This window comes from Methanofastidiosum sp. (assembly GCA_020854815.1).
Taxonomy (GTDB): domain Archaea; phylum Methanobacteriota_B; class Thermococci; order Methanofastidiosales; family Methanofastidiosaceae; genus Methanofastidiosum.
In genome coordinates this window covers 1-49,532 of record JAHKLW010000060.1, presented here as the reverse complement: position 1 = coordinate 49,532, position 49,532 = coordinate 1, and the positions used below count along the sequence as shown (strand labels likewise).

Below are 49,532 nucleotides of genomic sequence, written 5' to 3'. Positions count from 1 at the left end.
TCTTTTTAGCCTTAGGGCGGGAGCAATACTTGCCGTATTTGGAAATCGTAAGACACAGGAGTTTGAGGTCAAAGGAGAAGCAGACGCAGCAAAAGCAACGCTTGAGTCGATAAACATCCTCTCAGATTGGGATAAGATTAAAGAAAAAAAGAATAAAAAATACATCTATCCCTCTTTAATCTAAAAAATTAGAGCAAATGTTTTAAAACGACCTAATTTTATACAATTAATCATGCCGTTGTAGCAAAGCTCGGCCATGCGCTAGACTCGTAATCTAGTTCGACGGGGGTTCAAATCCCCCCAACGGCTTCATATTTTAATTCGAAATCACTCGGCTTAGTATATAAATAAAAATGAAATTTCTACAAAATACTCTTATTTTCCTGAGCGCAAATCAATTTTTGGCCTTATCTGTATCGTCCTTAAATTCTTCCATAAGATCTATTGTTTCAATTTAAGATATTTTACAAGTGTAAGCTTGAGGTATATAATTTATAAAGTATTTTAATTACAAATATATACTTGTAAGACCTCGATAACTATATAATTGTATAGAATTTAATATCCTGGAGGCAAAATAAAGATGGTAAGCCCAGTAAATTTCAATACTTTTTCAGAAGAGGATTTCATAAAATTTGCCCTTGATTCCCTGATGGTCAATATTAGGGATGGCACTGAAAGGAAATACCTGACAAAGACAAGGCTTGTGAAATTCATAGTATTTATTGCTGAGAAATTGAACTATTCAAATCTAACATATGGCTGGTACAGGCACGGATTTTATTCTCCCGTGGCAGTAGAGATTTTGAATACCAAGCATGTTAACTCTTTATCCGATTATGTTAGCGCAGATATTAATTCCAAACCTGAGGAGCGTTTAGCTATAGACAAAATCATCAACGACTACAAAAACATATTCATGAAACCAAGGGAACAATTTTACGACTGGGTATACAAAAATAAATGTCCGAAGGAGTATAAGCCTCTTTATAAAAACAATATGCAAACAGTGGAATTCATTAGTCAAATAATAGATTCCATAAAAAAAGACAGTTATGAGCCTTCAATCAATAACAAGATTGAGAATGTTATAACAGACTACTACACCTCACTGCATCATGTGAAAGATGAAGAAGTACTCCAGGCTTTTTGTGATTTTACAGACATATTTGAAAGCATGATGCTAGGCCTAAGAAATAATAAAAATAGATCCAAAGCAATCGGCTACCTGGGAAAGCTAAAAGAAATCCAGAATAGGCTTTACACATATTTGACCCCGTACACCAATACGCTGACAGGCCCTAAAAAAGAAGAGGAAATTAAAAGATTCAAAGAGAAATCAAAATCAGAAGTGGCAATAATAAGAAAAGAGCTGCAAGAACTTCAGTCAGACCTCAGAAAAGAAAATATCTGGCCTTCATATGAGGAAATGCTTTCTTATACGGAAGAATTATCAAAAGATCTAAAACCTGAGGAATTAAAAAAATTGGAGAGAATGATGCTATCGTAGGGGTGCTATGAACTTCTTTTGTGACTCTGGCGTTCCCATAGCATATTCCTATCCAAGTGATAAATTCCACATTAATGCAAAAAAACATTTCCAGAAATTCCCATTTTCTAGTTACAAATATTTTTTCTCAAGAGAAGTGAGAATGGAATTTGAGAAAAAGAGGTTAGAGAGATTTAGCGCCACTGGCAGGGATGTCAGAACAATCAGATCAATTCAGAAGACCACCTTTGATTTTTTTTCACGTGCAACTGAAAAGAATTTCCACAATGACAAGCTGTTTAATAATCTAGAAAAAGCCATACTTGATGAACTTGTAACGAAAACTGGAAAGAGCCCCTACAATCTTGAAAAGGATTCAAAAATCATCAGCAATTCAATTTTATGGTCCTTTAGAGAATCTCCTTCCAATCCAACTTTTTTAACTGTGGACTATAATGATATTATAAAAAATGGGGAGTTCATAATCCAGGCAGCATCCAAGGTAATCGGTCAAAAAATAATACTATTTTTTAGAGGGCTTTTTGAATCTAAGTGATAAGTTTGCAATTGGCCTTAAAATTAGGGCCAATTTGATTTATGTAGGTTATGTAGGATATTGGCCATTTTTATAAAAACCCCTATACGAGGCGTAAAATTTTATATTTTCTAGAAAATGGGGTAAAACCTACATATCCTACATAGATTCTAGGTGTCTTCAATTATGGCTTCTTCCGGTGGATTAAATTCAATATACTCTTCATTTGACATCCACTCGCGCTTGATGCCTATGTTCATGTACAAAACGCCTTCCATGGTCCTTTCCTTGTCATAACCCTTGTCCTTCATTATGCGCCCGAACTTCTGGATCTTGAACGTTGTAATTCCCTCAAGCTGTGAGAAGTTTTCATAGACAGTGTAGAGCTCAAAGCTCTTGACTTTGGAACCTTTCTCTACGTAGCAGCACTTCTCAAGGAAAAATCCGACCGGATCGTTTTCTAGGTTTGCCTCGGTCGTTATGGCCCTAACTTTAGGGGGTATTGTGAGCTTCTTATTTAGTTCAATGTCCTTTTTGTATTCAATCCAGCCTTCATACATCCAGTTTAGAATTGCGCTTTTTACATTGGGGTCTGAAAGCTTGTATGGAAGCTCCTTGTCCTGTCTATCTTCAGGGATTGTCACGTCAAAATGCACAAATACCGTTCTTTTGATGAAGTTAGGCTCATGGCCAGAGTACTTGAGCTTGTGATTTCCCTCAAAGATAAGCTTACAGGTGGGAGTGTACTCCTCTTCCTTCTGGTATAGATCACGTGATGCGATCACATCCCCTCCAGTTATGCTTTTTATCAGGTTGTCATCGACCCTGTTAGCATCCTCCGGGACCTCATGGATAACAACCAAACGCTTGTTCTTCATCCTAATAATGTCGCTTCTTGCCTGGCCACTCTGCAGCTTCTTCTTTTCAAATGTGGTAAACGGTGCAACCTGAGCGTAGTCGCCCAATACCCTTGTTATGGCTTCAGTGAATCTAGACTTCCCGTTATCCCTCTTGCCGTAGCAGCAGTAGTACCTCTGCTCGATTATTGCAGCATTTAGGGATAGCCCGCAGATCTTCTGTACAAATAGCCTTACATCCGCATCCGGCAGTATGGTTGATATAAAATTGTCCCATAGGTCAGATTTTGCAGCAGGATCATAGGTGACATCTGCTGCCATAGTGATGTAGTCTTCTCTCCTATGCTCCCTGAACTCCATGTTCAAGAGATCAAGCGTGCCATTCTCACAGCATAGGAGGTATAGGTTTCTATCAAATCTATCAGGACTCACCTTGATTTCTGGCTGTGATTTAAGGCAGTTTATCATACCTTTGAGCTTGTTGTTGCTGAAAGAGTTTTTGGCAAGCTCCAGGAGTTTCTTTAGCTCTTCCTCGCTCTTTGCCTTTTCTGTCTCTACTTTGGCGATATTTTTGATAGTCTCAACAGCAAGCTCCCAGATCATGTTCATCTCATCCATTGCCCAGCGCCTCCCATCCCACACATAGAATAGATCTTCAGGAGGGGAATACCTGAACATGTTACCGAAGTAGTAGACCATCCTCTCAGAATTTCCGGCATCGTTTTCTAGGAAATGCCTCGTGGGCCAGTCAGTCTTTATCCTGTCAACTTCTGCCTCCGGCAGGGGCTCTTCTGTGAGGGTCTTATTGACAGCGTGGAGGCACTCATTGATCTTTTTTGGATTGTAGCCCCTATTGTAAAGCTCTCCGGAAAGGCTTGTGAGCTCCATGTTCCGCCTTCCGCTTTTTATTATGCCTTCCTTTTCCCTGTCTTTATGCTCAGTATCGTTGGCCCTATAATTGGATTTGTTGTTCTTTGCCTCAATTGCACTGAGAAGCCATTCTGGAATCTCGGCCAGCGGGAAGTCAGTTGGTGACTTTATCCAGCGGTAGTGCCTTCCAGTTTTATGTATAGAAGGTGGGGCCTTTGCATAGGAACCTTCGCCCTGGATATCTATGCCGGGCCTTAGATCTGTGATCTTTTGGACATGCCTGCCATTGGTCTTGAAGTAGTAGTGGTAGCCTCCGCCCTCCCTTCCAGTCTTTACAAGAGGCGTAATCAGGCTATAGTCCTTAGGCTTGATGCTGTTCAAAGAGTCAAGGCCACCCTTATCTATATCGATGTCCATAACTGCGATATCGCTTATATCTCCGCATACTATCCCTATATCTGCACTAGGCCACTTTCTAAACCAATCTTCAACTTCTTCTTCAGTTGCCATTTTCTTTTCGTATGCCTTCCACTCTATCAGAGGTATTTTATCCATGGATTTAATCGGGATAACATTCCATCCCAGAGAGCGATAGTATTTAGCCCAGGAAGTAATAGAGCTATCAATCGATGGCATTGGCCCTATTTTTAGGGCCAAATCGTCATCTCTGATTTCACTCATCTGAGGCCCTCCTGAACGGCCTAGCGTACTCATTTGCAATTAGTATCTCAAGGGGCCGTGCAAGCCTTTCATCGACCCTCACAATCTGGCCTTTTTTGAAAGGTCCGTTTGGCAGGGCCATGCCGTCAAGAAAGAGGGGGATATCCTCCAGCAGCTCAACATACTGGCCTATAAGATTCTCTCCCCTAGAACTGGCCTTAATTTTAGGGCCAGGCAGCCCTTCAATGCAGTTATTTATGGTAGCAGTAATCCAATTCACCTACTGTACCTACCGCTCGAACCAGTAAATCCACTGATTCTGGTGACTAAGCGCATTTTTTCGCTTATCACATTTGAAGCCTTGAGCATAGGGCCTATTGGCCTTAATATCAGACCTCAAAATTTTCAACCAATGCACCACCATAGTGTGGCCGAGGTGTACCTTCTCCTCAACCTCTTTAGCGGTGAAAGGCATTATACCAGACTTGATCACATCTAAAATAGACGTGTCCATTCTTGTATTTGACATATTTACCGGTGCAGTTCAAGAAGGAGCTTATTTATAATTATCGTGCATGAAAATAAAGCATGCGGTATTCCTGATTACAAATTTATTAATTATGAGAAATCAAATACATTAACTTATAATCGTGGTTTGAATCACTGGATGGGCGCCAAGGTAGTTTATAGAATGGAATATACTATTACCCAAAAAAGAATCTTACTGAAAGATAAGGCCAACTAGTAAATGGAAAAGAAATATTTTTCCCTATTTCCCTAATTTTTTCCATATTCTTATATATGTTGCAACATATCAGTTTTCATAGTATTTTTTATTGATGGTGAAATAATGAATCCTACTCTCCAAGGACTTAACGAAAAGCAGAGAGAAGCTGTTATAAGTGAGGACAAACGGTTACTTGTTTTGGCCGGTGCAGGAAGTGGTAAGACAAAAACAATAATTCAAAAAATCATGTATCTTATTTTTGAACAAAATGTGGACCCTTCAGAGATTTTGGCCATTACATTTGCCAGAAACGCCGCAAATGAAATGTTTGATAAGTTAATTATAGAAGCTGATGATAAATGTGAGTACAAGAATATAGTATACAATAAAAAAATAACAAACAAGCAAAAATACGAGGAAAGAAAAAAATATGTATCAAAATATCCATGGCTCAATAACTTAACAGTCAGAACTTTTCATAGTCTTTGTTTTTATATTTTGAGAAATAACGGCGCCAAAGAATTTGATAATAGATTTAAGATTTTGCCGGATAAGGAATATGGAGATACACTAGGAACTTATTTTCAAGCACCCGAAGATTCTAAAGAAATCTTACATAAACTAATATTAGCATGTGCTAGCGATAAAGAATATTTATTGTTCTTGAAAAGGTATATCCTAGATCATTACGTTGAAGATTTAAGGTTAAATGTAAATACTAATCACCCCAATCAATATCCACGACCGTATATTACTCTAAGAGGTGAATCTGTAAGATCCAAATCTGAAAGATATATCGCAGATTGGCTCTATCGGCACAATATAGATTATGAGTATGAATCACCTCTCCAAATATCGGATTATAAAGCAAATCCAGATTTTTTCATACCAGAAGCTAATCTCTACATCGAACACGTAAGTAATCTCAGCTCCCCAATGGCTTTGAAAGAAATAGATTTCAAAGAAGCAGGCAAAGCTTATTTCAAAGTTTTTGAATCTATGACTGTCGATATAAATGAATTTCACAGAGAATTAGAGAAAGTTATTTCGCCAAGAATTCACAAGGATATTACAAAATTACCTGCCCTTAAGTTTGAAGAAGAGTTTTCAGGTTATCATAAGGAACTGGATAGATTTGTAGCGGAGTTAATTAGTGTAATAGATAAAATAAAAGTTGAGGGAAGAGATTTTCTAGAAATATATCAAAAAGCTCAGAATGACCCACATAAACGAGTGAAAGATTTTTACATTCTTATAGAACCAATAATCAAAAGCTTCTCAGATTATTGTACTTATCATTCATACCTAGATTTTAACGATTTAATAATTAAAACGATTGATCTACTTAATAACTATCCTGACGTTAAAAATATCTTCCAAACAAAATACAAATATATTCTAGTAGATGAGTTTCAGGATGTAAATACACTCCAAGTAAAATTGCTTAAACTATTATTGACAGAAGAAACACAATTATTTTGTGTTGGAGACGACTGGCAGAGCATATATGGATGGAGGGGTTCAGAAGTAGAATACATAGTTAACTTTGAAAAATATTTTGAAAACTCTAAAATTATAAAACTTGATATAAATTATAGGAGCCATGATAATATCGTTTCTGCTTCTAGTGAAGTTATAAAGCACAATAAATTTCAAATAGCTAAAGAAATACGCTCCATATCAAAAAAAGGTAAAAAACTTTATCTTTACGCATCAAAGAAAGAATCAGAAGACGGTGTCGAAAAGGTAGTAGAAAATATAAAGCAATTTTTGGATAACGGCTACAATCGTGAAGATATTTTAATTCTTTACAGAAAGAAACGAATGTTTGATCCATACCGATATGAACTGGCTAAAGCAAATATCAGGGTGCCCTCTGGAACTATTCATTCTGCCAAAGGATTAGAAGCAAGAATAGTATTTCTAATAGGATTAACTTCAGGCTTGTATGGATTTCCCAGTGTATGGGGAGAAGATCGAATATTCCAGATCATAAAAGAGACAAATTATGAGTTAAGGATGGAAGAAGAGCGAAGACTTTTTTATGTGGCAATGACTAGGGCCAAGGAAGAGCTATTTTTGATAACTGAAATAGGCAACGAGTCTTCTTTCATAAAAGAAATACCAGGGGAATTTATCGATAGAAGTAACTTCTTGATATTAAATATTATTAATAATGATATCCCTTTAGTTTGCAGTGATTGTAGTAACAGAATAGAAGATAGTTTTTTGTTTTGTCCTTATTGCGGCAAGAAGTTTCTTAATGGCAAAGAAGATTTAGAAATCCCTGATGAAGTTAAATCTATAAGACTTGAAGATCTTATCGAAAAAAAATCTTATCAGGATAGAATAGATAAATTAAGAATGAAACACCCCAGGGCCTATGAGAAATGGGAGTCTGATGAAGAAGCTAAATTGATTAATTTATTTAATCAAGGAACTCCAATAAGTGATATAGCTAAAGTTTTGGAAAGGCAGAATAGTGCTATTAGAGCCAGACTAAAAAAACTAGGATTAATTGATGAATATTGAAATCAATTTTATTAATAATTATTGTAAATAATAAAAAAACTACTATAAAAGGGAGATTAAATGAATTCAAGCATAATAACAAGTTTTAATGTAGCAATTGCTAGGCCCGGACCAAAAAGATATCTGTACGCGCCTAACTATTATCTTCTTGAAACTTTGATAGGATGTTCTGCACATAAAGTTTATATCCCCTATGATATTGAAACATTTGGAACTTTTATAGATAAAAGTATTGAAGAATTTCCTGAAAGTCTTAAACATAGAGTAGAACTTATCGATAAAAAAAGAAAAACATATAATAAAGTTTTTGATTATCTGGAACCTATTCACTATGATATCTCCAAAACTCCATTAGAAATTTCATATGGACTATTATGATTTTTTATACAAGATCGTATTGGCAAGTGAACGTAAGACTGAAGCAGATGTAAGTGGATTAGAATATTTATCAAGTAACGTCTCTATCCTAATGACGCATGTTCAAGATAAAGAATCAAGGATTCGGCTTGCTCAATTGAAAGGGTTGCTGTCATTATACGAGCCAACTCAGGACTTAGAGGGATTTAAATTGACTGTATCAAATATTTCACCTTCCGTGCACCATACGGTGATGGATTTTCTTGATGAATCAGAAATTATCAAGTTATCCGAAGATAGGAGCCAATTAGGTATTCCAAGTAAATCAAAAACGATACTCCCAAAATTAAGAAAAAATATCAGAAATATAAATATGGACAAGTATAACGACATAATCTCGATAGCCTTGTATACTCTTAAGTTGGCATATAAAGAGCATGATATTGAAAACGTTTTAGATACTTTGCTTGATTTGTTTAGTGAATTACTAACTTTTAAGGAGTATAGTCCTCCTTTACTAAATCTAGACAAATATCGTCTATATGGATGTAAAAAAACTTTCCCGAAGAATCCCCCAAACTTTGTTACTTCTACTGGAGCTACATGTGGTATGGGAGAAGTATTCACTTGGAAAGAAGAGAAAGATAATTATTGGATAATTTAAAATCTTTTGATTACTACATTAAAATCAAATAATAGAAACTTTAATATTCCTCAGTCCATATTTTTGTTCATGAAATATCTCGCCTTATTGTTTATTTTCTTAGTATTGTTTTCATTATGTGGTACTCAGATTATTAGAGGGGAAGAAAATGATATTGGAAATAAACTAATCTCTAAAGGCGGAAAATTATCTCTCGTGACATTATTTGATTTCTATTTTGATTATGGCACGTATGAGCCCATTCCAACTTATACAAATATAAAAGGGGACTTAAATTTAGATTTAGAAAATGTTGAAAAACTTTTTGGATATAACGTTGAAGACTTTACTTTTGGGAAAGTTTCTTTTTCTGGATGCATACATCCTGATGATCTTAAAAGAGTTGCCAATGAAGTTGAAAAATATAGCAATGAAAAAGGAATAATTGAATTTATACATGACCCCTATCGTATTATTACAAAAGACGGAGTGATTAAATTCGTGAGTGATTGGACCTTCATTGTCAGGAATTTAGAAGGAAATATTACTCATTACAAAGGCATCGTTGAAGATATAACTGAAAGAAAAAAAGCTGAAGATCGTTTAAAGTCTACAAATAAACAACTTGAAGACATAATAGAATTCTTACCTGATGCAACATTTATCATTGACAACGACAAAAAAATCATAGCTTGGAATCGCGCAATGGAACAAATGACGGGAATTCCAAAAATAGAAATTTTAGGAAAGGATCGTTCTTATGGGGCAGTTCCTTTTTATGGAAGGCAGAGGCCCTATTTAATAGATCTCATCTTCAAACCTGACTCAGATATTTCTTCTAAATATGATTTTGTAAAGCGGAAAGGAAAGGCATTGTATGTTGAAGTTTTTACGCCTGCCATTTACAATGGCAAAGGGGCTTACATGTGGGCAATAGCTTCGCCACTTTTTGATGCTGAAGGTAATGTAATTGGAGCAATAGAATCAATTCGTGATATCAATGAATTCAAAACGACAGAAAAGGCGTTAAGAGAAAGTGAAGAGAAATATCGTACACTGTTTGAAGACTCAAAAAACCCAATATGGACAACAAGTCAAGAAGGGATTATACTTGATGCCAATCAAGCAGCGGCAGAACTTCTTGGTTATACGAAAGATGAGTTGATTGGGATTGATGTAAATTATCTTTACGTTGATCCCAATCACAGGAGAATATTTCAAGCTGAGATTGAGGAAAAAGGATTTGTCAAAAATTTCCAGTCACAATGGAAAACAAAAGATGGGCGCCAGTTAGATCTTTTATTCGACTTCACCCTTTGGAAGGGCAGCGATGGAAACATTATAGGGTACAGAGGGATAGCAGAAGATGTCACTCTAATTAATAGATCTCAAAAGCAATTAGGAGAAAATCTAGAGTACTTTGCACACCTCGTAGACCATATAAGAAATCCATTAACAATTATTTGTGGATTTGCACAAGTCGAAATTGAAAATGAAAAAACAAAAAACCGTTTTTTGAAGCAAATAGCCAGAATTGAAGAAATAATAAAGCAATTAGATCAAGGCTGGATGGATACAGAGGACACAAGGAGATTTATGAAGAGGTATATGTGATAATTGTTTATGGGCATTAAAGCGGGCATACCTTTACACACATGCCACAGCGCAAACCGCCAAGCTCGCCGAACATATATTCCCTGCATTTCCTTCGGTCGATTTTCCCATCTATAGAAAAAGCAGAAACTGGGCATATCTCAACGCACTTGTAACAATCTTTGCATTTGTCTGAGATTAAACTTTTAGATTGGCCGTCTGCATCAATTTCTGCATCAGTTAAAATTGCAGCCATCCTTATTCTTGAACCGAATTTATCTGTTATTATAAGATGATTTTTCCCATACGATCCTATTCCGGATAGATAACATGCATACTTCATTGAAAAATTTGCCTTGAGCGTTTCTTTATTTGCATACCAATACCCAAATTCACTTCCTTCAGAAGGGGCAAGAGTTGCACTATACCCCCTTTCCTCTGCTAGCTTTGCCAGTCTAAAACCGGCAATTCTCAAAGTGGCAGTCGCAGCGAGAAGCGTATTTGTGTACTCTGCTCGGCCTTTTGGCAATGATTCATATGCGCCTTTTGGGATTGACACACCAAATACAATTATGCTGTTGCAGTTTTCCATTACATCCTGCGGCTTATTCCCAACATAGTCTCGATTCAAATATCCCTTGGCATCTGCTACGCCGATGAAGTCTAACTCCAATTTGTTGGCAGCAGTGAGTATCTCTGCCTTGAGATTATAATTTTTCATGCGCTTTCTCCATTAAATAAAATAAAAAAAAATAAATTTATAATCCTGCCCTTTGGACTATGGTGTTAGCCACCATATCTGCATTAAGAAATGGAAAGTCACTGGCCTTTAATAGTTTTCCCGCTTCCCCGGCAGTCACCTCAATGTTTCCAGATTTGCATTTAGTGTCTGCACCATGTGGAAAAGCCGCAATGAGTTTTTCTGGAGTATCTATTGGGAACTTAGCGTTTTTCAGGGCAGATGAAATTTGCAGTCTGATCTCATTTTTTGCATCCATTTAGCCACCTCCAACAATTAGAATTACTTTAGTCATATTTATATATTTTTTTGTCATAAAAATATACTAAATATACTTTAGTGACGGGCAAATATAAAAATAAATCAAACCCCAATAATATTGGTGATATTATGGACATGCCACAAGAAGTTATGGATTTGATCCAGGAAGAGCATTTGGTATTTGCAGGAACATCAGGGCGGGATGGGGTTCCAAACGTTTCACCTAAAGGGAGCATTGCCGTATTAGAAAAAGGCAAACTTGTCTTTGCAGAAATTGCTTCACCCCATACTGCAAAAAACTTGAAGGAGAATCCAAACATATCCCTTTACGTTTTAAATAAGGACAGAAGCAAAGGATTCCAGATAAAGGGCAAAGCCACACTTATGGATTCAGGCCCAATTTATGAAAACGTTTCTAAAGCATTGAAAGAAAAAATGCCCCAACTGCCTAAAGCAAATTATGCCGTTTTGATAGATGTAAAGGAAATATTTCCATACAAGAGATAATTTATTTTTATTTTTCTTCTTCATTTGAAAGATTCATAGAGATGCATAGTTCGAGAACGGCCAATAAAATTCCATGTCCTTTTTCAGTAATTAAGTAGTCTCCCCTTTCATGGGACTGAAGTATTATTTCGTTTTCGGTAAGCTTTTGAAGATGGAAGAGCAGATTTCCCCCTGTAAGGCCCGTTATTTTTGAAAGCTCAGAAAAACTTTTTGTACCGTTGGCTAGAGACTTTACTATCTGCAATCTGTGTATATTGGCTACAGGCTCAAGGAAGTCTGATACAATGGCATCGACAGAGACCTGATTGAGTTTTGACATGCTCTCGTTTTTTGATTTATAGATTTTCATAGATCGTGCTATTCTAACCTGTTTGCCGAAAAGTTCTGAAACTTCGCCAAAACACACCTCGCATTTATCGTAGGGTGCAGTTTTTTTCATGCCCCCTAACTTATCTTTGTTCTTAGAGGCATTTTCCTCGTTAAACTTACCAGAGTCTATCAGTTCTTGATTATCAAGCAATATTTTTCGAAATGCTTTTTTACAGGCCGGATTTTTGTTGCAGTCACTTACAAGATTGTTATCTAGAGATTGGTCAAGATCGTCTAGAATCAAGCTCGAAATGACCCCTCTAAAGTTATCGCCGGCATTAGTAGAATTATTTTGCCCTAATGGAGTTGCAGACATACTCCGAAGTTCTTTTCTAATCAAAGAAAGCTCAGATTTGATTTCCCTAAGCTCCTCTTCAATCTTGATGTCTTTATCCATAAGCATAATATTTGCAGGGAAATAAAAAAGTTTCCATTATAACTATTAAAGTTATTATTCTATATTCAGTATATTTTAATGCCCATAAGGTATATAAATATATATTTAAACTCATTATTGGTGATTCAATGGAAGATGGTATTGAAAAAATAAAAAACATGGCCATTGAAAAGGGTGCAAACTCTGTTAAAATAATACCCATATCGGACATATCTGTAAATGATTGGGTCAGGCAGAAGTGCGAATTTGGGTGCCGACAGTACGGGAAAAGGTTTGCATGCCCCCCTTACGTGCAGCCGCCTGATGAGACAAGAAAAAGGTTAAATGAGTACAGCAAAGCAATGTTAATTGAATTTACGGACCTTAGAGAAAGAGGAGAGTGGAGACAAATCCAAAGAAATATGGCAAGCCTTGAAAGGTAGGCTTTCTTGAGCGGACTCTACAGGGCATTTGCATACTACGCAGGAACATGCAGGCTTTGCGATGTTTGCCCTGCGGAAAGCCTGGAAAATCCAAGTTTATTTGACAAAAAGAAGTGCGTTAATCGAAGAATTGCAAGGCCCTCAATGGAAGGTGCAGGGATTGATGTTTTCAAGACTGCAAGAAACGCAGGCTACCAACTAGATGTAGTAAAAGAAGAAAATACTTGTTTTAAGAGTTTTTGCTTACTGCTGCTGGAATAATGTAAAATTAATATAATTTTTCTATTCTTTTATCCATTTCCAATTCCCTTCCAGAAAAGTAGCCCCACTCCTCAGTTAGCCCTAGAACTAGGCCGTAGTAGATTATGTCGTTCTCTGATTGTCCATTTATCATAGAGCCGCCTGTCTTGTCTTCGACTAACCTAATCTCAGAAATCTCAGTTGCAAACCAGTGCCAGTCAGTCGTGCTTTTCCATGCGGCCATTATCTCATTTCCTTCAACAAACTTCTTCCCGTTCATTTCAATTATTGTCGTCGTTTTGCATCACCTGAATTTATCCTGCAAAGGCTGGACTAATACATTGTCATGACCTAGAGCTAAAATTAGGGCCAGAAATTGGATCTTATTTTTAAGGCCAGATTATTGTATCTACGTTTAATTCAGGGGTTAAAATAGAAATTATGTATATAAGAAATTAAAAATTATATTTCAGATTCTATTTTTTCTTCTTCTTAAGTTCTTCCAAATAGCCTTCTTTCATTTTTGGGTCGGAATTAACAATCTCAATCAATTCTAAGAACAGGTTGGCTCCTTTTATCATACTAACATCCTCTTCGGCACATTTAAAAAAGAATTTTTTTAGTTCCTTTTCATGTTTTTCCATTTCAAAGATTTTATCTTCCTCTAACGACATCCCGCAGCGGTAGCAGAACTCTGATGTAGGGCCGCAGTTTTCTTTGCATCTTGGGCATATTAAGGGTTTTAGGGATTCTTTTTCTTTTTTTTTCATCAGTTTCAAATCCATAGACTTTGTTGTAGATGGCCTTATCAATATCCCTACCTGATAGGTGGACATATATCCTTGGCATGTCTGAGCCCATCTGCCAACCAAGGTAATGGCACATTTCTGACTCTGTCAGTTTTGAGGCCAGATGCGTGGCACGTGCATGGCGCAAAAGATGTGGGGTAATCTTCTTTTTTAGTCCTGCATTTTTCACCGCCTTTTTCAATACGAGGCTATAGACATCATAATAGAGGGGTTTGCCATAATTCCTCATTCCTAGCCCAACAAAAAGATCTGTATCCTCCCCAGGACATGGATGCATCTGCATCCAGTTCTTAATGTAGGATTCAGAGAAAACAAAAGGAACTAGCCTCTCCCCCGTCTTTCCACTAACTTTTACCTTGCCACCAAACTTGTTGAACTCTATGTCCTTAAATTTAATTGATGCAAGCTCCCCTATCCTAAATCCACCTTCATAGAGGAGTGCAATCATGGCCTTATCCCTGGGATGCTTAGCTGAATCAATTAACGAGAATACTTCATCCTTTGTGAGAATATCGGGTTTTCTATCAACCCTTCTGTTGCCTCTTAAGGGTTCAATTCCTTCCCATTTTTCTCCCTTGTACCATTTGAAGAATCTTCTAAGGCCCTTCTGGAATTCATTTTTTGTATGAAGGGATATATCCAGCATTTCAATTTTTTCTAGAACTTCTGTCGTATCTTTTAATCCCCACTCAGAAAAAGGCTTATCATTGTACCTCTCGCAAACTAATCTTAGCGAAGACATGTATCTGATAGTTCTATGCAAACCAATCCTCGTGGCTATTAGGTAACTTTTGAATTCCATTATCGCAGTTTTATTTTCTTCACAGATGTTTGATTTCTCCAGCAGAGCCATTTGATTTTCATATCTTATTTTTCCCTTGTGAATGTCCATGACCTTAGCATTTGGTAGTTAAGATATATACATTATCCTTGGGATTTCGTATTTATTAAATTGGCTCCCCAACGGCTTCATATTTTAATTTGGACTCCTTCTCGTAGTATATAACTAAAAAAAAGTTATTCATATTTTTAGCCTAGTCTTTATGTTGGCGTCTTTCCTTTATGAAACCATAAAGATGATGCGAATAGAGAGTAAGGCCAAGAAAAGCATGGACAAAATGTCTTCCAGCGTCTACATCATTTACATCATAGTTTTTTTTCTTAATCACCAAATCAAATTTATTTGTAATTTCTTGATTAATTGCTTCGCTGAGAAAATCGATAAGTTCTGAAGGCGATCCATTCTTAATGGCTTCTTCTACCAAAGGTATAACTGGCCCCTCATCTAACCCTGCTGGTTTTAACCCTGTATAGGGTGCATTTTCACCAGCTCTGTGAAGTCGGACGACAGTTTCAAAAAACCAAAGATCTGCAACTTCTTTAGCCTCTCCACCATTCTTCCCTGCAGCGAGAACTTTTTGAAAAGCATCAATAACCTCTCTCTCTGATTCCTTTGGTACCCAAGGTAAAATATATTTCACATTTCCTTTTTCTAATGCAATTTTAGCGGCAACTACTACTGGCCCATCCAATGTGTCACAATGTGGTGGCATATCATATCCTCCTTAAATTATCAAATAAAATTCTTTTTAGTCTTTATATAATTTACCTTCTAAACACAGCGTGTTTTTTCAAAAACAAATAAGAAAAGTGTTACACCTAAATAATTTTATATATTCTCTATTAAAAACTAAGCCAGAAGTGATTTTATGGGAAGCAAAGAATATTTTGATGCTATATCTCTTGAGTGGGACGGGATGAGATCAGAGTATTTCTCAAATAATGTAAGGGATAAATCTTATTCTATTGCAAAAATTCAAAAAGGAAAGATTGCAGCAGATATCGGCGCAGGCACTGGCTATATCACAGAAGGCTTGGTGAAAAAGGGATTGAGAGTAATTGCCATTGACCAATCTGAAAAAATGCTTAATTTACTGAAAACTAAATTATCGAACTCCCCTTTACTTGAAACAAGAGTGGGAAAAAGTGATAGTTTGCCAATAGATGATAATGCAGTTGATTATGTCTTTGCCAATATGTATCTCCACCATGTAGAAAATCCTTTTTCTGCCGTAAAAGAAATGGCGAGAATATTAAAATCTAATGGAAAGATGATAATTACTGATCTTGATGCACATGATTTTGAATTTTTGAGAGAGGAGTAGCATGACTTATGGCTAGGTTTTGATAGAGAAGACCTTTCAAGATGGTACAATGAAAGTGGATTAAAAAATGTGGAAATAGGGTGCATAGGTGAAAACTGCTGTTCACCTTCTGAAACTTGTGACGAAAAGGCTTCAGTTTCAATATTTTATGCATACGGAGAGAAATAATGTATCAAAGCTTATGATTTTGAATTAGAATTTTTTGCACTTCTCACATTGAAGATAAAAATCCCTTGAAAAGTTATTATTTATTGGCATTAATAAAAAGGCGAATGTTCTATTTTATAAATAGTGCCATGCCAAAGATTTCTCGAAACTAGGACAACAAATATTTAGTTTTCAATTTAGATACAATCATCTTACATATTTTCTGAGTCCTAATCCTGTAAGAACTAAAATTATTAGTTGTTCTAGTGAATAATTCATCAAAACTTATATAAACTATTCTTTCAAATCTTAAAAATAACATCTAACTAAAGGAGACTATATACTTGAATCTTCGGAAGAAAAATAGATTGATCATTTCCATAATGATTATATCTTTAACTATTCTAATTTCCCTATTTACTGGACTATTCATGGTAAATAAAACCTATGAGATGGAGTCTGAAACGTTATCAAAGGAAGTTCATAAAACAATCAAAATAATTAATTACGAAATTTCAAATCTTGATTCAACAGCTATGGACTGGGCTTATTGGGATGATACTTATTATTATGCGATAAATCAGAATAATGATTACATATCACATAATTTAATGGACGACACTTTTTCTATATTAAAAATTAATTTTTTTGTTATTATTGATAATAATGGGAAAATATTATATAAAAAAGCTTATGGCTCAGTAGAAGAAAAAGAACTTGATTTTCCACAATCTTTAGAAGATTCAATAGTAAATACCGATATATTTCTAATTGACGAGACAGATGGTGCTGTAAGAGGGATTCTAACAAATGAAGATGTGCCAGTATTTCTAGCCTCTCGCCCTATCTTAAAAAGTGATTATACTGGCCCCATAGTTGGAACCCTCATAATTGGCAAGTTTGTCGATTCAAGGGAAGTAAGTACCCTATCAGAGATTGCACCGTATCCAATGAATCTATATAAGATGGATGATAAAGAGACAAAGCAAATATTGGGAAATTTGCCCCCTGATTTCTTAGAAAGTGGCAAAGTTACCTCTAAAGCAATTAGCGATTCCATAATTAATGGATATTACATATTGAAAGATGTTTATGGTGAACCGGGACTTATACTTGAAATCGAATTACCGAGAGACGCATATATAGCATCGAAACAAGCGGGATTCTATTTTTTCATAATAATGTTGGGATTTGGAATTCTTTTCGGTGTATCGTTTCTCCTAGCTTTAGAAAAAGGAATTCTTTCAAAAATTTTTACACTCGAAAAAGAAGTAAAGAAAATATCAACAAAAAAGGATTATTCTTCTAGATTAAATATTCACGGAGATGATGAGATTGATTCGCTCGCCTCCAATATTAATGAAATGATTGAAAATATACAAAAATCTTCTGCCGTATTAAAAGAGAGTGAAGAAAGGTATAGAACTTTGTTTGAAGAATCGATGGATGCAATATGGACTACAGAGTTAGATGGTAAAATTATAGCTGCAAACGAAGCATCAGCAAAATTACTAGATATTCCTTTAAATCAATTAATTGGCTCAAATATCCTAGATTTCTACGAATTTCCAGAGGATAGAATTGAATTTCAAAATAAAGTAGATGAATTTGGGTCGGTTAAAGAATATCCTTTAAATCTAAAGACTAAAAAAGGAGAAAGAATATATTGCCTTATTTCTTTTTCTACTTGGCGGGACAATAAAGGAAAGGTTATTGGTTATCGTGGGATTGTACACAACATAACAAATAGAAAAAATTATGAGCGGCAATTATTAGAGTTAAATGATACTCTTAAAGTAATAAATAAAATATTAAGGCATGACATATTAAATGAACTCACAGTAGTTATGTCCTTATGTGATATGATAGAGACCAAGGATCATAGCCTAAAAGAAAAAATGATAAAAACAATATACAAGTCAGTTAATCTAATTGAAAAGATGAGAGAACTTGAGCAAGCTGTAACTTTAGGTGGGCAGATGAAGATATACAATCTTCAAGACGCAATAAACGAAGTAATCAAAAATTACTCTAATATAAAATTCTCAATTTCTGGAGATTGTAATGTTGTTGCAGATGGAGCGCTTAGTTCTGTAATTGATAATTTAGTTCGCAATGCAGTTGTACATGGGAAAACAGATAAAATTGATTTCAAGATAGAAAACGAAGAAAAATCTTGCATCTTAAAAGTTATAGACTATGGCTATGGCATCCCTGAAGATATAAAAAAGAATATTTTTGACGAAGGGACAAGTTTTGGTGAGAACAAAGGAAGTGGTCTTGGTCTCTATATCGTGAAAAAAGTAATTGAGCGTTATGGTGGAGTAATAGGAGTTCAGGATAATAAACCTAGGGGAACGGTATTCGTAGTAAAGTTTAATAATTTGAGGGATAAATCATAATTACCGTCAAATGTTATGTGTACAATGGGGAAGAAAATGGATAAACCACGCCTTAGAGTACTATTAGTAGAAGATTCATTAGACGATGCTGAACTCATAGTACGACTGATAAATAAAGGTGGATATTCTGTTTATCATGAAAGAATAGAAACTGCCAAAAAAATGAGAGACGCTCTTAAAAACCGTGAATGGGATATTATAATTGCCGATTACAAAATGCCCAGTTTTACTGGAATTAAAGCGCTAGATATATTAAACGAATTTGGTATCGACATCCCGTTTATATTGGTTTCCGGAACAATAGATGAAGAGACATCATTAGAGGCGATGAGGAAAGGGGCTAATGATTACCTCATGAAAAATAACTTTTCAAGACTAATCCCTGTAATTAAAAGAGAACTAAATCAATTCAAAATCCGGACAAATGAAAGAAAGTTTCAATCTCAACTCAAAGAGAGCGAGTCTAAATTCAAATCGATTTTTGACAACGCCGCAGTAGGCATAGTTCTTTTGAGTCGCGATTTCAGATTTATCGAAATAAATGATGCATTTGCAAAAATGCTAGGGTATGAGAAGAAAAAACTGATGGGAAAGAGCATACTAGATTTAACATGCCCTGAAGATTTAGAAATTACTTTAGAAAAATTAAATCAATTGGCCAAAGGTAAAATATCTAGATACCATTTAGAGAAGCGATACAAAAAAAAGGATGGAGGTATTTTATGGGCCGAGATATCTGTTTCAATTATCAACGATAAGGATGGAAACTTTCAAGGTATAAGTGGCATTATTGCAGATATTACCAAACGAAAAAAAATAGAGGCAAAACTAAACGAAAGTGAGCATAGATACAGAGAATTAATTGAGCAGTCGCCAGATAGCATAGTCACTTTCAATACCGGGGGATTTGTAACTTCTTGTAACTTAGCACATGAAAAATTCACAGGTTATTCAAAGGAAGAAACAATTGGTAAACATTTTACTAAATTGCCATTCTTGAGACTAAGAGATATCTACTCATATACTAAAATTTTTAAAGAACTTCTAAGGAATAAAGAACCTACTTATTATGAGGTGCCTTGGATAAAAAAAGACGGCACTGAGCATTTAGCCGAGGTTGTAATTGACGTAATTAAAAGAGATAATAAAATAGCCGAATTTCAATGCATAATAAGGGATATAACAGAAAAGATAAAGGCCCAACAACAGATAAGAGAAAGTGAAGAGAAGTTCAGAAGTTACGTAGAAAATGCGAATGATATTATCTATACTTTATCACTTGATGGTACCTTCACTTACGTTTCACCAAACTGTGTATCAATGTTGGGGTATGCACCCAGCGAATTAGAAAATCATCCATTCCAAGAATTTGTGCATATAGCGGACATACCTGTGTGCCTAGAATTAATTGATAGAATTATTAAAACAGGTAATAAAGGGGCAAACATCGAATATAGAATCCTCCACAAAGACGGTACTTGGCGGTGGCACACTTCAAACGGCTCACCAATTCGCGATTCTAGGGAAAAAGTTGTTTCATTAATAGGTATCTCTAGAGATATTACTCAACAAAAAGAGATTCAAGAGCGCTACAATCAGATTGCTGAACAAAGCCAGACTTTTCACTGGGAAGTTAATATGCAAGGATTATACACTTATGTAAGTCCAGTTATAGAAAAAGTGCTTGGATATTCGCCCGAAGAATTAGTTAATAAAAAATATTTTTATGATTTAGTAGCCGATGAAGACCGGGAGGAAATTAAAAGAATAGGGCTTGAAGCAATTCAAAATAAGGAAATAATCAATAACTTAGAAAATAAGCTTTTGACTAAAGACGGGCAAAGTGTTTGGGTCCTGACCAATGGAATGCCGATGATAATCGATAATGGAGAAATTCTAGGGCATAGTGGTCTTGATATTAATATCACCGATAGAAAAAAGACGGAATATTCAATTTTAAAAGAACAGAGATTTGCCAATATTCTTGTTCAAGCATCAGCAGCTTTCTATGTTGCAATGGACTCCAACGGCGATGTGATGTTAATGAACGAATCCATGCTCAAAGCTCTAGGCTATGAATTGAATGAAGTTATTGGCGCCAATTATTTATCCAAATTTGTTCCAGAAGAGGAAAGAGAATCATTATCTCAAACGTTTGATAAAATAATAAAGTCTAAAAAATCAACAATTAATGAAAACCTAATTCTTGCAAAAGATGGGAAGAAAATGTTAGTTGAATGGCACGGTCGGCCAATATTCAATGAAATGGGGAATTTTGATTTCTTCTTTGGTATAGGGATAGATATAACTGAACATAGACGTTCAGAAGATAATCTCAAACACAGATTGGCCGTTGAAGAAACTATTGCTCAAATATCAAAAAGATTTGCAAACTTTGAAGACCTAGATGATGCTATAAATTTATCCTTAAAAGATCTTGGGGAAGTGACAAATACAGACAGGGTTTATGTTTTTCTTTTAAACAAGGATAAATCAAATATGGACAATACTCATGAATGGTGTAAAGAAGGTGTTAGTTCAGAAATCAACAATTATAAAGGTATCCCTATTGATTTATTTCCATTATCGACATATAATCTTCTTGAGAAGGAAGGAATTTTAATAATTGAAGATGTATCAAAGCTACCGACAGAGATGTCAAATGAAAGAGAATTATTTGAGATTAGTGGTACAAAATCAGCTTTGTTAGTCTCATTGTTTTCTAAGGATGACCTTATAGGTTTTATTGGATATGATAAGGTCATTGAAACCGGCCCATGGGATCATGATGATATTAATATTTTGAAAATTTTTTCTGAAATCCTTAGTACAGCTTATGAAAGACATTTCTACCTTAAAAAACTAAGAAAAAGTGAAGAAAAATATAGAGAGCTTGTAGAAAATGCGAACAGTATAATAGCTAAATTTGATAGAGACGGAACGATTCTTTCAATGAATGAATTTGGGCTAAAATTATTTGGATACGAAGAAGAAGAATTAATAGGGAAGAAATGGCAGGAAGTAGGTATACCACAAATTGACTCTAATGGGAAAATCCTAGACAATCTAATAGCAGATATTTATGAAGATATAGAAAAATATTCTAATAATATTAATGAAAATGTAAAGAAGAATGGGCAAACAGTCTGGATTCACTGGACTAACAAACCTATTTATGATGATAAAGGAAATTTAGTTTCTTTACTTTGCATTGGAACAGATATAACTGAAAGAAAAAGGATGGAGGAAGAATTAGAAAAAAGAGAAAGAACATTACAGAATATTCTTTCTGATGCCCCAATTGGGATTAATCTTGTAAAAGAAAGGGTAATCATATGGTGCAACAATACTATGTCAGAAATCACCGGCTATACAGACAAAGAGCTTGTCGGAATGAAAACAAAGTTCCTTTATCCTACGGAGGAAGAATACAAAAAAATCGGAGAACTTTTCGAACAAAAGTCAGACAATCCCTTGGGAATTGAATCGCAATGGATAACTAAAGATGGGAAACTAATAGATGTATCTATAATAGCAAGTCCACTAAATCCACTAGACTATTCGAAAGGATATATAACGATTGTTTCTGACATCACCAAATCAAAAATCGCCCAAAGGCAGTTAGATACTAATCTTGAATACTTCGCACATCTAGTAGATCAAATAAGAAATCCACTAGCAATTATGGGCGGATTTATTCAAGTTGAAATTCAAAATGAGAAAATGCAGGACAGACTCTTAAGACAGATAGACAGAATCGAAGAATTGATAAAGCAGCTTGACCAAGGATGGATGGACACTGAACACACAAGAAGATTTCTAAAGAAGTATACTTGATTGTAATATGGAATATTACTTTACATTTCATCAATGTTAACTAACTATTTGAAAATCTTTGTTTAATATGTAAATTATTACAGTTATATTTAACTATCGTTTGTCTTCCCTATTCTTTGAGGCGCAGTTTAATTTTCCAGTATATTCTTTTAGCAATATGCTCCCAGTTAGTATAAATAACCCTAACGCAAATCCGCCTATAACATCTGTTAACCAGTGAACATTTAGGTATATTCTTGAAAATCCTATAAGTAAAATCATAAAAGAGGACAAAGTGATAGTGATTCCCTTTATTATTTTAGATTCAATTTTATGCATAACAAGATAAGTCAGAAATCCAAAAAATACTACTGCATTGGCCGTATGCCCACTAGGAAATGCAAAATCCGTTTTTGATATAATGCCCTCTAAAGGTCTTGGTCTTTTGACTAGCTCTTTTAATACTAGCACAACAAGAGCGTCAGATAAAACTGTAACTGCAAAAAACAGTGCAAATTTATTGCAGTACCGCTTTAAGAGAAATACGGATAGTAGTATTGATATTACAATCATGGATACAAGATCAAAAATAATATCTATCAGAATTGATAATGACGTAAATAAAGAATTTCTAATTTGAGGAATCGCCATATTTAGAAATAAATCTAATTTAAATAATGTCCCACTATTAAGCACTTCTAGAAATACCACCAGAAATAGTATTAAGGAAAATGCGTTAATAATAACTATGCTTATAGAAATTCTCATAATATTAATATAATAAAAAAATATTATTTAAGGAGCCTCTGAAACTGGCCCCTCGTATATTTCATCGCCCGTCTTTATTTTCGTGATTTTATCCAATCTTTTTTCAACTTCCTCAAGGCTTCTCTTTATTGACGCTATCTCTTTTCTTATTATCTTAATATCTCTTTCTCTCATAATATGACCTCCAATAAAGATTTACGGGGAAAGTCAATCATAGACATTATTTAGTAACATACCAAGATTTTAACAATTAATCAATTCTTTCCCCAACTCTTATCTTTATTATTACTTTAATACTTATATATTTTTGGATGTCAATAATATATATTCATGAGAATTATTTCCAATAGATTTAATAACTAATCAATTATACCGAAATCAAAGTTATTAGGTGATTCAAATGAAACTAACTGAATTTGAAAGGATGGTATATGATGGTTTGATGAAGTGTGACAATCTTGAAGATTGCAAAATGATTGTAAAAGAATCTATAAAGATGTTGAACGAATTAAAAGACGATGAAAATGCAAAGCCTTACTATCTAATGACTTTATCCAATCTTTCTACTATGCTCCAGATGATGAGCCATTCATTAACTGTTGACCAGTTTAAAGAAGAGCTTAATAAAGTAGTAGAGCTATAATTCACAAATAATAATAAAATCTACACTTCTCCCCTTTGTTTATTCCTTCTATGTTTTCATTTATTAGAACATAGCCTGTTGAATTTGAAATAGAAGATATAACCCCCGATCCCGAAAGTCTTATCGGGACGATTTCATTATCGTTTAGAACACATCTTACAAATTCGACCCTGCCTAACTCCGAAGAATAAGTTTCAGAAAATGGCAAATCAACTGATTTTACTATTTTTGTTTTCAAAATATTTTCTAGATATGGAACGATAAATAGATAGAACTGGACAAAAGATGCTACTGGGTACCCAGACATTATGAATATTGGAACATCTTGAACAGAAAAACCTATCGGCTTACCTGGTTTTATTGTTACTCCGTGGAATAAAATATTCTTAATAATTTTTGGAAGAAAATCTTTTTTACCAAATGAACTTCCGCCCGTTATTAATATTATGTCCGAGTCTTTTTTTGAATTTGTTATTGCATCTAATATTTCTTCTTTGTGATCGGCCACTCTAAACTGATGAACTACTTCACACAAAGCCTTTTTCGATAATGACGATAACAGTATTGAATTTGAATCAATTATTTTACCAGTTTCAATTTGATTTGCATCTTCAACTAATTCATCACCAGTTACAATAATTGAAATTTTAGGAGTTTTTTTGACAAGAATATTTTTAATTCCAAGAGATTTTAAAAGAGAGAGGTGTTCGGGGGATAACATAGTTCCATTTTTTAGTATTAGATCTCCTTTCTTAACATCTTCGCCCTTTCTTGAAACATGAAGGTATGGGAAAACTTTTTTGTAGATTCTAACTTTATCATTATTTGTTTCTGTGAACTCCTGCATTACCACTGAATTCGCACCTTTTGGCATCATCGCACCTGTCATTATTTCTATGGCCTTACCAGTTACTACCTCTTTATTTGATATTTTTCCAGCGGTCACGAAATCAATAATATCTAGCGTAACATGCGCCCCTTCAGAGATGGAAAATGTATCCCTAGCTTGCACAGCATAACCATCCATCGCAGATCTATCAAAAGCGGGCGAATCAAAAGGTGAAACTATATTTTCAGAAAGGACTCTGTCCAGTGATTCATTTAAATCGATTGTTTCAGACTCAAATTCTTTCGAATGAGTTTTTACTAATTCCAATGCTTTATTGTATGGAAGTAATGATTTGAACTCTTTCATTTATTCCCTCAGGTGTTTTATTAAATGTGGAGCTTCAGAAATAATAATGTCAGTGCCAAGTTTTACTGCATTTAGACTACCAGGAAGACAAAAAATAATTTTATCCTCAATCGTTCCACAAACAGCACCAGAAATAATTGCTGGGAACCCTATTTCCTTGTAGCTCAGATATCGAAATATTTCTCCAAAACCTACTATTTCCTTATTGATAAGTTTTTTTACAGTTTGGATAGTGACATCCCTTTTTGTTATACCTGTCCCACCTGTTGTAACTATGCAATCTACTCCCTCTAAAGAATCATAAATGGCTTTTCTTATTTTCTCTTCTTCATCAGGCACAACTATTTTTTTTACAACATGATTATTTCCTGATAATTTCTCTAAGATATAATTACCTGATCTATCTTCTGCTACCTCTTTATAACAAGAATCTGATATAGTGATTACGGCATAATTTAGACTTTTAGGAGCCTTACTTTTATGCTCTCCTGAGGACATGACTATTTCTCCTTTTTAATGACTCTTATAGGTCCAATTTCTGTATCTGGATATTGGCCAGAAGAATTCTTCTCATTTGACTTAACCATATCCCAAATGGTAAGTAGGGCTACAGAAACTCCTGTCAAGGCTTCCATTTCAACACCTGTTTTAGATTCTGTCTTCACTGTGCAAGTCACACTAATTGACCCATCTTTAAACTCAAATTCTATGTCCGCCTTGTTAATCGGGAGCTGGTGGCAAAGAGGGATTATGTTAGGTGTCTTTTTTACAGCCTGAATACCTGCAATCTGGGCAGTAGTAAGGACGTTTCCTTTTGTAATCTTATTCTGCTTTATCAACTTTATAGTATCTTTTTTGAGCTTTATCTCCCCCTCAACAACAGCCGTTCTAACTGTTAAATCTTTTGGCGTTATGTCCACCATTTTTACGCCTTTATCTGATAAATGTGAAAACATTCTATATGCCTCCATGCCAAAATACATTGTCTTCCATATACTCTTTCTTAAATATTGGCACTTCCTCTTTTAGTCTTTTAAGGATATATTTACATGCTTCAAATGATTTTGCCCTATCAATTGATTTCACTATTATTAAGACTATATTGTCTCCAACAAAAAGTTCCCCGTATCTGTGAATAACTGTACTTTCAATGATGTTATATTTTTTCGCTGCATCAGCTTCAATTTCCTTTAATTTTTTTTCTGCCATTTTGGCGTAAGCATCAAGTTCCATTTTCATAACTTTTTTTCCATCCATTTCGGATTTAACTGATCCTAAAAATATTACTGAAGCCCCACACTTGTCATTCTTTATTTTTTTTAATTCATCATCAATGCTAAAATCTTTTCTTTGAAGTTTGATCATTAGCTAACCACCGCTTGAAGGCATCATAATGGCAACTTCATCACCATCATTTAATAGGGCATCAGTTTTGATATACTCTTGATTTAGGGCCATTACTATATTCACATTATCTTTTAACTTGTATTTTTTCATAATTATCCCTAAAAGATCATTTGTAGTTTTACCCTTTTTTATTTCCATAGATTCTTGAATCTTACCCGTCAAATCTTTAAATAATGCGAAATACTTCACCGTTACTTTCATTTCAGCACCAGTAAGGTGTTTTTGTTTTAATAGAATAAATCAAGGACTCTTTTAGTTTTTCGTGATCAGAGAACTCATTTATTTTTATTAAATCATGATTTCTGAAAAGACAATTTTTTATCTCCCCTTCACTTGTTACTCTTATACTCATACAATTATTACAGAATACGGTGTTATGCATTGATCTTACTACTTCAATTTCTTGGGGTAAAAAGTATTTTTTTCTGCGTTGTTTTTGTCTTTCAACGATTTTTATAGAATGTTTTTCTAGATATTCTTCAATAGGCAATAAGCTCGCATAATTTTCTCTATAAAATTTAGAATCTGTTCCATTTTTTTCAGATATAAGTTCAATTAATTGAAGGACCATTCCTTCTTTTGTATACCTGACTAAATTTTTAATCTCCTTATAGTTTCTCTGCATTACAACCATGTTGACTTTAATTGGAAATATTTTTTCATCATAAGTTTTTTCAATTCCATCTAAAACATCCTGCAATTTATTCTTACCTGTAATACTCTTATAGATCTCTTCATTTAAAGTATTCAACGTTACATTGATTCTTGATATCCCTGCCTCTTTTAATTCTGAGATTTTTTCACACAACAGAACTCCATTTGTCGACATAGATACATCTTCCATGTATTTTGAAGCAATTTGAATAATCTCAACTACATCTCCCCTCAAAAGCGGCTCTCCACCAGTAAATCTAACTTTTTTGATGCCCAAATCTTTAGAAACTTTAAGTAGATCTTCAATTTCTTCTTTTTTTATCTCTCTCTTGCCATTATATGATTGAGAGCACTCGCCTTCATGGTGACAATATATGCAATTTAAATTGCATCTTTGAGTTAAAGTGATTCTAAGTACTTTCACTGGTAATTCTGACATTTTAATCTTCCAACAACAATACTTCTAACTCTTCACCTTTATCAACAAATTCAGTGTTCTCCCCAATTATTGCGATACCTTCTGCTTTTAAAAAACTTGATATGGCACCACTGCCACGAAATATGGATGAAACTTTGTCTCCTTGTATTATAACGGGCAAAAAGTCCTCCCTTCCTCTTGTGGAATAAATCCTTTCACCTGAAATAAATTTCTTCATTTCTATTTTTTTCTCTAATCCCGCCATTTTATAGACAAAAGGCAATACCAAGACGTTGAATAGTACAAATGAAGATGTAGGGTGCCCAGGAAGGCCAAAAATAAGTTTGTTGTCTTTCAAGCCGACTAATGTTGGTTTTCCTGGTTTGATACTTATGCCGTGAATTATTAAGTTACCAAAATTATTGATTGCTTCCTCGACAAAATCCCTTTCTCCTTTTGATGCCCCGGCAGAAAGGATTATTATATCGCAATTTATTGCTTCATTTAGTTTAGAAATTATATCCTCTTTGCTATCTTTTGCAATACCAAGATTATAGGTATCACAACCTAACTTTTCTAATTTTGAAGAGATATAAAATGAATTAACATCATAGGTTTTTCCATATTCAAGAGTTTCCCAAGGATTTATAATTTCGTTACCTGTTGAAAAAATCCCGATTTTTAATTTTCTATACACTTTGACTTTCTTAATACCCAATCCTGAAAGAAGTCCAACTACTCTAGGGGTAATAAGGGTATTTTTGGGCAAGATATGATTTCCTTTTTTTATGTCATATCCTACCTTCATTATATTCTCTCCAGGCGTCACCCCCCGTGTTAGAGTAATATAATTACCTAGATTCTGGGTATTCTCGATCATAACAACAGAATCGGCACCTTCTGGGGCGGGGGCACCAGTTGCAACGTAAGAGCATTTCCCCTTTTTAATCGAATACTTTGGAGAGTTACCCGCATTTACACTTTCAATCAATCTTAGTTTTACCGGCGAATTTTCACTAGCTTCGAAGGTATCTTCTGATCTAACTGCAAATCCATCCATTTGTGATTTAGGATAATGGGGTACGTTAATCGGGGAAATAATATCCTCAGCCAATACTCTGTTCAAAGAAGAGATTAGCGGTGTATCTTCTGACTTTATATCCAAAGATATAGTTTTATTAATTATATTAATCGCTTCTTCATAGGTTTCAAGTTTTAAGAATTTCACAAAATCCCTGCATCAATATATTCATCTCTTAATAACCTGAAGTGCAGTGGCTTTAAAAAATATATTGATATCTTTACCTTCTATGATACTAAGATTTTCAATTGATTGTTTTGTAACAGCAGCTTCAACTTCAAATCCGCAGTCTATCCTTACGATATGATAAAATCCATGTTTAATTACAGAAGTTACTTTTCCTTTGAAATTATTTCTAGCGCTTGTGTCCCCCTTACCCAAGATTATATCTTCAGGCCTAATAATTAGTCTTACATCTTGTCCAACTTTGAAATGATCCGATAAAGTCACTATTTGTTTTCCATTTACATCTACTATTAGTTCCTCTTCTTTTTTTTCAATAACTTTACCTTCCCAAATGTTTTCAATCTTTACAAACTGCGCAATTTCTTTTGTTACTGGTTTGTAGAATATTTCGTCAGGATTTCCTACTTGGACAATTGTTCCCTTCATCATAATTCCTATTCTATCTGCAAGTAGTATAGCTTCTTCTTGGCTGTGGGTAACGTGGACAAAAGTTATACCTTCTGTTTTATGGAGTTCTTTCATATCTGAAATAAGCTTCGATTTAGTGTTTTCATCAAGGGCTGAAAAAGGTTCGTCCATAAGAATAATCTTGGGATTTATTGCCAAAGCTCTTGCCAATGCAACTTTTTGCTTTTCTCCACCACTCAATGTCTCAGTATTTCTATGCAAAAGGTGGTTGATTTTTAGCATTTTTACAAGCTCTGAAATTTTTTCTTCTCTCTTTTCTTCAGGAACTTTCCTCAACTTTAATCCATACTCAATATTTTTCTTAACATTTAGGTGAGGAAAAAGTGCATAGTCTTGATAGACAAATCCTAACCCTCGATTCTCAGGGGAGGTAAAAGTGACGTCACTACCATTTATCATGACTCTTCCTTCCTTAGGGAAATACAAGCCAGCAATTATCTCTAGTAATAAAGTCTTTCCAGCTCCAGTTGGCCCCAATATAACAAAATATTCACTTTCTTTGATATCAAGTGATATGTTTTTCAGCGTGAAATCTCCCCAATTATTACTTAGATTTTCTACATGTATCATATTCTTCTACCTCTCTTTGAAACTAATCTCAAGACAACAAAAGTAATGAAGCAAATCATAATCAATAAAACGGCAATAGGCTGTGAACCTAAGAGTCCATTACTGTTGAATCTGGCCAATATCAAAGTCGAAGCTATCATGGGGTAATATGCTATTATAATAATTGCACCAAATTCACTTATTCCTCTAGCCCAGGACATAATTGCGCCGGAAAATATATGGCGTGATGTCAATGGCAAGGCTATTTGATAAAATGATTTCCATTGAGAAGCTCCAAGAGTTCTTGCAACGCTTTCTAGATTTGGATTGACACTCTTAAATCCTTCTCTAGCTGTGCCAACAAAAAAGGGACAACTTACAAAGAGCATTGCCATTACAATCCCCAAAATGTTGTCCTGGAAAACTATACCTAATTTTGAAAATGCTATTCCAACAGCCCCCTTTTTCATGAGCAAAGAAAATAGTGCAATTCCTGCTACTGTATGTGGGATAATGATTGGTATATCCACTATTGCTTCGATGATATCTTTTCCATAAAACTCATATCTTGCAAGAATATATGCAAGAGGAATTCCTAGAATAACTCCTATTACCGTTGCAAGAAATGAGGTATATAATGTTAACCAGATGGATTTTATTACATCTGGGTCTTTAATAACCTTGATAAACTCTCCTGGATGGAGAACTAACTGACTGTATAACATATTTGATAAAACAGCCATTATATAAACTACTATTAACATTCCCAAAATAAAAAAAAGAATTAGAAGAGGATTTCTTCTAATTTCCGAAATCATATTTGAACCTCCTTAATCGATCATTTCTACATATTTTTTCAATTGTTCTGGAACATTACCTGATCCTAATGCAGGAACTGTGGGTGGCTGCCCCATCTCTTTGAAAATTTTCTGTCCGCTTTCGTTTATAACTTGTTCAGCGTATTTAATTCCCAAATCTTTGTTTGGTGCATTTTTCGGAACTGTAATTCCGTATGCTATAGGTGCGGCTATTTGTGTTTTTCCATTAGATATGGTCACATGGATTTTAGCATAAGTTGAATCATACTTTACATCCTTTAGATTTATTGAAGGAGGTAGTTCAACATAGTCTAATTTGTTCTGTTCTGCGACTGATCTGTATTCAAATGCATAGTCAATTCCACCAGCAAGAGTCATAGAAACTAAATCTTCAGATTTGTCTCTTATAGTGACATATTTTGTATCTGGATTCAAGCTTTCAGGCGTTGTTATTTTGTAAATTCCATTTTCTTCTTTTGCAGTAATGGTTGTATGTGATCCAAGTAATTCATCGAATACTGGTTTATTATATGCAAGATCGGCAAGTTTTATTGTCATCACTGTTCTGTATCCACAGGGGTCTATATTTGGATTTCCAAATCCCCATAGAACATCAGGTCTCTGTATTACTTCGTACCAGTTATCAGCATTAATTTCGTTTGCATATTTACTCTTATCAGTGTAACAAAGTACAATCTCATTTGTAGCAAAAACAATGTACCAGTCAGCATAATCTGGATACATCATTTGAGGTATCAGTTTGTAATCAGCAGATCCAATGACATCTGCTTCCTTTCCCAAATCAGTTACTTTTCTGATAGTGTCTACACTACCAGCACCTTCTAATTGTGCATCTACGTTCTTATTTGCCGTTTCAAAGTTCTTTTCAACAGCTTGGAATGGCTGAGCCAAACTTCCAGCGTGGAATACGCTTATTGTCTTAGGCTCTGGTGCTGTACATCCCAAGGTTAAAGCCACCATTATTCCTATGAGGAACAATGCTGATATCTTAAGATATGTTTTTCTTTTATTCAAAATATCACCTCGTTATGATTAAAAGAAGATAACGCTATATAAATATAACGAATTATTATTCATATTAAAAATAATTCGTTCCCGGAATCAAAGAATATTTAATTATTCTTCGATAGAGATTATGTCGGCAGGGCAAATGTTTTCTGCAGATTTTGCACATTGAGCCATACTTTGGTCAATCTCCCCTTCAAATTCATTATCTCCTTGAAATTCCTCTGAAATAATTGCCATTCCTTCAGGATCAGGAACGAATACTTCAGGACATTCTTTGAAACAAACTCCGCATCTTGTACATCCTTCTTTGATAATCACCTTCATTTAATCACGATATGATTTTATAATCATATGGATTATAAGGTTTTCTAAGCCGTCCCACAAAATTTATATAGATACTTAATATAATCAAATATAGAGTCAACGGATAGTGAATCGATGAATATTGAAGGCGGAAGTTTTACACTTTGGGAAGAGTTCTACAATGCTTCTATTAGGTTATTGAAGATGGAAAAATATGTAGAAGCAAAGAGACTTGCAAAAAAATCACTTAACGAAGCTATAGATGTCTACGGTTCCTCGCACTCGACTTCAGGTATGAGTCTTTTTTTGCTAGGGCTCATTTCACAATACAAAGCAGAATTTGCCGAATCAGAAGTCTTTTATGAAAAAGCTCTTTCAATATTTGAAAGAGTGTTTTCCGCAAAGGATATAGTAGTTTTAAACGTCTTGCAAAACCTTGCATTTGTTTACCAATCTCAAGGTAAGTATCCCGAAGCAGAACAGCTTTATAAAAGAGTGCTGAAACTCAAGGAAGAAGATTATGGAAAAGAAAATTCTCAGCTGATCCCTATACTCTGCTCACTTGCAAATCTCCTAAAAGAGATGAAAAAATTCGATGAATCAGAAGAACTTTATACAAGAGGGCTACAAATTTTAATACATCAATACGGGCCCGATCATCCTCAAATTGGGGACATATATGTAAATCTTCACAACATATATTCAATCCTAAATAAGAGGGAGGAAGACAAACAACTTTACAACTTTTTAAAAAAACACTCAGATTATTTCTAATCTGTATCCCTTGTCTTTTTTATACTATTAATCTTAAATAGATAAAAAACTAATTTACTAGTTGGTGATAAAATGGCAATTAGTGCAAGAAATAATATGGAAGGAATTATTAAAGAAATAAAAAAGGGAGAAGTTGCAGCCACAGTTAAAGTAGAAGTTACAAAACCATCCATAATTACTTCAATGATTACAAGAGAAGCTGTTGAAGCTTTAGGATTAAAAGAAGGGCAAAAAGTTAAGGTGGTAATCAAATCAACTGAAGTAATGATCGCTTTGGATTAATAAACAATCCTTTGAAAATATTTTGGAATGATTACCAAAATCTATATAAATAAATGAAAAATATCATTCATGAGGCATACACATGAAGAAAATATCAGTAACACTGATTTCATTGATTCTCTTATTGGGCACAATTGGAATTGGGTCTGTTTTTGGATGTGCCGTACCTGAGTTTTATGTTACTAATCATACTGTGCATGTAGGTGAATTTATTACTGTAGTTGCAGTTAATTATTCCAGCAGTGGTTGTATTAACCCTAATAACATAAAAATACTTGAAGAAGATTGCTCTACTCCTTCAGATAAAGCTATTTTAGTTAGTTCAAAATGTGAGGGGGATAGACTTACAGTCACCTATAGAGCAGTTAAACAAGGAACTGTTAAATTCGAATACGTGACATGCAGCGAGGAAGTAACAATACTCCCAAAATCACATCCAATGTTGTCTTTTATGAAAATACTCGGATTTGGAAAATCTGATTAAATTTTATTATATTTAAAAATTTAGAGAAATAGCGATACATAGAGTGCCATAAAGACGATAAATGTTCCAATAACAGATCCTAGGTGAAGTTGTGTTGGCGATATCTTGCTCTTTTCCCTTAGTTCATTTAGCATAAATTGCATCCCTGGAAGTGCTAGAGTCAATCCCCAAGAGAGGTATCTAAAGTTTGCAGTGTTCATGTTAGCTTGTTGCTGTTCCTCTTTTGATTTAATAAGCTCATCTTTCAAATCTTTTAGGTTCCAATCCAATTCTTCATTTTTGACTCTGTAACTTTCAACTGCTCTCTGCATTTCAATTATATTCTCTGTTAACTTTGCATTCTCTTGTGTCAATTTAGTAATCTCATTTCTTAAGGCATCTATTGATCCACCATAGTTCTCTTCTTGGTAGAACACAGAATAGAAATTCTTTTCAGACCCAGGAATAACTGTTGAGTAAAAGAACCTTCCTCCTTGGAGCCTCCACCCTGTGGAATCAAAAGGTTTGTACCCACTTGGCAGAGTTATTTGGATCGTGGCTAGGTCATCTGGACCTAATTCAGAATTAATCATGTAGTCGAATGAGTTTAGAATATTTGGGACAAGGTTAAATATGGACTGTGAATTTACAACATAGATTATATTAAATTGATAATTTAAAAGTCCCTTTTTCCCATCAGTATCGATTGTAAATCTAGTGATAGTCGAATCTGGATCTAGAGTTACAATCACTTTGTTCCATGTTGAATTTGAATCTTTATAGCTTAGATCTATGTTATCTATTATATTCTTAGGTATACTGTTTTCAAATGTTATCTGCCCTTGTGCATCTGAAAGTATAATTTGATGAGTTAGATAGGTATATTGTTGATCTATATTCACATCTGTTAAAATATTCATTTGAGCGGAGGAATCCAAATCAATAGTATCTGATGTAATGCTAAAGGAATAAAGGAAACTATCAGCTTTAACTTCAGATTGATTTAGCATAAAGGCTCCAATAATGAATAATAACACATATATTTTATATTTTCTTGACATTTTTAATTCCTCCGCAAATTTGATAGACTATAAAATCTTTAAATTACTTTTCATTTATTTACAATCAATAATTTACACATTCTAAGTTATGAATAATATATACAATATCAAGAAAATTACAAATGTGCCAACGACTGAACTTATCAATAGTTGGGTTGAAGTTATGACTGATTTAGTCCTAAGTTCAGCAAAGAAAAGCAATAATATTGGCAATAATATTGTGAGCCCCCATGAGAACTGCCAAAAGTTATTTGAAATTCTATCTGATACTTTTCTTTCTTCTTCAGCCTTTAGAAGTCTCGCAGTAAGATTTTCTATTTCTGATGAAAGATTTTGATTTTCAACTTTATAGCTATCCACACTTTGTTGTAGTTCTAGAATCGTTTCTGATAAATTTAAATTGTCCTGCCTTAGATTAGCTATCTCTTGTTTTAAAGATTCTAAAGATCCAGAATAATCATTGTCGGTGTTGAAGATTGTATAGAAGCTACCAGAAGTCTTGGAAATTTGTGCGGAGTACACAAATCTTTCATCTTGGACTCTCCACCCATTACTATTAAGTGGCTTAAATCCTTCAGGCAGGCTCAAATTTATACTTGCTACATCAGCCTCACCTATTTTTGCTATTAAGAAATATTCAAAAGATAGGAGTGTATTCGGTTTAAGAGTATAAATCGAGGAAGTGTTTAATTTATAATTTAAGATAAAATTATAACTATCGGTGCCTCTTCTCTCCGCAGTATCAAATGAAAATCTGGCATTTGAGACTTCAGGATCCAAAGTAATTGCTACTTCTTTCCAGCTAGAATTGGCATCTTGATAAATCAACTGAACTTGAGTTATAATAGATTTAGGTATGGAAGTATTAAAAATAATAGTTTGGGGTGCGTCTGATAGATTTATTTTGTTACTTATGGTTGTGTATTGCTCTGATATATCCACATCAGATAATATTTCGATTTCCCCAAAAGGTATCATTTCTGTCGATTGGGGTGAGAAATCAAAAGAATATACAAATCCCTCAGCATCCGCTTTAGGTATACTAATTATTAATGATCCTAGTACCAGACATATTATAAAAACTATTGATTTATTATGCGTAATTTACACTCTCCGGTGTCTTAAGGATTGGAGTCAATATAAAAATCTTTTGCTTTTAATTTTAAGATATACTTTTAAAGATGTAATAAAATATAATTTTTATGGCAACTTTGGATGATGTGTTACATGTTATATCCACAGATGATGATAAAGCAAAGATTGTTGCCATGGAGCTAGCTAATGATAATGGGAGGCGAATAATAGACGCTTTTTTTATTGAGCCACATTCAGCTGGTGATTTAGCAAAGAAGTTGGGTATTCCAATGCCTACTGTGATGTTCCATATAGAAAGATTGATGGAAATAGGAATTATAGATGTAGTTGATACAAAACTTTCAAGAAAATTTAAAGATATTAAGTATTATGGCCCTAAAAAAACTGCTATCCTTATAGTTCCTTCTCAGAAAGAAGAAACTGTAAGAACTCTCTCAAACAGCCTTAAAACTTCTTATATTCCTGCGCCCACAGCATTGTTAGTGATGTTTCTCGTTGTTATTCTCGGCATAGGGTTTAGTGCTCCGGGTATTATTCAAACCTTTCAGTCAAATCAGCCCAAAGCTATGTCCGAGGGTTTAGGAGTTAGTGAAGAACTAAGGCAAATGGATTATGAAAAAGATAATATAGCCACAATTCAAGTGGTGGAGCCTAAAAATAATCCACTCACACCTCTAACCTACACATTAATTGGTGGTGCGGCTTCAATATTATTAATACTAATACTATTAAGAAGAAAAGGTAGATGATTTGAGAGTAGGAATAATCTCCAGAACAGATCGAGAAAAAGCATTAGAGATATCTCGGAAAATATCAGAGATCTTGAAAGGAAAACATGAAATCTATTTTGATGAAATATTAAAAAAACACTTCCCTAACAATAATTATTCAAAAAAAGCTGGCGACATAGATTTATTGATATCTGTCGGAGGTGACGGGACGATATTAAAGTCTGTCAGACGATATCAGGATACATTAATACTAGGAGTGAATATGGGTACAATTGGGTACTTAAATGAGATATCGCCTGAAGAAATAAATTCTATACTAGATATAATTGAAAATCACAAAATTGAAGAACGTTCTATGATTTCTTGTACGATAGGTAATAAGATTGTAGAGGCTTTAAATGACATTGTAATAAGGACAGAAGTTGCCACAAGAGTGTCCCAGGTCAAAGTACAGATTTCTGACCAAGAGTATATTATCTCAGGCGATGGAGTTATTATTACGACCTCAACAGGATCCACCGCGTACTCTTATTCTGCAGGAGGGCCAATAATAAAATCCAATTCTCAGGAATTTGGCATTACACCTATTTGTCCTCTATACCGTAAAGCAAGTCCAATGGTATACCCAGACCACGAAACTGTCATTGTCACTGCATTAGACAGGCCATGCACTATCGTAGCAGATGGATTTCCGCAAGGCACGATGAAATCCGGCGATAAGATAGAAATCAAAAAGAGTATTCTTAAAGCTAGATTTGTAAAGAAGTGAATTTAGTGAAGTTCATACTCGACGCATCGGCTTTTATAGGTGGTTTTTTACCCGAAGAAGATGAGTATTTAACCGTCTATGAGGTAATTGATGAAGTTGAAGATAGTCAATCCAAAGAAAGATTATCTTATTTCTTAAATTCTGGAAAAATCCAGATAAAAGAACCAAATCCAGAAATTGTAAAAGAGGTAATTAATAAAGCCAAAGAAACAGGAGACAATCTGTCTTTGACTGATATTAAACTAATTGCACTTGCACTTGAGTTGGATTCTACGATTATCTCTGAAGACTATGGGATACAGAATATTTCTTCTATTTTGAAAGTTAAATACAAATCGATTAGAGAATCTGGAATAAAAAACGTAATCCATTGGGAATATTATTGCATTGGCTGCAAGAAAATATATCAAAAGGATAAAAAAACGTGTCAAGACTGCGGAAGTATAATAAAAAGATGGCCTAAAAATAAAAAACATTAATTTTTCTATTTATTGTTTGAATTATATTAATATGCTATAACCAATAAATTTATATTTAGGAACACTTAATATTGTTAGTATGGTCAACACTACTGAGACAGAAGAAGATTATCTAAAAGCCATATTGAATATTACAGAGGGCAAAGGTTTTGCAAGAACGAAAGACGTCGCAAAGGCATTAGGCGTAAGACCTGCAACTACAGTTGAAATGCTAAAAAAACTTGAAGAAAAGGGTTTAATAAAAAGAGAACATTACGGACCAACAGTTTTAACGGAAAAAGGAACCAAAATAGCAAATATTACACTTAAAAAACACAAAGTTCTTCTTGATTTTTTTACGATGATACTAGTGCCGGAAGAAGAAGCCGAAAAAGATGCATGTGATATGGAACACAGTCTAAGCAAGATAACAAATGAGCAGCTTATTAAATTCATGGCATTTTTATCGCATGAAGGGTTCTTTGAGATTTGGGCAAAAAAGTTCAAGGACTTCTCCACAAGCGGTAAATTAAAACCTATTAAGGTCTCTGAAGATGAATATTATTACGATTTGGCGTCCCAAAATATGAAATAATCTTCTAAAAAAATAAACTATTTAAGAAGAGAAATAATATTAAGTTCATGATATCTCTTGGGATAGAGGGTACAGCACATACTCTTGGGATTGGGATAGTTTCTGAAGAAAGTGTACTATCCAATGTTACTGATTCTTATTGCTCAGATGGAGGAATTCATCCTAGAGAAGCAGCAGACCACCATGCCAGTGTAATAGGAAAGGTAATGGAGAAATCTTTATCCGAAGCAAGAATCAAAAAAGAAGATATTGATTTAATCTCTTTTTCAATGGGGCCTGGTCTTGGGCCATGTCTTAGAATTGTTGCAAGTGCTGCAAGATCTCTATCGATTAATCTAAATGTTCCTATAATTGGTGTTAATCACTGTGTTGCCCATGTGGAAATTGGCAGATTTATTACAGGAGCAAAGGATCCAGTTACCCTTTATGTTTCTGGAGGAAATACTCAGATACTTGCGTATGCAGAGGGAAAATACAGAGTATTTGGAGAAACTCTTGATGTTGGCATAGGCAATATGCAGGATACTTTTGGCAGAGAATTGGGGATAGGATTTCCCTGCGGTAGACAGATAGATGAACTTTCCAGTAAAGGACAAAAATATTTACAGTTGCCATATACTATAAAAGGTATGGATTTTTCTTTTTCAGGGCTTTTGACAGAGTCGATCAAAAAATTAAAAACTAATAACCAAGAAGATGTTACTTTTTCCCTTATGGAAACTACATATTCTTTGGTAGTTGAAGCATCTGAGCGGGCAATGTCCCACACTGAAAAAAATGAATTATTATTGACTGGAGGAGTTGCATCTTCTAAAAGATTAAAAGAAATGTGCAACACTATGTGTTTAGAAAGAGAGGCTAAACTTTTTGTTCCGTCTCCGGCCTTATGTCGGGATAACGGAGCAATGATAGCCTACCAAGGATTAATAGAATGGATTAGTGGCAAGAGAATGGAAATTAAGGACACCATAATAAAGCAAAAATGGAGAACAGACGAGGTGGAGGTTAATTGGTTATAGATGACATCCAAAAGGCTGTAGAAATTATAAAGGAAGGAGGGGTCATTGTATACCCAACTGATACCTGCTATGGAATGGGCTGTGATGCTACTAATTCTCAGGCGATTGAAAAAATATTTAGGATAAAAGGTAGAGAACAAGACAAACCACTCCCACTGATAGCTTCTTCAATTGAGATGATAGGAAAATATGTTTTTCTGGAAGAAAGAGCAATAAAATTATTCAATGCTTTTCCAGGAATATCAGTAGCCCTCAGAAAAAAAGGAAATGCCATACCTGACATCGTAAACAAAGAAAAACTTGCATTTAGAATACCTGCAAATGAGGTATCAAGAAGATTATCTGAATTGTCAGATAAACCTATCATCTCCACAAGTGCGAATAGATCTGGGGATCCATCTCCCTACTCAATCGAAGAAGTAAAATTTAGTCTCAAAAACTCTTTAGAAGAAATTAACCTATTTATCGACATTGGAGTCCTTGATAAAAATCCTCCCTCAACTATAGTTGATTTAGTTGATGGTGTGGTGGGGCGAATAGGCAATGTAAAAGAAAGACAAATAATGGATGTGCTAGGTGGTAAGCTTTGATTCTAAAAAAAGGTGCAGAAGCAGATCTTTATCTTGAAGATTTCAAGGATGTATTCGGATTTGACTTTTATGATGAGAAGGTCGTCACTAAAAAAAGAGTAAAGAAAAATTACAGAATCAAAGAAATTGATGATATGATCCGGGGATTTAGAACTGTAAAAGAGGCAAAGATAATCAATAAAGCAAAACTCTCTGGAGTACATTCTCCAGCACTATACCTTGTCGACTTGAAAGAAAAAAGCATCGTGATGGAGTATATAGACGGAATTCGATTAAAAGAATATTTTTCTTCAAAAGGACTGGACAAAGAAATAGGATTCCACATCGGCAAATCAGTTGGCTATATGCACAAAGCAGGGATAGTCCATGGAGATCTCACAACATCAAACATGATATTAAGTAATGGAAAAGTGTATTTCATTGACTTTGGTTTATCGGAGGAATCAGAAGAAATTGAGAAACAGGGGATAGATATACACCTTTTAAGGCAGGCTTTAGAAAGCACTCATTTTGATATCTCTGAGGAACTATTTAGGGCAGTACTTGAAGGATATTCAAATGTGATTGGAAACGAAAAAAAGGATGAAATCCTTCAAAGAATCGAACAAATAGAAAAGAGGGGAAGATATAGAAAAAGAGATTAAATCTTTTCTAATTCGCTTAAAACTTCCCATAGAATAGTTCTCGTATGCATTGGCATGTTTGGGTCATTCGAAATCTCGTCCAAAAGTTCAACTGCAGCATGTGCTCTTGATTGGACAGGTTCAGAAGTGTCAAGTAGTCTATCTGCAGCTTCTTTTGCAGCTCTTCTTATATTCCTAGGAACACTGTTGTCTTCGTTAACAAATTCGTTTAAGTACTCGACTATACCTTTAATATTTTCTTCAGGCATTACATCACCTCTTCGTATAACGCATGAATATCTAATTGCTTTAAAACTTTTATCTTTAGAATATTTAATTTATTATAAATAAATAGGTTGTAACTATAGACATTATGCCAAAAATAGCTCCAATAAACCAAATTACGAGAACCAGGCTTCTTTCAGTGAGTTTAAAATGAGAAGTAAGAGAATTTGCAACTGAGAGATATTTTTGAGGGTGTAAAATGCCTTCACTATCAACTTTTGTAGGGCCATATTTTTTACCGCTGAATCTTCTCATCGATTTAAATAAAAATTCTATGATTTGGGGAACTAGAAGTATTACTCCAATTATCTCTATATTTTTTATTATAGAAAATGATGCGATTACAGCACCAACTATTAATGTTCCTGTATCGCCAGGGAATATTTTTGCAGGATATTTATTGTAAATTAGAAAAGCGAGGAAAGATAAGGTGAAAGTTAGAAGATAAATTGAAGTTTTAAAGTCGCCCAAGAGAAATATGCAAATTGAGAGTGAAAGAGTTGATATAAATCCTAACCCAATCTCTTCTCCGTTAAATCCTGCCAGGAGATTTGTCAGATTTGAAGCTGCAGTTATGCCTATTGGAACTATAATATAATAAAGAAGGCCTAAATTTATTACAAACAAAATTAGATTTAGTGAAGTATCACTGACAAAAAATAATAAAGGTACCCCGCCCAATAAACATGCAATCGTTTTGAGTAATTGTGGCATGTTATAAATATCATCTATCAGGCCAACTAACCCTATAATTGTAATTGGAAATATAAACATCAGTATCAACGCATCATGGACTAATAAATAATACAGAATAAAAATAGGAATTGTACCAAGGAGCATAGATGTGCCCCCAGCTTCTGGAACTTCAAATCGCTCATTCTTATGGAGGTCAACACCAAATACACCATGGTTTTTATTGAACTTTCCAATTAGAGGGGTAATGAGAAGTGTAATTATGAATGAAATAATTGGGAGCAATAAGATATTCATAAAATAACTGTTATATAGGTATTCTTAAATATTGTTATTATGGAGAAACAACTCGCTCGCTATGATCTTTTTCTATTCGACATGGACGGTACTTTAGTAAAATTTAAACTTGATTTTGAACATCTAAAAAGAGTTACAAGAAAAATTCTAGAAGATAATGGCATTTTTCTAGAGATTAAAGGGTCTTTAATTGAAACATTAAAAGAATTAAGGCCTGTATTTGCCAAAGAAGAAGATTATGCTGAATTTGTTGCGGGAATTGAAAATATTATAGTCCAGCATGAGATTGAAGCATCGGAGAAAGCCGAAGCTTTTCCTCATTCTAAAGATTTACTAGATATATTAAAATCAAAAGGAAAGAATATAGGGATTATTACACGAAACAGTAAAGTTGCAGCTATTAAGACTCTAGAAGTTTCTGGATTAATTGAATATATAGACGTTATAGTTACTAGAGAGGATGTTGTAAAAGTTAAGCCAGATCCTGGACATGTAGAAATTGCCATCAAATATCTAAAAAGAAAGCCGGAGAACACAGTTGTTATTGGGGATCATAAGTATGATATAGATTCTGGCAAAAGAGCAGGATGTTTTACTATAGGGATACTTTCAGGTGTATCCTCAGAAGAACTTCTAAATCAAGCAGACCTTATTGTCTCTTCATTAGATGAAATAATTTCATTTTTATAGTTTATAGACAATAAAGTTTTTAAACAGCAATTTAATCGTTTCGTATATATCCAAAGAAAGGAGGGTCACAATGGAATACAAAGTTATTGTTTCTTACCAAGATGGTAAAACTATTCAAAAAGAAGTTAAGGATAAACAGGCAGAATCCCTCTTTGGTTTAAAAATTGGTGAACAGTTTAATGGTGAGACGATAGGACTTTCTGGCCATGTATTAAAGATTACAGGAGGATCCGATAAAGACGGATTCCCAATGAGGAAAGACCTCGATGGTAACAGAAGAGTAAAACTTCTGCTTTCCAAGGGTGTTGGCTTTAATCCAATAGAACACGGCGAGAGAAGAAAAAAGAGAGTTAGGGGAAACACCATAGACGAAGACACTGTCCAAATTAACACCAAAGTAATTAAGCCTGAAAAATACGAAAATCCTGAAGAAAAGAAAGCAGAAGAAGCACCAGAAGAATCAAAGTCTTAAGTGCGGATAATAATTTATGATAAGGGTGATATATAATTGGGACAAGCTGAAGTAAATATAGGTCTTGTAGGGCATGTTGATCACGGTAAAACAACTTTGACACGAGCTCTATCGGGAGTATGGACGGACAAACATAGCGAAGAGCTTAGAAGAGGTATTACTATAAGACTAGGTTATGCAGACATCGAGTTTAGAAAATGTGAATCATGTGAAGGGATAGAAGCCTATACTACTGAAAAGACTTGTTCTAAATGTGGCGGAGAATCTAAAATTTTGAGAAAAGTCTCTTTTGTCGATGCACCTGGACATGAAACCCTAATGGCAACAATGCTTTCAGGCGCAGCAATAATGGATGGGGCAATATTGGTGATTGCAGCAAATGAAAAATGCCCACAACCACAGACAAGAGAACATTTGATGGCCTTAAACATTGTCGGGATTAAGAATATTGTTATCGCACAGAATAAAATAGAGCTTGTTTCTAAGGAAAAAGCAATTGAAAATTATAATCAAATAAAAGATTTTATTAAAGGAACTGTAGCCGAAAGCGCTCCAATTATTCCTATATCTGCTCAACATAAGGTAAATATCGATTACCTGATAAAATCAATTGAAGATGTAATAAAGACTCCAAAAAGAGACCCAAATAAACCACCAATAATGTATATTGCAAGGTCTTTTGATACAAACAGACCTGGAACATTTCCAGAGGACCTCAAAGGAGGAATATTAGGCGGATCGCTTATCCAGGGAAAACTAAAAGTTGGGGATAAAATAGAAATAAGACCTGGATTTGAAAAAGTTGAGCAAAATAAAAAAGTTTTCAAGCCAATATTGACAGAAATATCAAGTTTAAATGTTAGCAATGAATCCGTTGAAGAAGCGCTGCCAGGAGGACTTCTTGGAGTTGGAACGAATCTGGATCCCGCGGTTACAAAATCCGATACACTAGCAGGTAGTTTATTAGGGCATCCTGAAGAGTTGCCAAAAGTATGGGAGAATTTGATCCTTGAAATTAATCTCCTTGAAAGAGTCGTTGGTACAGAGGATGAAATTGAAGTAGACCCTATAAGGCCTAAAGAAATGCTTCTATTAAATGTCGGAACAGCAAAAACAATAGGCACAACGACAAAAGTTGGTAAAGTCACAGAATTGGTATTAAAACTTCCAGTATGTTCTCTAGTTGGTGAGAGAGTAGCCATCAGTAGAAGGGTAGGGGCCAGATGGAGACTAATAGGCTACGGAATAATAAAATAGTTGTAATTCTTGATACAAATTTTCTTCTTCTTCCAGGTAGATTTAATCTTAGAATTGAATCAATCGAAGATGTCATCGAGAAAAAATGTCAAATATTGATACCAACTAACGTTATATCTGAACTTAAAAAGATAGAACTTACAGGGTCGGATAGAATCTCTAAAGAAATTGCTCTAAAAATTTCTGAACGTTATGAAAAAATTGACTTTGAAGGTTCAGTTGATAGATCAATATTAGAATATGCTCGAAAAAATAAATGCGTTGTAGCAACAAACGACATGAAATTGAAGTCTGAGTTAAGAAAACTCCAAATCCCTGTTATTTTTCTAAAGAAAGGATTAAGACTTGCTCTTGAGGGCTACATTGAATAGATTGTTTTCTTGATAATTGATATGTTATCGCTCACTGAATTAGATGTATCCACAACTATTACGTCTTCTTCAAATTTTTCAAATATTTTCTTCATTTTAAGATATACATTGTAGTCTGCGTCACTATATTTGTCCTTTCTTTTTGTTATTCTTTCCTTTAGAATATTTTCAGGAGTTTCACAATATACAAAATATACTTTTTCACAAAAGGGCTTTCCAACTTCCTTTGTCTTTTCTCTTAATAATTTTGTATAAAAGGTTCCGTCAAGAATGACATTTTTTCCTATTGACAAATATTTTTGAGCTTGAGAGAATAGTTCATCGTATACTACTCTTTTATCTTCTTTATCATATATTGGCTTTTCAAAAATCATTTTCCTGATCTTGTCAGTTGAAAAAACAATGGCATCTATCTCTTTTGACAGTGCATCAGCAATAGTAGTTTTCCCTGTCCCCGGAAGACCAGTTACAATAATAAGCATAAGCTATTTTCTAAGGTAAGTTTTAAATATATTACCCAAAATATAAACTGAGGGATAATTTGCCAGATAGTTTTACAAAATTACCTTTTAAAAAGGTAAGAATAAACGAAATACCGAATGAAAAACATGTCAGTGTAGTAGGGGCCATAATTAAAAAAGATGGAAATGATATTCTTTTGGACGATGGCACAGGCCAAATTGAAGTTGTTTTTGGTGAAGATATTAATTTTAGAGAAGGAGACATTGTTAGAGTGTTCGGTGTTTCTATCTCGGGATCCCTTAAAGGAGAGCTAATCCAAAACATGTCAGATCTCGATATAAAGCTCTACAGGGAAAGTTTTGATAAAATTAAAAATCTATATTATAAGTAATTTCCAATAAATTTATATAAATATATTAATAACTATAGAATAGAGGTTGTAAGGTGAGCTAATGTTTGAAGCTGTTTTGAGTGCTGAAACATGGAGAAAATGTGTCACTGCTATTGGCAGTCTTGTGGAAGAAGTTCCGTTAAAGATTACTGACGAAGGTATTGAATTAAGAGCTATGGATCCATCTCATGTTAGCATGATTGATTTTAAAATGAACAAGGAAGTATTTGCAGAATATAAAACTGATAAAGAAGCTATTATAGGCATTGACATTGAAGATATGTCAAAATTCATTAACAGGAGTAGAAGCGATGATATTCTTGTTCTAAAACTAGATGAAGAGAAAAACAAAATACTCATGGTCTTGAAAGGAACATCAACTAGAAGATTCGGGTGCCAGCTTATAGACGTCACAGAACAATCGAATCTCAAAATGCCTGCCTTGAATACTTCTTCTAAGGTAAGACTAAATTCTCAGGCCTTCAGAGAGGGTTTAAAAGATGCAAATATAGTTTCAGATCACGTTTCTCTAAAAGCGGACGACGCATTCTATATGAATGCCGAAGGTGACACAGGCGACATTGAAGTAAAACTTGAGAAGGGTGACCCTGATCTTTATGAGCTGATTGTGTCCGCAGGAGCTTTTTCAACATTTAATTTGAGCTACTTAACTGATATGTCAAAGTCAATACCTGGAGAAATGTCAATTGAAATAGGAAACGATATGCCTGTAAAAATTGAATTTGAAATCGAAGGCGCATCTTTTGTATTCATACTAGCCCCACGCGTAGAAAGATGAGAAGCAAATGGGAAAATATAATGACGACCCAATAAATATTTTTAGAAAAGAATGTATAAAAATGGGTTTGATTGACTCTAATCAGGAAGATAACAAAGAGATTCTTGATTTATTAACTCAAAATTTTTATGAAGACACACTTGAAGGTAAAATCAAAAAGGCCAAGAGTGACTACGCTAAAATGCAATTTGAATTTTTTTGTAGAAAAAAATTTAGATATATAGTTGGGGAATCTCTTGGGAACTCAGTTTCCAGTAATGGAATAGAAACTAAAATCTCTAAAGATATTCAAGACCTTCTTAATGAATACAAAGGCAATATATTAGATGTAAAAATTCTTGCTAAAGACATAAGGGAAAAGGTTTTTAAGGAGGTAAAGCTCTCACAAGATGTACCAGAGTTCATAGGAGAGGATATGAGGTCCTATGGGCCGTATAAAAAAGGGGAAATAATTTCAATCCCCTTGAGAAATGCTGAGATATTAATACGAGAGAAAGTTGCTGAGAGCTAGTCGAGAGTGATTCTTATGAAAATGCCAAAAAAGATGAATACTTACTGCCCGACCTGTAAGAAACACACGTCACATAAAGTTGAGACTGTAAAGAAAAGGAAAAGAGGAGAACTTAGTGCAGGTCAGAGAAGGTATAGAAGAAAAATTAAAGGTTACAGAGGTTTCCCCAGATCTTCAGTAAGTGGTGGGAAAGCTATAAGCAAAGTAGATTTAAGGTATAGATGCGAATTATGCAAAAAAGCCACTACAAGAAAAGGCTTCAGAATTAGAAAGTTAGAGTTCGAGGAGGCATAAAATGAAAAAACTCGTTTCAAAATTTTTGAGAGTGAAATGCACTGACTGTTCAAGTGAACAGATAGTTTTTAACAGACCCGCTATTACTGTAAAATGCCTTACTTGTGGGAAATCCCTTGTCGAGTCAAAAGGTGGAGTAGGCAAAATTAATGCTGAAATACTAGAAGTGTTGGAGTGATTATTTAATGCTCGAAAAGGCATACCCTGAAGAGGGAGACCTTGTCATGTGTTCCGTTAAGGAAGTATTTCCCTACGGTGCATTCGTTATCCTTGATGAATATGACAAGGAGGGCATGATACATATAAAAGAAATCTCCTCCAGTTGGGTTAAAAACATTAGAAATCATGTCAGGGAAGGCCAAAAGATAGTATGTAAGGTTCTAAAAGTTGATGAATCTAAAAATCATATAGATCTTTCCCTAAGAAGAGTTACAAGCCAACAGAAGAAAACAAAAGTGCAAGAATTCAAGAGAGAAAAGAAAGGCGAAAAACTACTGGAACTATATGCAACAAACATTGGAGAAGATTACAAAGATATTATCCATAATATCGGAGTGCCCATTGTTAATAAATATGGGGAGTTATATGCCGCTTTTGAAGAAGTCTCAACAAAAGGCAAGAGTGTTTTAGAAGGAGTAATAGATGAGAAGTACCTTGATGGGCTTTATGAAATTATTAAAACTAATGTTGAAAATCCATTAGTTTCTATAACTGGCCATATAAATCTTGAATGTTTTTCTGGCGACGGAGTAAATGTAGTAAAAGACGCTTTAGTCAACGCCAGAGAAAAATTCAAAGACAAAGTGGAAGACGTAGAGATAAGGAACGAAGGGTCTCCCAAATATTCTATTCACATTGTCGCCGAAGATTATAAAGCAGCAGAATCTGTTTTGAGAGATATTGCAGAGATGGCAATTTCTCATGTTCAGAGTAATGAGGGTAAAGGATCCTTTAAGAGATCATAATATGAAGATGAAAATCTGCCCTAAATGTAATAAATATACATTAAAGGATTTATGTCCTTTGTGTAACGTCCGTACAGTAAATCCTCACCCCCCAAAATTTTCGCCCGAGGACAAATACGGTAAATACAGAAGATTAATCAAAAAAGAGCGTGGAGTGTTATGAAAGAAACTTATATTGTTGAAGAAATAAAAGATATAAAACTTGATAATCCACTATTTGTGGAAGGCCTTCCAGGAATAGGGCTTGTTGGAAAATTAGCTGCTGATCATCTTATCCAAGAATTAAAAGCTGTTAAATTTGCTGAGTTATATTCTCCAAGATTCCCTCATCAAGCTTTAGTTGAAAAAGATTCAACTATGAGATTGATGAAGAACGAATTTTATTATTACACCGGCGGAAAAAGAGATATATTGTTCTTATCTGGTGATACCCAGCCACCCCCCACAGACGCATATGGACATTATGAAATTTCCACAAAAATTCTTGATTTTGTTGAAAAATTTGGTGTCAAAGAAATGTTTACATTGGGCGGGTACTCTACAGGCGGATATCCTGTGAAAGAACCAAAAGTATTAGGCGCTGCATCTGACATTGAAACAGTCGAAAAATATAAAGATAAAAATATTGTTTTTAGAGAAGACCCAGGTTCCGCAATTGTTGGTGCATCTGGACTTCTTATTGCAATGGGAAAAATTAGAAACATGAAGGGCCTATGTCTTTTGGGAGAATCTCCGGGATATATAATTGATGCCAAAGCTTCAAAGGCAGTTCTACAGGTATTAGTTGATATATTAGAGCTCGAGATTAGCATGGAAGAGTTAGACAAGAGAGCAGAAGAAACTGAAAAAGCACTTTCAAAGATACAAGAAATGCAGAAGAATATGACTGAATATCAGACATTGCCTCCTGGAAATGAAGAAACAGGTTACATCAGGTAATTATTTTTTATTTACTTTTTTTCATTAAATGATTGATTATCCTTTCATAGATATTTGGGTACTGTCTATCCTCTCCACCATCTAGAGAAGGATTGTCATTTACTTCAATCACATACAAATCTCCGTGACTTTCCTTAATGTCAACTCCATATAGTCCATTTCCGATAGCATTTCCTGCCTGTATCCCCAGAGCTATAATATCTTTCGGTACATGTTCTTTTGGAACACTTTCAACGTCACAGTATACTAGATGGCCATTCACAGAAGCTTGTATCTTAAAAGTTTCATTAGGAATTATGTATTTACAAGCGTACAATAACTCTCCATCAAGAACCCCTATTCTCCAATCAAACTTGCTGTCAATAAATTCTTGGACTACAACCCAATCTGACAATTTAATGAATCTTCGCGATACTTTTATGAACTCTTCTTTGGTATAGACTCTTTCCACTCTTGCTGAAAATGAGGTCGATGGTTCTTTTAGGATTATTGGGGGATTAAACATTTTGAATACTTCTTCGAGATTTTCTAAAGTTACCTCTCCTTTTTTCATAAAAATAGTCTTTGGCATGGGGATGCCCCTTTTCATA

63 protein-coding genes, 1 tRNA gene and 1 pseudogene are annotated in these 49,532 nt (G+C 34.5%); 37 read left to right on the top strand and 28 right to left on the bottom strand.

The features are described from left to right. The 4 genes from KO464_07710 to KO464_07695 all read left to right on the top strand — a co-directional run. The coding region (locus KO464_07710; protein MCC7573261.1) for a uridine phosphorylase at window positions 1–184 on the top strand (184 nt) is incomplete at its 5' end. Window positions 185–234: 50 nt separating this feature from the next. Then, a tRNA-Thr gene (locus KO464_07705) sits at window positions 235–309 on the top strand. A 274-nt stretch (window positions 310–583) separates the two neighbouring features. Continuing rightward, window positions 584–1,510, top strand: coding sequence for a hypothetical protein (locus KO464_07700; protein MCC7573260.1), 927 nt, complete (start codon window positions 584–586; stop codon window positions 1,508–1,510). 7 nt (window positions 1,511–1,517) lie between these two features. Continuing rightward, a complete protein-coding gene (locus KO464_07695; protein ID MCC7573259.1) occupies window positions 1,518–2,045 on the top strand; it encodes a hypothetical protein in 528 nt (175 codons plus the stop codon). 149 nt (window positions 2,046–2,194) lie between these two features. On the opposite strand, the gene KO464_07690 is transcribed toward KO464_07695, so the two are convergent. Both KO464_07690 and KO464_07685 read right to left on the bottom strand, forming a co-directional pair. After that, window positions 2,195–4,432, bottom strand: coding sequence for a bifunctional DNA primase/polymerase (locus KO464_07690; protein ID MCC7573258.1), 2,238 nt, complete (start codon window positions 4,430–4,432; stop codon window positions 2,195–2,197). Next, the gene (locus tag KO464_07685; protein MCC7573257.1) at window positions 4,425–4,691 is read right to left on the bottom strand and encodes a hypothetical protein; all 267 of its coding nucleotides are present in this window, start codon (window positions 4,689–4,691) and stop codon (window positions 4,425–4,427) included. The genes KO464_07690 and KO464_07685 overlap by 8 nt, the downstream gene beginning before the upstream one ends. 570 nt (window positions 4,692–5,261) lie before the next feature. Here KO464_07685 and KO464_07680 point away from each other — a divergent pair. The 4 genes from KO464_07680 to KO464_07665 all read left to right on the top strand — a co-directional run bounded on the left by KO464_07680 (window position 5,262) and on the right by KO464_07665 (window position 10,284). Continuing rightward, window positions 5,262–7,670: a UvrD-helicase domain-containing protein gene (locus tag KO464_07680; GenBank protein MCC7573256.1), complete on the top strand. Its 2,409-nt coding sequence runs from the start codon at window positions 5,262–5,264 to the stop codon at window positions 7,668–7,670. Between the two features lie 60 nt (window positions 7,671–7,730). Then, window positions 7,731–8,048 carry a hypothetical protein gene (locus KO464_07675; GenBank protein MCC7573255.1) on the top strand — a complete coding sequence of 106 codons (318 nt, stop codon included), beginning with the start codon at window positions 7,731–7,733 and terminating at the stop codon, window positions 8,046–8,048. Beyond that, complete coding sequence (locus KO464_07670; GenBank protein ID MCC7573254.1) at window positions 8,035–8,691, top strand: hypothetical protein; 657 nt, start codon at window positions 8,035–8,037, stop codon at window positions 8,689–8,691. The genes KO464_07675 and KO464_07670 overlap by 14 nt, the downstream gene beginning before the upstream one ends. Window positions 8,692–8,760: 69 nt before the next feature. After that, window positions 8,761–10,284, top strand: coding sequence for a PAS domain S-box protein (locus KO464_07665; GenBank protein MCC7573253.1), 1,524 nt, complete (start codon window positions 8,761–8,763; stop codon window positions 10,282–10,284). A gap of 16 nt (window positions 10,285–10,300) precedes the next feature. Here the strand turns inward: KO464_07665 and KO464_07660 are convergent, their stop codons facing one another. Both KO464_07660 and KO464_07655 read right to left on the bottom strand, forming a co-directional pair. Then, window positions 10,301–10,984, bottom strand: coding sequence for a 4Fe-4S binding protein (locus tag KO464_07660; GenBank protein MCC7573252.1), 684 nt, complete (start codon window positions 10,982–10,984; stop codon window positions 10,301–10,303). A gap of 37 nt (window positions 10,985–11,021) precedes the next feature. Then, a complete protein-coding gene (locus tag KO464_07655) occupies window positions 11,022–11,261 on the bottom strand; it encodes a hypothetical protein (protein ID MCC7573251.1) in 240 nt (79 codons plus the stop codon). A gap of 131 nt (window positions 11,262–11,392) precedes the next feature. On the opposite strand from KO464_07655, the gene KO464_07650 reads away from it, so the two are divergent. Then, entirely contained in the window at window positions 11,393–11,770 is a 378-nt protein-coding gene (locus KO464_07650; protein MCC7573250.1) for a pyridoxamine 5'-phosphate oxidase family protein, read from the top strand. A 7-nt stretch (window positions 11,771–11,777) separates the two neighbouring features. Here KO464_07650 and KO464_07645 read toward each other — a convergent pair whose 3' ends face one another. Further along, complete coding sequence (locus tag KO464_07645) at window positions 11,778–12,536, bottom strand: winged helix-turn-helix domain-containing protein (protein ID MCC7573249.1); 759 nt, start codon at window positions 12,534–12,536, stop codon at window positions 11,778–11,780. A gap of 128 nt (window positions 12,537–12,664) precedes the next feature. Here KO464_07645 and KO464_07640 point away from each other — a divergent pair, with 128 nt between their 5' ends. Together KO464_07640 and KO464_07635 are read left to right on the top strand one after the other, a co-directional pair. Next, entirely contained in the window at window positions 12,665–12,958 is a 294-nt protein-coding gene (locus KO464_07640; protein MCC7573248.1) for a DUF2284 domain-containing protein, read from the top strand. 6 nt (window positions 12,959–12,964) lie between these two features. Further along, entirely contained in the window at window positions 12,965–13,219 is a 255-nt protein-coding gene (locus tag KO464_07635; GenBank protein MCC7573247.1) for a DUF2284 domain-containing protein, read from the top strand. Window positions 13,220–13,226: 7 nt separating this feature from the next. Here the strand turns inward: KO464_07635 and KO464_07630 are convergent, their stop codons facing one another. The 4 genes from KO464_07630 to KO464_07615 form a co-directional block, all read right to left on the bottom strand. Then, a complete protein-coding gene (locus tag KO464_07630) occupies window positions 13,227–13,478 on the bottom strand; it encodes a hypothetical protein (protein ID MCC7573246.1) in 252 nt (83 codons plus the stop codon). A 196-nt stretch (window positions 13,479–13,674) separates the two neighbouring features. Next, complete coding sequence (locus KO464_07625) at window positions 13,675–13,842, bottom strand: hypothetical protein (GenBank protein ID MCC7573245.1); 168 nt, start codon at window positions 13,840–13,842, stop codon at window positions 13,675–13,677. Window positions 13,843–13,852: 10 nt separating this feature from the next. Then, entirely contained in the window at window positions 13,853–14,899 is a 1,047-nt protein-coding gene (locus tag KO464_07620; protein MCC7573244.1) for a tyrosine-type recombinase/integrase, read from the bottom strand. Window positions 14,900–15,041: 142 nt separating this feature from the next. Then, window positions 15,042–15,560: a hypothetical protein gene (locus tag KO464_07615; protein MCC7573243.1), complete on the bottom strand. Its 519-nt coding sequence runs from the start codon at window positions 15,558–15,560 to the stop codon at window positions 15,042–15,044. 156 nt (window positions 15,561–15,716) lie between these two features. Between KO464_07615 and KO464_07610 the strand changes: the two are divergent. The 3 genes and pseudogenes from KO464_07610 (at window position 15,717) to KO464_07600 (ending at window position 22,558) form a co-directional block, all read left to right on the top strand. Further along, window positions 15,717–16,340 (top strand): annotated as a pseudogene (locus tag KO464_07610) (class I SAM-dependent methyltransferase). 410 nt (window positions 16,341–16,750) lie between these two features. Next, a complete protein-coding gene (locus tag KO464_07605; GenBank protein MCC7573242.1) occupies window positions 16,751–18,721 on the top strand; it encodes a PAS domain S-box protein in 1,971 nt (656 codons plus the stop codon). Window positions 18,722–18,757: 36 nt separating this feature from the next. Continuing rightward, window positions 18,758–22,558 carry a PAS domain S-box protein gene (locus KO464_07600; GenBank protein ID MCC7573241.1) on the top strand — a complete coding sequence of 1,267 codons (3,801 nt, stop codon included), beginning with the start codon at window positions 18,758–18,760 and terminating at the stop codon, window positions 22,556–22,558. A 93-nt stretch (window positions 22,559–22,651) separates the two neighbouring features. On the opposite strand, the gene KO464_07595 is transcribed toward KO464_07600, so the two are convergent. Together KO464_07595 and KO464_07590 are read right to left on the bottom strand one after the other, a co-directional pair. Next, complete coding sequence (locus KO464_07595) at window positions 22,652–23,110, bottom strand: phosphatase PAP2 family protein (protein ID MCC7573240.1); 459 nt, start codon at window positions 23,108–23,110, stop codon at window positions 22,652–22,654. Window positions 23,111–23,332: 222 nt separating this feature from the next. Further along, entirely contained in the window at window positions 23,333–23,479 is a 147-nt protein-coding gene (locus tag KO464_07590; protein MCC7573239.1) for a hypothetical protein, read from the bottom strand. 226 nt (window positions 23,480–23,705) lie between these two features. Between KO464_07590 and KO464_07585 the strand changes: the two genes are divergently transcribed. After that, a complete protein-coding gene (locus KO464_07585; protein ID MCC7573238.1) occupies window positions 23,706–23,948 on the top strand; it encodes a hypothetical protein in 243 nt (80 codons plus the stop codon). Window position 23,949: 1 nt separating this feature from the next. Here KO464_07585 and KO464_07580 read toward each other — a convergent pair whose 3' ends face one another. The 11 genes from KO464_07580 to KO464_07530 all read right to left on the bottom strand — a co-directional run bounded on the left by KO464_07580 (window position 23,950) and on the right by KO464_07530 (window position 32,077). After that, window positions 23,950–25,143 (bottom strand): molybdopterin molybdotransferase MoeA, encoded by a 1,194-nt coding sequence (locus KO464_07580; GenBank protein MCC7573237.1) that lies wholly within the window; start codon window positions 25,141–25,143, stop codon window positions 23,950–23,952. Beyond that, entirely contained in the window at window positions 25,144–25,641 is a 498-nt protein-coding gene (locus KO464_07575) for a MogA/MoaB family molybdenum cofactor biosynthesis protein (GenBank protein ID MCC7573236.1), read from the bottom strand. It lies immediately after the preceding gene. 2 nt (window positions 25,642–25,643) lie between these two features. Continuing rightward, entirely contained in the window at window positions 25,644–26,099 is a 456-nt protein-coding gene (gene moaC / locus KO464_07570) for a cyclic pyranopterin monophosphate synthase MoaC (GenBank protein MCC7573235.1), read from the bottom strand. Window position 26,100: 1 nt separating this feature from the next. Further along, entirely contained in the window at window positions 26,101–26,508 is a 408-nt protein-coding gene (locus tag KO464_07565; GenBank protein MCC7573234.1) for a molybdenum cofactor biosynthesis protein MoaE, read from the bottom strand. A 3-nt stretch (window positions 26,509–26,511) separates the two neighbouring features. Further along, window positions 26,512–26,751 (bottom strand): MoaD/ThiS family protein, encoded by a 240-nt coding sequence (locus KO464_07560; protein ID MCC7573233.1) that lies wholly within the window; start codon window positions 26,749–26,751, stop codon window positions 26,512–26,514. Between the two features lies 1 nt (window position 26,752). Next, window positions 26,753–27,643: a GTP 3',8-cyclase MoaA gene (gene moaA, locus KO464_07555; GenBank protein MCC7573232.1), complete on the bottom strand. Its 891-nt coding sequence runs from the start codon at window positions 27,641–27,643 to the stop codon at window positions 26,753–26,755. Between the two features lies 1 nt (window position 27,644). Beyond that, window positions 27,645–28,850 (bottom strand): molybdopterin molybdotransferase MoeA, encoded by a 1,206-nt coding sequence (locus KO464_07550; GenBank protein ID MCC7573231.1) that lies wholly within the window; start codon window positions 28,848–28,850, stop codon window positions 27,645–27,647. Between the two features lie 21 nt (window positions 28,851–28,871). Further along, a complete protein-coding gene (locus tag KO464_07545; protein MCC7573230.1) occupies window positions 28,872–29,927 on the bottom strand; it encodes an ABC transporter ATP-binding protein in 1,056 nt (351 codons plus the stop codon). Then, window positions 29,924–30,724: an ABC transporter permease gene (locus KO464_07540; GenBank protein MCC7573229.1), complete on the bottom strand. Its 801-nt coding sequence runs from the start codon at window positions 30,722–30,724 to the stop codon at window positions 29,924–29,926. Before KO464_07540 ends, KO464_07545 begins: the two co-directional genes overlap by 4 nt. Before the next feature lie 12 nt (window positions 30,725–30,736). Further along, a complete protein-coding gene (wtpA, locus tag KO464_07535) occupies window positions 30,737–31,705 on the bottom strand; it encodes a tungstate ABC transporter substrate-binding protein WtpA (protein MCC7573228.1) in 969 nt (322 codons plus the stop codon). Window positions 31,706–31,861: 156 nt separating this feature from the next. Further along, on the bottom strand, window positions 31,862–32,077 hold the full coding sequence (locus KO464_07530; protein MCC7573227.1) for a ferredoxin: 216 nt from the start codon (window positions 32,075–32,077) through the stop codon (window positions 31,862–31,864). Window positions 32,078–32,191: 114 nt separating this feature from the next. On the opposite strand from KO464_07530, the gene KO464_07525 reads away from it, so the two are divergent. The 3 genes from KO464_07525 (at window position 32,192) to KO464_07515 (ending at window position 33,596) form a co-directional block, all read left to right on the top strand. Further along, the gene (locus KO464_07525; GenBank protein ID MCC7573226.1) at window positions 32,192–32,830 is read left to right on the top strand and encodes a tetratricopeptide repeat protein; all 639 of its coding nucleotides are present in this window, start codon (window positions 32,192–32,194) and stop codon (window positions 32,828–32,830) included. Window positions 32,831–32,902: 72 nt separating this feature from the next. Beyond that, on the top strand, window positions 32,903–33,112 hold the full coding sequence (locus tag KO464_07520) for a TOBE domain-containing protein (GenBank protein ID MCC7573225.1): 210 nt from the start codon (window positions 32,903–32,905) through the stop codon (window positions 33,110–33,112). A gap of 82 nt (window positions 33,113–33,194) precedes the next feature. Beyond that, entirely contained in the window at window positions 33,195–33,596 is a 402-nt protein-coding gene (locus tag KO464_07515; GenBank protein ID MCC7573224.1) for a hypothetical protein, read from the top strand. Between the two features lie 20 nt (window positions 33,597–33,616). Here the strand turns inward: KO464_07515 and KO464_07510 are convergent, their stop codons facing one another. Beyond that, on the bottom strand, window positions 33,617–34,636 hold the full coding sequence (locus KO464_07510) for a hypothetical protein (protein ID MCC7573223.1): 1,020 nt from the start codon (window positions 34,634–34,636) through the stop codon (window positions 33,617–33,619). A gap of 81 nt (window positions 34,637–34,717) precedes the next feature. Next, a complete protein-coding gene (locus tag KO464_07505; protein MCC7573222.1) occupies window positions 34,718–35,614 on the bottom strand; it encodes a hypothetical protein in 897 nt (298 codons plus the stop codon). A 224-nt stretch (window positions 35,615–35,838) separates the two neighbouring features. On the opposite strand from KO464_07505, the gene KO464_07500 reads away from it, so the two are divergent. From KO464_07500 to KO464_07470, 7 genes are all read left to right on the top strand, one after another. Continuing rightward, window positions 35,839–36,480: a helix-turn-helix domain-containing protein gene (locus KO464_07500; GenBank protein ID MCC7573221.1), complete on the top strand. Its 642-nt coding sequence runs from the start codon at window positions 35,839–35,841 to the stop codon at window positions 36,478–36,480. 1 nt (window position 36,481) lies between these two features. Further along, window positions 36,482–37,231 (top strand): NAD(+)/NADH kinase, encoded by a 750-nt coding sequence (locus KO464_07495; protein MCC7573220.1) that lies wholly within the window; start codon window positions 36,482–36,484, stop codon window positions 37,229–37,231. 5 nt (window positions 37,232–37,236) lie between these two features. Then, window positions 37,237–37,710: a ribonuclease VapC gene (locus KO464_07490; protein MCC7573219.1), complete on the top strand. Its 474-nt coding sequence runs from the start codon at window positions 37,237–37,239 to the stop codon at window positions 37,708–37,710. Between the two features lie 79 nt (window positions 37,711–37,789). Beyond that, window positions 37,790–38,284: a metal-dependent transcriptional regulator gene (locus tag KO464_07485; protein ID MCC7573218.1), complete on the top strand. Its 495-nt coding sequence runs from the start codon at window positions 37,790–37,792 to the stop codon at window positions 38,282–38,284. 47 nt (window positions 38,285–38,331) lie between these two features. Continuing rightward, complete coding sequence (locus KO464_07480; protein MCC7573217.1) at window positions 38,332–39,303, top strand: bifunctional N(6)-L-threonylcarbamoyladenine synthase/serine/threonine protein kinase; 972 nt, start codon at window positions 38,332–38,334, stop codon at window positions 39,301–39,303. Further along, window positions 39,294–39,893, top strand: coding sequence for a threonylcarbamoyl-AMP synthase (locus KO464_07475; GenBank protein MCC7573216.1), 600 nt, complete (start codon window positions 39,294–39,296; stop codon window positions 39,891–39,893). The genes KO464_07480 and KO464_07475 overlap by 10 nt, the downstream gene beginning before the upstream one ends. Beyond that, the gene (locus KO464_07470) at window positions 39,890–40,537 is read left to right on the top strand and encodes a Kae1-associated kinase Bud32 (protein ID MCC7573215.1); all 648 of its coding nucleotides are present in this window, start codon (window positions 39,890–39,892) and stop codon (window positions 40,535–40,537) included. Before KO464_07475 ends, KO464_07470 begins: the two co-directional genes overlap by 4 nt. Here KO464_07470 and KO464_07465 read toward each other — a convergent pair. Both KO464_07465 and KO464_07460 read right to left on the bottom strand, forming a co-directional pair. Then, window positions 40,534–40,785: a UPF0147 family protein gene (locus KO464_07465; protein ID MCC7573214.1), complete on the bottom strand. Its 252-nt coding sequence runs from the start codon at window positions 40,783–40,785 to the stop codon at window positions 40,534–40,536. The genes KO464_07470 and KO464_07465 overlap by 4 nt on opposite strands. Before the next feature lie 64 nt (window positions 40,786–40,849). Continuing rightward, on the bottom strand, window positions 40,850–41,791 hold the full coding sequence (locus KO464_07460) for a hypothetical protein (protein ID MCC7573213.1): 942 nt from the start codon (window positions 41,789–41,791) through the stop codon (window positions 40,850–40,852). A gap of 39 nt (window positions 41,792–41,830) precedes the next feature. On the opposite strand from KO464_07460, the gene KO464_07455 reads away from it, so the two are divergent. From KO464_07455 to KO464_07440, 4 genes are all read left to right on the top strand, one after another. Further along, window positions 41,831–42,481, top strand: coding sequence for an HAD family hydrolase (locus tag KO464_07455; GenBank protein MCC7573212.1), 651 nt, complete (start codon window positions 41,831–41,833; stop codon window positions 42,479–42,481). A 70-nt stretch (window positions 42,482–42,551) separates the two neighbouring features. Next, entirely contained in the window at window positions 42,552–42,953 is a 402-nt protein-coding gene (locus tag KO464_07450) for a 30S ribosomal protein S6e (GenBank protein MCC7573211.1), read from the top strand. A 36-nt stretch (window positions 42,954–42,989) separates the two neighbouring features. Next, window positions 42,990–44,210 (top strand): translation initiation factor IF-2 subunit gamma, encoded by a 1,221-nt coding sequence (locus KO464_07445; protein ID MCC7573210.1) that lies wholly within the window; start codon window positions 42,990–42,992, stop codon window positions 44,208–44,210. Continuing rightward, entirely contained in the window at window positions 44,177–44,581 is a 405-nt protein-coding gene (locus KO464_07440) for a nucleotide-binding protein (GenBank protein MCC7573209.1), read from the top strand. Before KO464_07445 ends, KO464_07440 begins: the two co-directional genes overlap by 34 nt. Here the strand turns inward: KO464_07440 and KO464_07435 are convergent. Continuing rightward, window positions 44,569–45,063, bottom strand: coding sequence for an AAA family ATPase (locus KO464_07435; protein ID MCC7573208.1), 495 nt, complete (start codon window positions 45,061–45,063; stop codon window positions 44,569–44,571). The genes KO464_07440 and KO464_07435 overlap by 13 nt on opposite strands. Before the next feature lie 59 nt (window positions 45,064–45,122). Between KO464_07435 and KO464_07430 the strand changes: the two genes are divergently transcribed. The 8 genes from KO464_07430 to KO464_07395 all read left to right on the top strand — a co-directional run bounded on the left by KO464_07430 (window position 45,123) and on the right by KO464_07395 (window position 48,942). Beyond that, window positions 45,123–45,434: a hypothetical protein gene (locus KO464_07430; protein MCC7573207.1), complete on the top strand. Its 312-nt coding sequence runs from the start codon at window positions 45,123–45,125 to the stop codon at window positions 45,432–45,434. A 61-nt stretch (window positions 45,435–45,495) separates the two neighbouring features. Continuing rightward, the gene (gene pcn / locus KO464_07425; protein MCC7573206.1) at window positions 45,496–46,233 is read left to right on the top strand and encodes a proliferating cell nuclear antigen (pcna); all 738 of its coding nucleotides are present in this window, start codon (window positions 45,496–45,498) and stop codon (window positions 46,231–46,233) included. A 7-nt stretch (window positions 46,234–46,240) separates the two neighbouring features. Then, window positions 46,241–46,744, top strand: coding sequence for a hypothetical protein (locus KO464_07420; protein MCC7573205.1), 504 nt, complete (start codon window positions 46,241–46,243; stop codon window positions 46,742–46,744). Window positions 46,745–46,759: 15 nt separating this feature from the next. Beyond that, window positions 46,760–47,038 (top strand): 50S ribosomal protein L44e, encoded by a 279-nt coding sequence (locus KO464_07415; GenBank protein MCC7573204.1) that lies wholly within the window; start codon window positions 46,760–46,762, stop codon window positions 47,036–47,038. A gap of 1 nt (window position 47,039) precedes the next feature. Next, complete coding sequence (locus tag KO464_07410) at window positions 47,040–47,216, top strand: 30S ribosomal protein S27e (protein ID MCC7573203.1); 177 nt, start codon at window positions 47,040–47,042, stop codon at window positions 47,214–47,216. Between the two features lie 7 nt (window positions 47,217–47,223). Beyond that, window positions 47,224–48,003, top strand: a complete 780-nt coding sequence (locus tag KO464_07405; GenBank protein MCC7573202.1) for a translation initiation factor IF-2 subunit alpha — start codon at window positions 47,224–47,226, stop codon at window positions 48,001–48,003. 1 nt (window position 48,004) lies between these two features. Continuing rightward, the gene (locus KO464_07400; protein MCC7573201.1) at window positions 48,005–48,166 is read left to right on the top strand and encodes an RNA-protein complex protein Nop10; all 162 of its coding nucleotides are present in this window, start codon (window positions 48,005–48,007) and stop codon (window positions 48,164–48,166) included. After that, entirely contained in the window at window positions 48,163–48,942 is a 780-nt protein-coding gene (locus KO464_07395; GenBank protein MCC7573200.1) for a proteasome assembly chaperone family protein, read from the top strand. Before KO464_07400 ends, KO464_07395 begins: the two co-directional genes overlap by 4 nt. Before the next feature lie 7 nt (window positions 48,943–48,949). On the opposite strand, the gene KO464_07390 is transcribed toward KO464_07395, so the two are convergent. Continuing rightward, window positions 48,950–49,532: RimK family alpha-L-glutamate ligase (locus tag KO464_07390; protein ID MCC7573199.1), on the bottom strand; the 583-nt coding region annotated here is incomplete at its 5' end.

Bases quoted from the DNA above. Each gene is read 5' to 3' on its own strand.
- KO464_07450 (MCC7573211.1), top strand. From the start codon at position 42,552: ATGGAATACAAAGTTATTGTTTCTTACCAAGATGGTAAAACTATTCAA.
- KO464_07690 (MCC7573258.1), bottom strand. From the start codon at position 4,432: ATGAGTGAAATCAGAGATGACGATTTGGCCCTAAAAATAGGGCCAATG.
- KO464_07400 (MCC7573201.1), top strand. From the start codon at position 48,005: ATGAAGATGAAAATCTGCCCTAAATGTAATAAATATACATTAAAGGAT.
- KO464_07405 (MCC7573202.1), top strand. From the start codon at position 47,224: ATGCTCGAAAAGGCATACCCTGAAGAGGGAGACCTTGTCATGTGTTCC.
- KO464_07625 (MCC7573245.1), bottom strand. From the start codon at position 13,842: ATGGAAAAACATGAAAAGGAACTAAAAAAATTCTTTTTTAAATGTGCC.
- KO464_07480 (MCC7573217.1), top strand. From the start codon at position 38,332: ATGATATCTCTTGGGATAGAGGGTACAGCACATACTCTTGGGATTGGG.
- pcn (MCC7573206.1), top strand. From the start codon at position 45,496: ATGTTTGAAGCTGTTTTGAGTGCTGAAACATGGAGAAAATGTGTCACT.
- KO464_07515 (MCC7573224.1), top strand. From the start codon at position 33,195: ATGAAGAAAATATCAGTAACACTGATTTCATTGATTCTCTTATTGGGC.
- KO464_07670 (MCC7573254.1), top strand. From the start codon at position 8,035: ATGGACTATTATGATTTTTTATACAAGATCGTATTGGCAAGTGAACGT.
- KO464_07680 (MCC7573256.1), top strand. From the start codon at position 5,262: ATGAATCCTACTCTCCAAGGACTTAACGAAAAGCAGAGAGAAGCTGTT.
- KO464_07510 (MCC7573223.1), bottom strand. From the start codon at position 34,636: ATGTCAAGAAAATATAAAATATATGTGTTATTATTCATTATTGGAGCC.
- KO464_07540 (MCC7573229.1), bottom strand. From the start codon at position 30,724: ATGATTTCGGAAATTAGAAGAAATCCTCTTCTAATTCTTTTTTTTATT.
- KO464_07530 (MCC7573227.1), bottom strand. From the start codon at position 32,077: ATGAAGGTGATTATCAAAGAAGGATGTACAAGATGCGGAGTTTGTTTC.
- KO464_07435 (MCC7573208.1), bottom strand. From the start codon at position 45,063: ATGCTTATTATTGTAACTGGTCTTCCGGGGACAGGGAAAACTACTATT.
- KO464_07660 (MCC7573252.1), bottom strand. From the start codon at position 10,984: ATGAAAAATTATAATCTCAAGGCAGAGATACTCACTGCTGCCAACAAA.
- KO464_07675 (MCC7573255.1), top strand. From the start codon at position 7,731: ATGAATTCAAGCATAATAACAAGTTTTAATGTAGCAATTGCTAGGCCC.
- KO464_07410 (MCC7573203.1), top strand. From the start codon at position 47,040: ATGAAAAAACTCGTTTCAAAATTTTTGAGAGTGAAATGCACTGACTGT.
- KO464_07695 (MCC7573259.1), top strand. From the start codon at position 1,518: ATGAACTTCTTTTGTGACTCTGGCGTTCCCATAGCATATTCCTATCCA.
- KO464_07600 (MCC7573241.1), top strand. From the start codon at position 18,758: ATGGATAAACCACGCCTTAGAGTACTATTAGTAGAAGATTCATTAGAC.
- KO464_07585 (MCC7573238.1), top strand. From the start codon at position 23,706: ATGAAACTAACTGAATTTGAAAGGATGGTATATGATGGTTTGATGAAG.
- KO464_07700 (MCC7573260.1), top strand. From the start codon at position 584: ATGGTAAGCCCAGTAAATTTCAATACTTTTTCAGAAGAGGATTTCATA.
- KO464_07505 (MCC7573222.1), bottom strand. From the start codon at position 35,614: ATGATACCTTTTGGGGAAATCGAAATATTATCTGATGTGGATATATCA.
- KO464_07525 (MCC7573226.1), top strand. From the start codon at position 32,192: ATGAATATTGAAGGCGGAAGTTTTACACTTTGGGAAGAGTTCTACAAT.
- KO464_07590 (MCC7573239.1), bottom strand. From the start codon at position 23,479: ATGAGAGAAAGAGATATTAAGATAATAAGAAAAGAGATAGCGTCAATA.
- KO464_07560 (MCC7573233.1), bottom strand. From the start codon at position 26,751: ATGAAAGTAACGGTGAAGTATTTCGCATTATTTAAAGATTTGACGGGT.
- KO464_07460 (MCC7573213.1), bottom strand. From the start codon at position 41,791: ATGAATATCTTATTGCTCCCAATTATTTCATTCATAATTACACTTCTC.
- KO464_07620 (MCC7573244.1), bottom strand. From the start codon at position 14,899: ATGGACATTCACAAGGGAAAAATAAGATATGAAAATCAAATGGCTCTG.
- KO464_07665 (MCC7573253.1), top strand. From the start codon at position 8,761: ATGAAATATCTCGCCTTATTGTTTATTTTCTTAGTATTGTTTTCATTA.
- moaA (MCC7573232.1), bottom strand. From the start codon at position 27,643: ATGTCAGAATTACCAGTGAAAGTACTTAGAATCACTTTAACTCAAAGA.
- KO464_07500 (MCC7573221.1), top strand. From the start codon at position 35,839: ATGGCAACTTTGGATGATGTGTTACATGTTATATCCACAGATGATGAT.
- KO464_07650 (MCC7573250.1), top strand. From the start codon at position 11,393: ATGGACATGCCACAAGAAGTTATGGATTTGATCCAGGAAGAGCATTTG.
- KO464_07630 (MCC7573246.1), bottom strand. From the start codon at position 13,478: ATGAACGGGAAGAAGTTTGTTGAAGGAAATGAGATAATGGCCGCATGG.
- KO464_07420 (MCC7573205.1), top strand. From the start codon at position 46,241: ATGGGAAAATATAATGACGACCCAATAAATATTTTTAGAAAAGAATGT.
- KO464_07645 (MCC7573249.1), bottom strand. From the start codon at position 12,536: ATGGATAAAGACATCAAGATTGAAGAGGAGCTTAGGGAAATCAAATCT.
- KO464_07415 (MCC7573204.1), top strand. From the start codon at position 46,760: ATGAAAATGCCAAAAAAGATGAATACTTACTGCCCGACCTGTAAGAAA.
- KO464_07605 (MCC7573242.1), top strand. From the start codon at position 16,751: ATGGTAAATAAAACCTATGAGATGGAGTCTGAAACGTTATCAAAGGAA.
- KO464_07545 (MCC7573230.1), bottom strand. From the start codon at position 29,927: ATGATACATGTAGAAAATCTAAGTAATAATTGGGGAGATTTCACGCTG.
- KO464_07575 (MCC7573236.1), bottom strand. From the start codon at position 25,641: ATGTCCTCAGGAGAGCATAAAAGTAAGGCTCCTAAAAGTCTAAATTAT.
- KO464_07640 (MCC7573248.1), top strand. From the start codon at position 12,665: ATGGAAGATGGTATTGAAAAAATAAAAAACATGGCCATTGAAAAGGGT.
- KO464_07395 (MCC7573200.1), top strand. From the start codon at position 48,163: ATGAAAGAAACTTATATTGTTGAAGAAATAAAAGATATAAAACTTGAT.
- KO464_07615 (MCC7573243.1), bottom strand. From the start codon at position 15,560: ATGCCACCACATTGTGACACATTGGATGGGCCAGTAGTAGTTGCCGCT.
- KO464_07520 (MCC7573225.1), top strand. From the start codon at position 32,903: ATGGCAATTAGTGCAAGAAATAATATGGAAGGAATTATTAAAGAAATA.
- KO464_07465 (MCC7573214.1), bottom strand. From the start codon at position 40,785: ATGCCTGAAGAAAATATTAAAGGTATAGTCGAGTACTTAAACGAATTT.
- KO464_07595 (MCC7573240.1), bottom strand. From the start codon at position 23,110: ATGATTGTAATATCAATACTACTATCCGTATTTCTCTTAAAGCGGTAC.
- moaC (MCC7573235.1), bottom strand. From the start codon at position 26,099: ATGTTTTCACATTTATCAGATAAAGGCGTAAAAATGGTGGACATAACG.
- KO464_07655 (MCC7573251.1), bottom strand. From the start codon at position 11,261: ATGGATGCAAAAAATGAGATCAGACTGCAAATTTCATCTGCCCTGAAA.
- KO464_07440 (MCC7573209.1), top strand. From the start codon at position 44,177: ATGGAGACTAATAGGCTACGGAATAATAAAATAGTTGTAATTCTTGAT.
- KO464_07565 (MCC7573234.1), bottom strand. From the start codon at position 26,508: ATGATCAAACTTCAAAGAAAAGATTTTAGCATTGATGATGAATTAAAA.
- KO464_07455 (MCC7573212.1), top strand. From the start codon at position 41,831: ATGGAGAAACAACTCGCTCGCTATGATCTTTTTCTATTCGACATGGAC.
- KO464_07485 (MCC7573218.1), top strand. From the start codon at position 37,790: ATGGTCAACACTACTGAGACAGAAGAAGATTATCTAAAAGCCATATTG.
- KO464_07580 (MCC7573237.1), bottom strand. From the start codon at position 25,143: ATGAAAGAGTTCAAATCATTACTTCCATACAATAAAGCATTGGAATTA.
- wtpA (MCC7573228.1), bottom strand. From the start codon at position 31,705: ATGGTGGCTTTAACCTTGGGATGTACAGCACCAGAGCCTAAGACAATA.